Below are 48,788 nucleotides of genomic sequence, written 5' to 3'. Positions count from 1 at the left end.
CCGCGGCTTGACTGTTAACTTCCTGAGATGTCTTTCGTGCGAGTGGTATCTGACTCGCGGTGGGTGCCGCTGCGATGAATTGCACCGTGGAGGCGTCGATGTTTCTCTCTCCGAGAAGCTGATTGACGAATTGCTCGGCTGCGCCGCCACGTGACGGTATGGCGATCCGCTTGCCGGGCAAATCCTCGATGGTGGTGATGCCGCTGTCTTTCGTCACGGCGATGGCAAGATCGATCGACCCGTACGGGGACAGTGGCCGCAGACTCTGCCCTTGCTCTATGGCCGGCACGACGGTTCCGGGTGCACCGACCGCGAGATCGGTTGTACCGCCGATGAGACCGCTGATGAGTTCGGGCCCGTTCTTTCCGTCGATGAGCTCGACGTGGAGGCCTTCCTTGTCGAACATTCCTTGTTGGACGGCGACGTAGACAGGTAGGGACAAAGCACTCGCAGGGTAGACCCCGATGGCGACGCTACCGTCGTTCGGACGCCCTCCCCCTCCACACGCGGAAAGCAGTAGGGACGCTGCAATGACTGTGCCGACAAAAGGTCGAAGTTTCATGGGATTCCTGTTCCTTGATGGCTGGGCGCATCAGAAATCAAGCTGAGTTGGCTGGGCACATCAGTAATCAAGCTGAGTTGGCTGGGCACATCAGTGGTCGAGCTGACCACGCAGCCGGTTGAAGATTTCGATGTATCGAGGTTCGGCGGTGAGGGTTTCGAGTTCGCGGGGGCGCTCGATGTCAATGCTGACGTCGTCGATCACCCGGCCGGCCCCGAGCAGCAGAACGCGGTCGGAGAGACAGATGGCTTCGCCGAGGTCGTGGGTTACGAAGATGACCGTCCGGCCTACCTGGGATTGCCAAAGCTCGAGGAATTCTCGCTGTACTTCGACTCGGGTCTGCGCATCGAGGGCGGCAAACGGTTCGTCCATCAACAAGATGTCCGGATCCAGAGCCCACGTTCGGGCCAACGCGACACGCTGGCGCATCCCTTGGGAGAGTTGCCAAGTCCACAGCCGTGACGCCTCGGACATTTGAACGGCCGCAAGCCAGCGCGCGGATTGAGTTCGTCTCTCCGCCTTGGGTACTCCCCTCAATTCGAGACCGTACTCCACGTTCTTCTGCGCTGTTCGCCACGGGAACAGCGCATCTCGGGCCATCATGAAGCCCATCCGAGAACGAGCGTCGAATGGCGTTGTGCCGAGGACCTCGGTCTTCCCTTCTGTTGCGTCCACCAATCCAGCGAGCGCGTTGAGCAGGGTGGTCTTGCCGCAACCACTCCTGCCGACCAGGCTCACGAACTGTCCGCGAGGGATTGTGAGGTCGAGATTATCGACCACAGTTTTCGCCGACCCGTCGGGCGAGGGGAAGGATATCGTCAGTCCGTCGAGTTGGACTGCGGGTGTAATCACGTTGGTATCCATGATGATTCCTGTCATCGTCGAGCCGGTGGCTGCCACCGAAGGAGGTAGCGCTCGGCGAAGTTCATGGCTTGGTTGAGGACGACTGCGACGATTGCGAGAAGTATGAGGATCGCGTAGACCGCTTCCATCCGGAACTGGGCCGAGTAGATCGACACAAGCTGGCCCAGCCCGTCCCGTGACGAGATCAGTTCAGAACCCACGACGCCAAGCAGTGAATAGATCAGCCCCAACCGAAGACCGGCAAAAATGCCAGGTGTCGCGACGGGGAGGAGAATGTGCCAGAACACCTGTGTCTTACTGGCATTCAGGACAGTGGAAAGTCGGAGCCATTCGTCGTCAACTGACTTCACACCGGCTCGTGCACTCGAGCAGACGATGAAGAATACGAGTGTGAACGCGAGAGCGACCTTTGCCGTCATCGTGATCCCGAAGATGACGATAAGCAGAGGTGCCAGCGCAAGACGTGGCATGGCATTCGCCGCATCCAGAAACGGACTCATGATGCGTTCGAGGGTCGGAAGCAGTCCGAGAGAGAGCCCTACCGCCACCCCGACTGCGCTTGCGAGGATCCACGCGATCACGACGGCAGTCATCGTGGCACGCAAGTTCGTCGAAATCTCCCCCGACTGCACTGCTGCGGTGAAGTAGTTCCAGGCCTCGCCTGGCGTTTTGGCCAGAACTGGCTCGATCCAACCTTGCGATGCGACGAGCTGCCACGCTCCGAGTAGGACCAAAAGCAGTGCGGCCTGGGCCAGTCGTACCCCGATGGTGCGTCGTGTACCGGATCGACGCTGTCGAGCGGGCTTCGGCTCAGAGCGTGCCCGCCTCGCGGAACGGGGTGACGTAGCGCCGGATGGCGAAATAGCGGTGATGGTTTCGGTCATTTCGGCGCCTTCTTCGTAGTGCTCACAGGCGGCGATAGGTGCTCGACAAAAGCAGACGGGTGCCTCTGGTCGAAGCTCCCCGGGTTGTTGCTCACTGCGTTCATATGTGAAGCAGATCACGGGATTCTTCTTCCCGTCTACGCCACATTCGAGAGGTATGCCATAGGGTTTACCTATGGCTGACGGGCGCAGAATCGGGCGCGCACGCGGACTTCCATGAGAAGGGAATCCCAATGGACCGGCGTCATCTGGAATACTTTCTCGCCCTTGCTGATCGGGGCAGCATTTCCGCTGCTGCTCGCGGACTGGGGGTCAGCCAGCCGACAATCTCGGAGGCTCTCGCCAGAATGGAGAAAGAGTGCGGCCTGACGCTCGTCCGCCGTGGCTCGCGGGGAGTCACCCTGACCGACGCTGGACGCGATCTGACAGGTCCGGCGGCCCAAGTACTTCGGGCATACCGGGATTTGGATCACGCTTTGCATCCATTGAACGTCGTGCAGCGGGGTCGGCTGACGGTCGTATGTCCGCGAACATTGGCGCGTGATCCGGCGGCCACGGCCCTCGGTGCGTTCAAAAGCAAGTTTCCCAATGTTGCGGTGACGATGCTCAGCAACGACACCGACGGAATCGGAACGGTGGTCGCCTCGGGTCAGGCTGATATCGGCCTCGGGGTGGACGAGGTGTTCGACGAGGGTGTTGAACGTATCCTTCTCGGCCGGCAACGAATCGTTGCGCTGGTGCCCGCCGCACGAAGTGAAGGCGAGGGGGTAGCGGCGTTGACGGATCTGTTGCGAATCGGATTGATCACCAGCCCGCGTGACGATGTCACTCGGCGACTGTTGGCGGAACGCCTGGGCGAAGGCACTGTGGACGGGGCGGTGGTTGCGGAGACTATCTCTGTGGCCTCGATGATCCCACTTGTACGCGCGGGAGTCGGCGTCGCCTTCCTTCCCGAATCTGTCGCCGATACAGTCGGAGAAGGTGTGGTGCTGTGTCGTACTCGGCCCCCGCTCACTCGTGATATCTGGATGTTCCACGGTTCGACGCCATCGCCTGCGGCACAAGCGTTTATCGAGACGACCAGCCGATTACGTGACGAAGGTGGCATGGGGAACGCCGGATGAGCAACTTCGGAGAGTCCGCGCCCCCGCGAATCGATCCGCGGCAGCTACAAGACTTCCTCGCGGTCGTCGAACACGGCAGTATCACGGCAGCAGCGGCAAACCAGTTCACAGGAACATCGAGCGTCTCTCAATCAATTGCGCGACTCGAAAGACGCGTCGGAGGACGGCTTTTCAATCGGGGCCGGGCCGGCGCGACGCTGACTGCGCGCGGACGGAATCTCATCGATCCAGCACGCGAAGCGCTGGCCGCGCTCGATCGACTAGTGGTCGAGCGCGAGTTCTTACTGTCAGCAGTCCCCCACCTCAGTGTTGCCACGACAGCGAGCCTTGCGGACGATCCCACAGCGGTGCTGCTCGGAGCGCTGCGCACGGAGGTGCCGAACCTGAGAATCACCATCACGGTTCCGCCGGGGTCATCTGTGGCCGATGCGATTCACCCGGTCATGGCCGGCACCGCTGACGTGGCAATAATGGAGTCGCCGCCCACCGGCGTTCCCGGGACTCGAATGGTGCGCCTTCCGGACCACAAGTTGCGCCTTGTCTGCCCGCCCGGCACCCCGCCACCGGTGGACGGGGTATTCATCGGCGAGGACCTCATGCGCATCGGCTTGGTCGTCGCACCGCGGTTTGAAACTTCCGATGTCTATCGCCATCTGCGGTCGATCGAACCGCGAATCGACCACGCCTTCGTGATGAGGTCACAGCATCGCGATGCCTTCGCGGATTTCGCATACGAAGGGATCGGTGCTGTCATCCTCGAACTCTCCAGTGCTGAGCGAGCATCCGAACGGGGCTGCACTGTGGGTGAGATACTCGAACTGCCGCCACGGAAGATCGCAGCCGTGGCAAAGGACGGCCAGAACACGCAGGTCGTCGAACATTTCCTACGGCTGTGTGCCGAGCAATCGGCGCGGAAGCTGTAGGCGGAGTCGATCTCTCTGGGACTTTGCGTATTCGCGACGGCTGCTCATACGCCGAGAACGATTATTTTGTCTACAGACACAACACTTCTGGGATAGTCCGTTTCCTCGAACAAAGCCGACGGGTCACCCTGCCGTGAATATGTAATACACGTCACTCCGGATCAACTTCGAAAGGTTGACTTTCATGCGAAAGTCTCTGAAACATTTCGTGAATGCTGCAGCGGCGGTTGCGTTGTGCGCGACGCTAGGACTCACGGGCGCAACCGGAACAGCGGCTGCCGATGCGCCCGGCATCCCGAGCGTCGGGCACGATTGGGCGAGTGCAGGGCCGTACACGCCGAATGTCTCGATCGGGCTGGTGCACACTCTGTACTACCCGCGCCAGCTCGGCGCGCGCGGCGAGAAGCACCCTGTTGTGATCTGGGGGAACGGGACCGGTGTGCTCCCCGGTGCGTACACCTCCTTGTTGCGCCACTACGCCAGCCACGGATTCATCGTGGTCGCCGCCAATACACCGGCAAGCAACTTCGCCATCACCATGCGGTCGGGAATCGACCTCATCGCGGACAAGGCGGCCAGCCCGTCGAGTGTCTTCTACGGCAAAGTCGACCTGGAACACATTGGTGCGGTGGGGCACTCGCAGGGCGGGTCTGCGGCGATCAACGCGGCGATCGACGACCGCGTCGACACCGCCGTCGCGATCCAGCCGGGCCCGCTCAATGATGTCGATCTCATCGACGAGCCGGTTCTCTATCTGGCCGGCCAGGCCGACGCAATCGTTTGGCCGGCGATCGTGCGGGCGATGTACGAGGACGCCGACCACGTGCCTGCCGAGTATCTGGAACTGCGCGGCGCCACGCACTTCGGTACGGCGATCAACGGCGGCGATATGCGCGGGCCGAGCACGGCGTGGCTGCGGTACTGGCTACTCGACGATCCGAACGCCCGCACCGAGTTCTTCGGAGCGAGCTGCGGATACTGCACTGACACCCAGCAGTTCTCCGACTTCGACCGCAACGATCTGGCCATGCAGATCCCGGGGTGACGGTAAGTCGGGAGTTGTCGAAGACGAACGGCCTGTCCGTTCAGATCGGCGGAATTGAGAAGCTCAAATGACGACGTAGCCATACATCCGTTCGCCCTGAGCCACAGCTCTGGTCGCTAGTTCGGCGAAGGCGGTCAGGAACGGCATTGAGTCCTCCGACGGTTCACTCGTCTCGTCGATTGCCCAGGTCGCCGCAGCGGCGGCGACATCGTCAGCGTTCAATTCCGCTAGTGCATCGCGTAATTCGTCGGTAACCGTGAGCACGAGGGTGTCGCCGTCGTCGCTCATTGCGACGAGTTTCCCGCAGCGTGGACCTTTTGCGACCTCGTTGTAGGGGCGAGCGGTGAGGGCTGCCTCCAGTCGGCCGAGCGCGACAACTGGATCGACGCCTTTCGCCTGCAGAACTGGAGTCCCACCCGCAGCCAACTGAACCCGCGGGCGAGAGGCATCGTTCGCCTCGATCACCGCTGGTTCCAAGTCGACGAGACCCTCGAGGGCGGAGGTGGCGTGCTCATCCGTGCGCGCGGTGAAGTAGTCGGTGATCGCAGACATGGCGCGATCATTCCACACACGATGCATCCCCACGTCCCGGAGTCCTTCCGCGACTTGGCTGATCACCGTCAGACGGGGCAGGAGTGGGCTTCCTCGATCGCCTTCGCGAAAGCGCGGAGTCGTGGGCTTTCGAGTTCGGTACGCCACACGAGGCCCAAAGCAGATTCGGGTAATCCGTTGATCGGTACGAATGTGATGTCCGAGCGCTGGCTGTATGTAGCGGTTGCTGCGCACAGGATGAGGCCGACCTGACTGAATGCGACCTGCGACAGGCCTTCCTGGACGGTGCTCGCCCCGCCCTGCGTGGGAATAGTGGCTCCGCCCGGCGTCGTGCTCGGGGAATTCACACGCTGCCAATAGTCGGGGGCGGGTCCGGTGATGGGTACGAGACAGATCTGCGCCAACCGCTCGGCGTCGATCACGCCCAGTTCACTGAACGGGTGATGGACTGAGACGGCCAGGGTCTGGGGCTGTCGAGAAAAGACGAGCCCGGTCGTCAGCTCGGGCTCATCTACGGGGAGAAGTGCCACTGCCGCATCGATTCGCCCGGCGAGTACATCACTGAACGGGTCACCCAGGGGTAATTCTTTGATGGTCACGCAAGTTTGCGGATGTTGTATCTCGAAACGAGAGACAGCAGCCGCGATCGAATCGTAAATTGCTCCTTGGAAACCCACCCGAAGCGGCGTCGGCATGTTGCGTGCTCTTGACTGAGCGTCCTCGATTACTCCGACAAGCGCACGATGCGCGGGAGCCAACGACGCAAGAAATTCGGCGCCGAATTCAGTCAGGTGTACGCGGCGACTGGTGCGCGCCACCAGGCTGGTGCCGATACGGCGCTCCAACCCGCTGATCAGCTGACTGACTCGGCCCTGGGAGATGAACAGTCGTTCGCCGGTGCGACCGAAGTGCAGTTCTTCAGCGAGAACGAGGAAACACTCGATCTCACGCATCGGAGGCTCCGACATTTTCACTCCGACCTTCGACTCATTCGACCACTCCATCATGGCTCATCGATGAATTGAGCTAATGGTTGGATGAGCGATTCGCCGTTGATCCTTGGGCGTGCGGGAGCTTCTCTGGTTACATGCCACATTCCGCGCCCGGGCAGAACAGCCCCGCGCCCACGTCCTCAACCCACGCACACACCATCGAGAACCACTGGGCCGCGGTCGCCCTGATCGCAGCGTCCACCTTCATCGTTGTCGCGGCAGAGATGATGCCGGTCGGGCTACTCACCCCGATCGGTGCTGACCTGGTGGAAAGCGAAGGGACCATCGGGCTCTCACTGGCCATTACCGGGTTGGTGGCAGCGGCCACTGCCCCGTTTGTGCCCATCGTGACCCGGCGCTTCGATCGTCGGTCGACGCTTATCGTCCTGATGTTTGTAGTCGCAGCGGCGAACGCCCTCACGGCTCTCGCACCAAGCTTCGCTGTGCTCGCTGGTGCTCGCGTCCTACTCGGTGTGAGCATGGGCGGAGTCTGGGCACTCGCCGCTAGCCTGGCACCCAAATTGGTGGGTTCCAGATCCGTCGGGTTGGCGACCACGATCATCTTCAGCGGAATCGCGGTTGCCTCAGTTCTCGGTGTCCCTGCGGGGACGTATATCGGAGCAGCGGCCGGGTGGAGCGTGGCATTCTGGACTCTCAGCTGCGCCGCGACGCTGATCGCGCTCGCCATGTTCGCTGTCCTACCCGTGATGCCAGCTGATCAAGCTTTGTCGCTCGGCAGTCTCGTGGTGGCTTTTCGGAACCCGGGAGTCCGGGTCGGAATCGCGATTACCGCGCTCATCGTCACCGCTCATTTCGCGGCGTACACCTATGTGCGTCCGGGGCTGGAGTTCTTCGCAGGATTGCACCCTGCGCAGATCGGCACGATGCTCTTGATCTACGGGGTTCTGGGCGTTGTCGGCAACTTCATAGCCGGGCCATCTGCCACCAAGTCTCCGAAGACTGTGGTCGTCATCCTCAGCGCGGGAGTAGCGATCACCCTTGCCCTGTTCCCGATCTCGGCTACCACCTTGATCACAGCTGCTCTGCTCATGGCGGCTTGGGGCCTCTTCTACGGTGGTGTATCGGTGAGTACTCAAACATGGATCGCACAAGCAGCTCCCGTTCACCGAGAGGCCGCTGCGGCTCTGTGGGTTGCAGTCTTCAATGCAAGCATCGCCCTCGGCGCGTTCGCGGGTGGACGCATTCATGACCACTCCGGTTCCGAAACGGTCTTCTGGATAGCCGCGGGAATCGCCACTCTCGCAATGCTGCTCGCCACATTCCGCAATCCCGTCGTGGCAAAGCACGAACTGACAACCTAGCCGCCTACACAAAACCTTCATAGAGGCAGGACAACAGATATGCGCCAGACACCCGTTTCAACCTTCATGGATGTGACCGAGATGCTCGAACGCTACCGGGACAAATCGCTGTCTCCGGTGGAGGTACTCGAGTCCACCATCGAACGTATCGAGGCGCTCAACCCGACCTTGAATGCAGTGGGACACACTTTCTTCGATGCTGCACGGGCGCAAGCGAAGTCAGCGGAACGCCACTACGTCCGCGGTTCGGATGTCAGCCTTCCGCTCGCCGGTGTTCCCGTTGTAGTGAAAGAGGATGAACCGGTACAAGGCCAACCGTGGACTCAAGGGTCCAAGGTCTATGAGGACTTGATCGCCACCCACACTTCGACTTTCGTGCAGCGGATCGTCGACGCCGGTGCCATCGTCCACGCGCGATCGACGGCCCCGGAATTCTCCTCGGCCGCGTTCACACAGTCCGAGTTGTGGGGCGTCACTCGCAATCCGTGGAACACGAAATACTCCTCCGGCGGGTCTTCCGGCGGATCGGCAGTCGCACTTGCCACCGGTATGACGCACTTGGCTACCGGTTCCGATGTTGCAGGATCGATCCGAACTCCGTCGTCACTCAACGGAATTGTCGGGTTCAAGCCACCGCACGGCCGTGTCCCCGTCGATCCGCCCTTCAATCTCGATCGCTACTGCCACTGCGGTCCGATGGCTCGCACCGTAAGTGACTGCCTCACACTGCAGTCGGTCATCGCGGGACCGACCTCCACTGACATTGCCTCGCATGTGCCGGCATCACCGCTGCCCGGCCTCGATACGCATTCGTTGACAGGAATGCGTATCGCCGTGATCCCGGCGTTGGGTGACTGGCCGGTTGATCCGGACGTTGCCGCCAACACCGCCAAGTTGGTGGACACCCTCACTGCGCTGGGCGCACGCGCGGAGATCATCGAAGTCGACCTGTCACGCGCTGCAATCATGCGTGCGGCCGCCATTCACTACGATCACGTGTTCGGTGCATCGATCTCCGCCGAAGCGTCCGCGCACCCCGACAAGGTCACGGAGTACGCGAAGGAATTCGCGCGATGGGCACGCCGCACCCGTGGTGACGCGACTTTCCTGGACGGACTCGCGATCGAAGCCGAACTTTATTCGTCGATCGGATCCCTGTTCGACACGTATGACGCGTTGATCACTCCGGCAGTGGTGACGGAGGGCTTTCTTGCCGGCGACGACTACGTCGGGCACGGAATCAATGTGGCTGGAACAGAATTGGAGTTCTACCTCGAGGCTGTCCCGGCCATCACCTTCAACATCCTGAGCAGCTGCCCGGTGCTGACAATCCCCACCGGTTTCGCTCGGAACGGAATCCCCACCGGTACACAGATAGTTACGCGGCCGTACGACGACCACACGGCCTTTGCGATAGGGCTCGCCCTCGAGAAGGTCCTGCCGTATCCGAATGAGCATCCGAACCCTCGGACGTAGACGGCCTCCGACGGCAGCGGTCCGTCTACGTGCCGACAATGCGTATTACCGCTGCGCCGACCGCCGTAGCTGCGGTTGCGCAAGAAACCGCGAATGCCGTTGATCGAGAGAGTCTTACGCATCCCCTCCGCAATGTTCGGTCCCGTATGAATGCAGCGCACGCCGTCCCGAGCAAGGTGAAGGTGGCCAGGAGAGGGACGATCGCAGATGCCTCCCATCCTTCCTTCGCGGCCTGGTGGATGAACAGAGCGGCGATGGATGTAGATGCCAAAGCAGTTCGCCGCCAGGACAATGCCGTGCGTTCCAGTTGAAGTCCGCGATCGCGAGCTGTGACGCCGTTCATGGCAGAGCCACCGACAGCATCGCGATAACAGCGATCATCCCACTGGCGCAAGCGATTGCCGGCATCAGTGCGGACTTCGGCAGCGGCGTGTCTTGACGCATAGCGCGTTGCACACGGCGCCAACGGGTATATGCGCCGGTTGCGAGCACTGTCGCCATCGACAGACATGCAATCGAGATTGCGGTCCTGGCCGGTGACGGTGCAATCAGTTGATCGATCGCCACGCCACCTGCCAGAAGGCCGAATGCAGTCCTGATCCAGGCAAGAAAAGTTCGCTCGTTCGCCAGAGTGAATCGATAGTCAGGCTCGTTCTCATCAGCTCTGTCCGGATCCACCAACGATCTCCTTCGAGTGAACAGGAGGTCTTTGAAGTCGCGGTATGACCGAGTTGTTGTCTCGTCGATCGAAACTGATCGCCGGCTCACGTGAGTGCGTCGAAGTACGCGAGCATCGCCATCTCTCTCAGCGGCATCGGCAAGGCGTCGAGCACGAGGTGAGTCTTCGTCGACGGCTTCCCGTCCTCGAAGCTCTCCATCACGATGGGCACGATGTCGGCGAAGGTCGTGTCCGCCGGAAGGGCGTGAATCTCGGCGAGGCGCTCCGCCGGAATCAAGGGATCACGAAGGCGCGCTGCGTCCAAGGCCTCTCGCATGACCTCGATGAACTCGGCCATGTAACTACCGTGCTGTTTCGCGATCGTGAAATGGATGCTCGGAGGAACGCCGGGCTGCGTCAACTGCGGCTGCATGGTCCAGTTCCGCTTCGCGAGTTCGTCGATCCAGAGGAAGAAGTCGACGCCCTCGTCCGCGTCTGGATCGGTGGTGATTGCAGCGAGTGTGGATTCGGGCTTCCCCATGATTCGCAGCCCGGGTATCGCGGCGACCCCCGCTTCCAGTTCCCGGCGAATCCGCAGACCCTCCTCGACGAGATGCATGTAGCCGTCGTCACCGATGTGTTTGACGATCGACCATGCTGCGGCGAGCAACCCGCCTGGTTTCGAACTCATCACCGTGGAGTTGACGATCGGGTAGCCAGTCCAATTCGCGTGTGCGAAGAACTGCGGAAGACGCAGTTCGCGAGTGCGATACAGAACGAGCGAGCATCCCTTGTTCGTGTACCCGTACTTCTGCAGGTCGACGGTGATCGAGCTGACGCCGGGAACTCTGAAGTCCCACAGCGGAATTTCGCATCCTTGGCGTTCAGCGAACGGAAGAACCCAACCGCCGATGCAGGCATCGACGTTCAGGCGAATCCCCTGTTCCAGGCAGAACTCACCGATCTCTTCGATCGGATCGATCACGCCCTGGCCGTACTGGGGGGCCGACAGAACCACGAAGATCGTGTTCTCGTCGACGGCCGCTTTGATTGCAGCGACGTCAGCCTTGTACGTCTCCGGATCCACCGTCGTGGTTCGAGCTTCGACGCCGAGGTAGTGCGCTGCCTTCCACCATGCCGCATGGGCCGAGATCGGAAGCACCATGTTCGGCCGCGTGATGTGCTTCGCCCCGTCTCGGGCAGCCTTCGTGGCCATCATGATGCTTTCGCTGCCACCCATGGTCCAGCTGCCGGTGGCGTCGTTGGGTGCGTGCAGCATGTCGTTCGCGGCGCGGACCAACTCCTTCTCCAACGCATAAACACTCGGAAACGTCGACGAGTAAAGGGGATTCACATGGATGTACATTCCGAAGGCGTCCGTTGCGACCTTCTCGACGGTGTCGAGACCAGTGTTGTACATGTTGACCATGCCCGGGCGATCTGCGTACGGATCATCCATTCGATGCCGTTCGGCTAGCTCCGCCAGTACCTGGTCGATCGGCACACCGTTTTCCAACACGTCTTGACTCCTCTTGTGTGTCAACTTGATTGGGTCGTCGGCGATGTCAGGCCGAACTGATCGAAGTGGATCGTCAGCGCACCGGCGAACAATCGAACCGATACGTGAGAACCTCTCACATATGGTGAACGTGACACTCTGTCATGTCAAGCGGTGAAGGCCGTATATTCTCGTATCCATGACGGAGACTGCACGATGACGCCCGACGCCGTTCCCTCCCGTCGCCTCCCGGAACAGCAGCGCAGCAAGGCGCGCGTCGAGGCCATCTTGGACTGTGCGGCAGAGCTCATCGCGCGCGACGGAATCGATGCCATGACCATGAGCGAACTGGCATCGGCAGCAGACCTTCGGCTCCCGTCGATTTACCGGTACTTTCCGGGAAAGACCGCCATCGTGCAGACGCTGCTCGAGCGATACGAAACTCTGGTGCGTGCCAGGCTCATCGAATCGATTGCTCCCGCCGGGACGGTGCAAGACGCTCGCGAAGTCATCAGTTCCGTGGTCCGCGGTTACTGGCAGATCTTCCGCGACGACACCACGTACGCGGCGGTGTGGTCAGCCGCCGTCGCAAACCCCGATCTCGCTCGGATCGATGTGGAGAACACGCGTCAGACCAGTGCTCTCATCGCTGACGTGATCCGGGGTGTCGTGCCGGAGTCCATGCAGTACGACGTCGATCAGCTTGTCTTCACCTGCAATCACATCGCCGGTTCGACCGTCCGGTTCGCGACCCTCCTCGATCCCGACGAAGCTGAACGCATCGTCGACATGCTGGTCGATCACATACTGCCGACTGCGCTCGGATTGTCCGGCACCGCAAAGAGTTGATCGTCCTGCTTTCCAAGGGCTTTCGAAGAGCGCAACATTCAGCTCGAGCTGGAAGGTTCCACACTGCGACGGGCCGGTTCACCGGGGCTGATCGGTACCGCTCCCACGCGGTACCCTCGCTCGTCGAGTAGATGACCGTTGAGCTTCATCGTCCACAGCGAGATCGCGCGATCCGCGATCGAGAGCCCGGGTAGTGCTTCGCACAACCGGCCTTCGAGCCGTTGCGCGTCGTCCACGGACCGTGCCCACGCGACAATCAGCAAGTTGTCGCGACCAGTGACCCCCGTGCACCGGCGGACCTCGGGCATAGCCGAGATCGTCAGTGCAGCATGGCCGATCTGAGACGGTGAAACCTGGGCCCAGAGGATGACGGTCACTTGGCTTCCGGAGAGGGGGCGGGCCACTTCGCAGCGGGGTCGTGCCATTCCAGCGGCAAAGAGGCGCCGCGCGCGTCGTCGAATCGTGTCGATGCTGGCGCCACATTCCTCGGCCAACTCTGTGTACGACGCGCGTCCGTCCACCGACAGTGCAACCATGATGCGTCGGTCCATGTCTGTCGGCCGAAATGCGCCGTGGTGATCGACCGTGATGCGCGTTGCGGCCAGAGCATCTGCCTGACTCGAACTCAGCGCACGCAACCTCCACCGACTACCGCCGGTGTAGATCGTCCCGGCGAGCTGGATGCGGCTCGATACGACGCCGGCAATGGCACCCAACTCCTCGGTGACCCACTGCGACAGGACGCTCAAATCCGTCACCATCACCGTGACCAGCAGATCTCGTGCGCCCGTCACGTGTTCGATGCCGGTCACCATCCGCTGCTCACTGAGCGCGTGCGCCACGGCTTGCACGCTGCCGTTGACACAGTCGATTTCCACGAAGGCAAGGTTTCCCAGACCGGAGGCGGCCAGGATCGGGCCAGGATTACACCCTATCCACGCTGCACCGCGGTCGACCAGACGGATCCATCGACGGGACAGCGTCACCGGGTCTAGCTCGAGAGCTTTCCCGATCTGCGCCCAACTTGCCCTCGGGTTGATCTGCAAAGCGTGAACCATTGCCTGGTCCGCCGCGTCGAGCATGTCGAATTCCTTCATTGATTCATCACTCATGCGAAATTCCTGCGAATTCTCGATCATTCCTAAGGGAAGCTTCATCATAGCTATCTAGATCGTTACCTACGACACACCGTGCCGGGCTGCAAGAACTGCAGATCGCACCTGCGTCTGTCTCCGGAACTTCGCGAGTCTTCCCCTGCCAATGAAAGGCCAAATTCTGTGAACCTGAAAGATGACGCAGACGAGATGCAGGGCGACCTCGTCGCGCTGCGGCACAAGTTACACCGTGAGCCGGAGATCGGTCTCGAGCTGCCACGAACCCAGGAGCGGGTGCTCGAAGCGCTGCAGGGTCTCCCACTCGAGATCTCCACCGGAACTTCGAGTACCTCGGTTACAGCCGTTCTGCGAGGTGCAGCAAGGGATTCAGGCGATACGACGACGGTGCTGCTGCGAGCCGACATGGACGCGCTTCCGGTCGACGAGCGCACCGGGGTGGATTTCGCCTCCACGAACGGAGCCATGCACGCGTGTGGACACGACTTGCACACAACCGCATTGGTCGGCGCGGCAAGGCTGCTCTCACATCACCGCGATCACTTGGCCGGTGACGTCGTGTTCATGTTCCAACCCGGTGAAGAGGGCTGGGGTGGGGCCAAGAACATGATCGACGAGGGCGTGTTGGATGCATCAGGGAGCCGTGCCGACTACGCGTACGGACTGCACGTCATGGCCAACGGGATCCCGGCCGGACTCTTCGTGAGTAGGCCGGGGCCGATCATGTCGGCGTCGCACACGCTCGACGTGACGGTGCGAGGCGCGGGCGGTCACGGTTCGTCGCCGCACCGCGCGAAGGACCCGATCACGGCTGCGGCGCAGATGATCACATCGCTGCAGGTCATCGTGACAAGGGATTTCGACGCATTCGATCCGGTTGTCATCACCGTGGGTGTCGTGGATGCGGGCACGGCAAACAACGTGATCCCCGATTCCGCACATTTCGGTGCCACCGTCCGTCACTGGTCGGCTGAGAACGAGGAACAACTCGGCGCAGTGATTCGCCGTGGACTGGAGGGCATTGCCGCCGCGCACGGCGTAGAGGTGGACATCGACTTCCGTGCCCAGTTCCCCTTGACCGTCAACAATGCGGAGGAAGTTGCGTTCAGTGAGGGCGTGATCCGCGAATTGCTCGGCGAGGAGCATTACCTGGAATCGCCAAGGCCGACAAGTAGTTCCGAGGACTTCTCCTATGTCTTGGACAGAGTCCCGGGAGCGTTCATCGGGCTCGGAGCTGCAATGCCGGGCTGCGATCCGGTCGCTGCTCCGACAAACCATTCGCCGCGTGCACAGTTCTTCGAGGGTGTGCTCGGGGATGCGGCCGCGGTCTATTCGGCACTGGCCGTCGAAAAGTTGGCCGTCACCGCTGGAGGTACACGATGAGCGATCACCACAAAGAAACCACACCGCCCTCGTCGAGGAAGAAGAACCTCAAGGTTCTGTTCGGAATCGGCACCGGCAACGCGATGGAGTGGTTCGACTGGAACATCTACGCGCTTTTCGCGGTGTTCTTCGCGCCACAGTTCTTTGCCAGCGGAAGCCCGATGTCCGATCTGCTGAAGACTTTTGGAGTCTTCGCTGTCGGGTTCGTCGCACGTCCTTTCGGTGGAGTGCTCTTCGGATTGATCGCGGATCGCCGTGGCCGACAGTTTTCGATGACGGTGGCAGTCGGGCTCGCCGCAGTGGGGAGTCTGATCATCGGCCTGACCCCAACGCACGAGACGATCGGGGCTTGGGCCGCCGTCGTGTTGGTGACGTGTCGAATGATCCAGGGTCTTGCTCATGGCGGAGAGTTGCCTTCGGCCAATACGTACATCTCGGAGATGGCGCCGCGAGAGAAGCGTGGCTTGTGGGCCAGCTTGATCTACTTCTCCGGAACCATCGGCATCATCTGCGGCGCAGTTCTGGCGGCGGTCCTCTCGGGAATCCTCACCGACGCCCAAATGAGCAGTTACGGTTGGCGAATTCCGTTTGTGCTCGGCGGTGTGTTCGGACTGTTCGCGCTGTACTTGCGATCACGGTTGCAGGAAACGGAGATCTTCGAATCATCTGCCAAATCACAGAAGTCGGAATCGCAGCAGGCCAAGCCCTCGCTGTGGTCGCAGATCCGTGAACACCGTCGACTGCTGGTGCGAGTCGCCGCCATGACGGTTGGATCGACGGTCAACTATTACGTGTGGGCCGTGGCAACTCCGGCGTATGCCATCAGTGTCCACGGCGTGGATCCTTCGGGAGCAATGTGGGCGGGAGCCGCCGCCAATGTGGTGTTCATCATCATGCTGCCTGTTTGGGGAACCGTCTCGGACCGAATCGGCCGGCGCCCGGTTTTGATCTTCTCGGGAATCATGATGATCACCTTGCTGTTTCCGCTCACCTCCATCATTCGGGGGCAGGCGTGGCAGTTGTTCGTGGCAATGGCAATTGCACTGGTCTTCATGGCCGGCACAGTGTCCATCGGTCCTGCTGTGTTCTCCGAGATGTTCCCCACTCGCATGCGCGCGGTGGGAATCGGATTGCCGACTTCCCTTGCCGTCGCAATTTTCGGTGGCACGACGCCGTATCTCCAGGCCTTCTTCGCCGACAAGGGAATTCCCGGCGTCTTCAACTGGTACGCCATTGTTCTGATGGCGATCTCGGTCGCCACCGTGATCTTCTTCCTGCCCGAGTCGAAAGGAAAGGACCTCACTGCTGCTGGAGAAGTTTCCGAATCCCTCTCTCCTTCCAGTGTTTAGCTCACAGATACGGAGCAGATCTCCCATCGCCCGAGAGGATTTGGCAGTGCCGGCAGAAGCAGCAGTGACACCGAATTATCAAGGACCGCTGGCAGGTACAGTCGTCGTGGATCTGAGCAGGGCACTGGCCGGTCCGCATGCGGCCATGATGCTCGGGGATCTTGGAGCGCGCGTCGTCAAGGTCGAAACACCTGACGGTGGAGACGACACGCGTGGGTGGGGTCCACCTTTTGTCGACCCCGCCCGTGGCGAACGTGAATCGACGTACTTCCTGTCGGCAAACCGAAACAAGGAATCAATCGCCTTGGATCTGAAGTCCGAGAACGGTTGTCGAACTCTCACAGCCCTGATCGCACGCGCCGACGTTCTGATCGAGAATTTTCGCACCGGCGTGATGGACCGCCTGGGATTCCCGATGGAAAGGTTAGCGGAGATCAACCCCGGACTGGTCGTGCTGTCGATCAGCGGATTCGGCCATGACGGTCCTGAAGGCGGTCGCGCCGGGTACGACCAGATCGCCCAAGGCGAAGCCGGATTGATATCTCTGACCGGTTCGTCACCCGATGACCCACAACGTGTCGGCGTTCCTATCGCCGATCTCCTTGCGGGAGTGCACGGAGCGTTCGGAATTCTTGCAGCACTTCGAGAGAGGGAGGTGACGGGCAGGGGACAAGTTGTCCGAACCTCCCTGCTGGCGAGTGTTGTCGGGGTGCATGCTTTTCAGGGGACGAGATGGACCGTCGCAGGGGAGATCGGCGAGGCTCAGGGCAATCATCATCCGTCGATCTGTCCGTACGGACTATTTCCGACGGCAGACGGTGCCGTACAGATCGCAGTCGGCAGTGAAGGTCTGTGGAAACGTTTCTGCGACGGATTCTGGATCGACCCGGATACACACGGTATGGCGACCAACCCGGAACGGGTCGAGAACCGTAAGAAGGTCAACGAATTGGTCGAAGCGGTCTTCGGGGCCTACGGGACCGAAGAACTGTTGACGAAGCTGGAGGCCACCGGCGTTCCGGCAGGAAAAGTCCGAAACCTGCGTGAGGTCTACGAGTGGGAACAGACCCGCTCGCAGGGGCTCCTCGTCGACGTCGATCATCGAACGCTCGGGAGGCTGACCATCCCGGGACCACCGTTGCGGTTCTTCGATCCTGACGGAAGTGAGGTCACCCGAACCGCACATCGACCGCCTCCTGTGCTCGGTGCGGATGGCGAAGAAATCATGAAATGGCTAGGAGAGCAAGGCAATGAATCGTCTGACGGCACACGAGTTGATCGATCTCACGTTTGATCCTGACTCGTGGGAGTCGTGGGATTCGAGTGTCCGTCAGAGCGTGGCGCGTGGTGCGTACACAGACGAACTGGCCGCGGCGCGCGAGCGGACCGGACTGGACGAGTCCGTGATGACCGGGTCCGCAACGGTACGGGGACGCCGAGTCGCGGTACTGATCTGTGAGTTCGGATTTCTGGCGGGGTCGATCGGTGTAGCGGCCGGCGGACGCCTCGTCGATGCCATCGAGCGGGCGACGAGAGAAGCACTACCCCTTGTCGCCCTGCCGGTTTCCGGTGGAACACGGATGCAGGAGGGAACGACGGCGTTCCTTCAGATGGTCAAGATCACCGCCGCTGTCACCGCGCACAAGGAAGCCCACCTTCCCTACCTGGTGTATCTCCGAAATCCCACCACAGGTGGAGTTTTCGCTTCCTGGGGCTCGCTAGGTCACGTGACGATCGCGGAGCCCGGGGCGCTCATCGGGTTCCTCGGTCCCAGGGTGTACAAAACTTTGTACGGCGTCGCGTTTCCACCTGGGGTCCAGACGGCCGAGAACCTCCACGCGCACGGGCTGGTGGATGCAGTGTGCTCTCCTGACAAGCTCGCGGAGACACTGGACGTGCTACTGCGGGTTTTGACCTCGCGCCCGACACTCGACGAGCGCGGACTGGCGCTTCCGAATGTCAGTGACCCCGCGACACCCGCCTGGGAAACGGTCCTTGCTTCCCGCCGTTCCGGACGGCCGGGCGTCCGCGAGCTACTTGGCCGTTCAGCTTCAGACATGGTGCTCCTGAATGGAACCGGGCAAAGTCTACAGAGCCCCGCTCTGATTCTTGCGTTGGTCCGTTTCGGGGACATCTCGTGCGTTCTGCTCGGGCAGGATCGCCGTGCCCAGACCGGGCAACAGTCGTTCGGCCCGGCATCACTGCGTCAGGCGCGCCGGGGAATCAACCTTGCTCGAGAGCTTGACCTGCCGCTCGTGACAGTCATCGACACACCCGGCGCGAATCTGTCGAGAGAAGCTGAGGAAGGCGGACTTTCGAACCAAATTGCGAAGTGCCTGGCAGAACTCCTGGCGCTGAGGACGCCGACGGTATCGCTGCTCCTCGGCCAGGGTGCGGGTGGAGGCGCACTGGCGCTGTTGCCGGCGGACCGCATTCTCGCCGCTCAGCACAGTTGGTTGTCCCCGCTACCGCCGGAAGGTGCAAGCGCGATCATCTACCGCGACATCGTCCATGCGCCGGAGATGGTCTCGGCGCAGAACATTCGATCAACAGATCTACTGGCAGACGGCATTGTGCATGCGGTGATACCCGAGTACCCCGATGCCGCCGACGAACCTGACCAATTCTGTGAACGCGTCGGCCAGACATTACGTGCCGCGTTGGTCTCCTCTCTGAGAGAGACGTCCGAACAGCGCCTGAGTGGACGGCTGACGCACTTCAGTCGCATCGGGGAATCCCCTGTGGCGGTTCCGATGTAAACCGGTCCGCGCTCCAATTCACCGAACTACTGATCAGCACCGACTCGAGGAGTATCACTTGAAGTCTTCACAGCCCACTTTGCCCGTTGGAAACGAGATCGTTCGACTCGACGCATCCGATTTGTCGGCGGCAATTCATGATCGGCAAGTGTCATGCGAGGAGGTGATGAATGCCTATCTCGACCGGATCGAGTCCGTGAACCCTTCGGTCAACGCGATTGTCAGTCTTCGCCCACGACAGGAATTGGTGCAGGAGGCACAAGAGCACGACAAGCTCCTGGCCGATGGCCAGGATATGGGATGGATGCACGGGTTCCCTCATGCGGTCAAGGACACTGCCGATGTGGCGGGATTCAAGACGACTCGAGGGTTCTTTCGGGGTGAGTTCGACATCCCTGCAGCGCAAAGTGATTCGATTCACGTTGCTCGAATACGGGACGCGGGAGCGATCTTCGTCGGCAAGACCAACGTTCCGGAATTCGGTCTGGGCTCACACACCTACAACGAGATCTTCGGTGCAACCGGCAACGCCTACGACCCGAGCCGATCGGCGGGCGGAAGTAGCGGCGGTGCTGCCGTCGCAGTGGCTCTCCACATGGTTCCGGTAGCGGACGGCAGTGATTTCATGGGATCACTTCGAAATCCAGCCGCTTGGAACAACATTCTCGGACTTCGTCCATCCTTCGGCCGCGTACCCGCGAAGGGGCCGGATGTGTTCGTGCAACAGGCGGGGGTTCCCGGACCGATGGCGCGCACCGCTACAGATCTCTCGATGTTGTTGCAAACGATGTCGGGATACGATCCGCGCACTCCGTTGTCCATCGACTCGGACGGAGGCCTGGCGTCGACGTTGGAGCGAGATTTCTCCGGCGCACGGGCAGTGTGGATGGGTGACCTCGGTGGGTATCTCCCCATGGAGTCGGGAGTGCTCGATCTCTGTGAATCGTCACTGCAGATCTTCGAAGCGCTTGGAATCGAGATGGATTCACAACATGGTCTGCCGAAAGCGTGCGGGTTCAACGGAAATGAGGATCTCTGGCCGCTGTGGCTGACGTTCCGGCACTGGCTCGCCGGCTCTCAGCTGTACCCCCTCTACTACAACCCGGTCACGCGGGCGGCGCTCAAACCCGAAGCTCGATACGAGGTGGAGGGCCTGGTCGATGGAACGGATGGGCGTCCGCCCATCGGGGCGCTGGACGTCTACGAGGCTTCGGTGAAGCGCACCGCGATGTACAACGCGTTCCTGACTCTCTTCGATACGTACGACTTCATCGTGCTACCGAGTGTTCAGGTGTTTCCGTTCGACATCGAAATGGACTGGCCCACATCGATCGACGGCATGGCTATGTCGTCGTACCACCGGTGGATGGAGGTTGCAACAATCGCAACGCTTCTCGGCGTGCCGGCCATCAGCCTGCCTGCAGGCTTCAATTCTGAGGGGCTGCCAATGGGTATACAGGTTCTGGCTCGCAGTCATGCCGATCTGGACCTGTTGCAACTCGCGCACGGCTTCGGCAGCGTTGACACTCGCTCGGTGAAGGGTTGACCAGAATGTAGTTAGGTGCCATATTAGTTGCATGGCAGTGGACGGAACCGATCACGACTCACCCACGTTGGATCAGGCGCGGCGGCAGTTGGAGCATTACGGCCTCGGGTCCGATCCGCAGGCGGTGCTGGTTGCGGTGCGGCTGATCTCGGCGGGCGCGCGGCTCGGTCGAGCAACCGAGGTTCACTTCGCGAGGTATGGACTGTCGACCGGCCGTTACCGATTGCTTGCGGATCTGGAAGACCATGACGGGGAGAAATCTCCCTCGCGACTGGCCGCTGATCTCGGCGTCTCGCGAGCCACGGTGACCGGGCTGGTCGACGGCCTCGAGCAGGAGGGTTTGGTCGCTCGGCGTCCGTCCGCGGAGGACGGGCGTGGTGCGGTGGTCGTCCTGACTGCTCGCGGCGCTCAGCGTTTACGTGACATGGCGCCCGAACACTTTGCTCGTCTCGAGGAAATGGTCGACGAGCTCACTGTCGACGAGCGTGCGGTTTTTCTGGACCTGCTCTCGCGGGTCGTTCGCGGTATCGGTGCGCTGACTGCGGAGTAGTCGGCTGGGATTCCAAGCCGTCGCGTAGCGATTCGAATCGTCGTCAATTCTCGACAGAGGCTTCTCCTTCCATGCCCAAATAGTTAGCCACCTAATTATAGACGGAAAGTTGGTCTCCTTCATGTCCGGACACACCCCGCCGATCCGTCGCGAAAACAAAAGGGAGATAACCGATTCCAATCGACTCGACCCGGTTGCCGATCGTCGCGCCGCACGATCATTCACCCTGTGGAGAGAGGTGCTGGTCGCCTACCTTGCCCCTGCGCTGATGGCGGGTGCGGGCGGAGTCGCATCCGGCCAATCGGGCCTCACGACGGCGGCATTTACGTCCATTGCGGGCACGTCGGCAGTGGTGGCGTTGCTGATCGGCTCCTGGCTGCAGCGTCGCGGGAGGTCACGACCGTGGACCACGGCTCTGCCTCGCGTCATGGTGGCGGCAATTCTTGCCGTCGGAGCCGCTGCAATTGCAGGCCTCGTCGGGTGGTTCGCCTCCCGTTGGCTACCAGCTCACACGAGCGTGGTCGACACTGCTCGGCTTGCTCGCCTGCAACTCGATCTACCGATATCTGCCGCTGTCGCTGCCGTCATCGTCAGCTGGCGATGGCGCCGTCAGAATCCCTGACAGGCAACACATGTCAAAGATCCCCGGCTTCGCGGGGAAGACCGAAAGGAACACGATGATCGTCATCATGGGAGCGTCCGGAACCACAGGCGGCGCGTTGCTACGCAGTCTCGCATCCTCGGGTGTGCCGAGCCGAGCGCTGTCCCGCGACCCGGACAGGCTGCGCGCCCACCTCGGCGATTTGGCCGACGGTTTGGTCGAAGTAGTGCGGGCCGATGCCGCAGACTCAACTTCGCTACGCACGGCTTTCGAAGGGGCTGAACAACTTTTCCTCGCCATGGCCAACGGACTCGAACAGGTCGAGCTCGAAACGCGTGTGATCGACATAGCCGCCGAGAGCGGCGTCGAACACATCGTCAAGATCTCCGACCCCGCCGCCGCGGCCGACTCCCCCATCGCTCTCTCCCGCGGCCACCATGCCGTCGGCGAACACCTGCGCGCATCCGGGATCCGCCACACTCTGCTCCGCCCCTATGCGTTCATGCAGAATCTGTTGCTCCTGGCTCCGGCGGTGGCTGCGCAAGGGGTGATTCTGGGCGCGATGCGGGACGCGCCGTGCAACTGGATCGACTGCCGAGATATCGGTGACGTCGCCGCGGCCGTGCTCACACGCGCCGACCTCGCCGGCGGTACCTACGTCCTGACGGGCAGCGAGGCAGTCGGCTACGGCGGCATCGCCGATTCTCTGACCCGCATGCTCGATCGCCCCGTCCAATATATCGACCTGCCACCGCACGAACTGCGGCAAAACCTCGTCGATCATGCCCACATGCCTCCGTGGCTGGCCGAGCACATTCTGGAGATCCAGCAACTTGCCGTCTCGCGCCCGGAGTCACCCACCGACACGGTGGCACGTGTCCTGGGGCGTGAGCCACGAAGCCTGGATGCGTTCCTGCGTGAGCATCTGGACCGTTTCCGCTGATTCACGCTGTGAGAGCAGTGCCGCCAGAAGTCACGCGGTTGATCAACGAGCCCACCGAATCCTGATCGGACCTCGTACGGATTCCGGGTCGACGACTTCGCCGCCCTGGGTGATCTGCACTTCGCCGTGGGCCACCATGTGGCGGGCAGCCTCTCGGACGGGGTCCATCAGCGGACGCCAATTGTCGGGTGCCGCTGCGCGGGCCACGTCGGAGGGGCAGATGCTCGACTCGGCCGATCGGGCACTGAGTAGTTCGCGGATCTTCGCCGCCAGTTCTTTCTCTTCCACCGTATGACCTCAGTTTCCGGACGTGACCGTAGGCCTTCGACAGAGTATGAACCTTCGGTTCGGCGAGTTGTGGCGAAGGAATGGTGCACATCGATAATTATTGACGGCGTGGAGAATTCGAGTGCAACGCGCCGCGACGTAGTCCGAAAGTCGTATTCGGCCAGATCCCAGGAGTACGCGGACCTCTTCGGTTCGATGGATTCGACGCACGTATCTGATCGGGACCTGGTGACCAGCTGGGCCGCCACTTTGACCGGCCCCGTACTCGACGCCGGGTGCGGGCCGGGGCAGTGGACAGACTTCCTGGCACAGAGCGGGCTGGCTGTGAGCGGGATCGATCTCGTGCCCGAGTTCGTCGAACGAGCCCGCACCCGATACCCGGATCTTTCCTTCGAGGTCGGGGGCTTCGAGGTATTGGACGCGAAAACGAATTCACTGGGCGGCGTGCTGTCCTGGTACTCGCTCATTCACCATCACCCGCAAGATATCGAGGCACCGCTCGCTGAATTCGCGCGCGTGATCCGCCCAGGCGGTGGGTTGCTGGTGGGCTTCTTCGAAGGCGCAGCGGTAGAGCCTTTTGATCACGCCGCGACGACTGGTTATCGATGGCCGGTGACCGAACTTGCCGAGGTGCTGGTCACAGCGGGTTTCGACGTGATCGAGACCCATACCCGGACGGGGAGCGGTTACAGGCCGCACGGCGCAATCACTGCCAGCCGGCGCGGCGTCGAATAGCGGATCGAGACAGCGGATCGAGACAGGGCGAGCAATTCTCTTTCATTCATTTCGTGTGAGTGGTGTGCTGGATGAGTCACTCCCCGGCTTTTTCAGCACCGGATCATCCACAGTTGAAAGAAGGCGCCATGACCACGATCCATCTTCACAAGACGACCACTGCGACGCCCGAACAGGTCCTTGCCGGCCTGACCGACTTCGGCCCGGGCCGTGAGGAAATCTTCGGCCGCAGTGCGGACAGCTACCTGAAAGTGCACCAACAAGGACCCCACGATGCTGATGTCACCGAGGGCTCCAGTGGTATCTGGGAGCGTCTGCACTACGACTGGACCGACCCGCACCGCGTCGTGATGTCAACCACCGACTCCAACCTGTGGGGCGGGGCGTCGAGCCATACCTACACGCTGACCCGGCAGCCGACGGGCCTGACCGATGTCGATGCCGTCGTGGTCCGGGACGGCAAGAACCTCAAGGGAAAGCTCCTGGCGTCGGTACTCGGACTCGTCGGCACCCAAGTGCTGGGAAAGTCGTTCACGAAGTCCATCGATGCCATCGAAGCTCGCAACGGTGGCGCGAGCGGCGGCAACACACAGTGACAAGAACCTGACGGACTTGTCAGAGGGCTTCGAGGGCTTCCGTCATCTTCTTCACCGTCTCTGGTGCCACTTTGGCTTCGAATCCCGCCTTCAGGAGAGGCGACGCAATCTTGGCGGCACCGTTGAACTCGACGTTCGCGTGATATTCGATCTCGGTCGACTTCGGACCCACCGAAGTCAAGGTGATGTCGTCGGTACTGGTGGCAGTCTTGTTCTTTCCTTCGAGAACAACGTGATTCAGCTCGTCGGTCACCAGCGTGTACGTCAGTTCCGTGGTGACGCCGAACAGCTTGGACACGTTGTGCCACTGGGTTCCGACGCCGACAGGACCGTCGGAGATCTGCGTGCAGCTCTCGGTGCCCGGATCCCACGTCGGCGCATTGGCGAAGTCGCGGAGAAACGCCGCAGCCTTTTCGATCGGTACCTCGGCGGTGAATTTGCGGGTGACGTCAACCATGCGGTGGGCCTTTCGGTTCATTTTTCGGCGGTAGTGCCGCGGTGAGAGTTCGTTCCGACGCCCGGGCTACCCAAACTCGACAAACGGTAACCACCTTCAGAAGACTGCGCGGTCCAGTGGACGCGGAAGCGGATCGAGTGCGCCGGTCTCGCGCAGGCGCTCGTACGCCCGAACGACCCCATCGACGGCCCCGATCTGTAGCAACACGCCGCCCGGTAACGCGGCAACGCCTGCTGCGAGGTCACCCGGGATCGCGTCAGCGCGAGCGGACGAGAGGTAGCCGACTCGGCCGATCACGGGATCACCGACGCGATAGTCGGACTCGTCTTCGAGAGCGTCGAGGATGTTGTCGTCGGTGACGTCTCCGAAATCCGGTTCCCACACCGCGGCGAGCATCCGAAGTAGTTCTGTCTCAGGAACTTCGGCGGCGTCCGGCGCGCTGACGGCAATAATCATCGACTGAAGGACGATTTCAGGTTCGCCGCCCGCCAACCCGGAGAGCTCGAGCCCCCATTCGGGCCCTCCACTGGATGCGAGCCTCAATCCGATTCCCAGACGATCCGACCAGTCTTCGGCGGCCTGCGCGTTCTCGAGGACCTGTGCCAACTGGTCGACGGTCACGGCAGTAGCAGGTCCAGCGGAATGGATCTGTTGCCACGACCCGCCGACCACCTCGGGCAAGAGGGATTCGACTTGCTCCAACGTCCGACGCCACCGGGAGGCCACGGCCTGCACCGATTCCGGCCGTCGTCCCCAGAAAACTCGAATAGCGCGTCGTGTCATCGAATCCTCCGGTAAGGATCGTCCATGGGTAGCCATATCCCGTCTTCGTGGATTTCGAGATCAGTGACGCCGCGGGTGAGAGCGTCGACGGCCGCGAGAACTGCAGGGCGCGTTTCGTTCTCGCGGCACAGGAGTGACCACGTCCAGATCGCCGCGGGGTCGATCACCGGACGTGCAGTGAGATCGCTTGGCAGCGTGATGGTCTGCCCTTTGGGCGAGTTGACGACCGGACGGCCGACGGCACGGACGTGATCGAAGAATGCCGGACCGGTGATACCACCGTCGTTGATGCGCAGGATCTGTGCGCCGGTATCGCGAGCGAATTCTTCGGCGTAGACGTTCCACGAATACCAGGAGGTGGTGTCGTCGTCGACGAGTACGACGACGTCGCGTGCCCGCACCGGTGTGGTGTCCTCTCCGGTGGAGACCGCGTACAGCCGATCCGCACCGAGCAGTTTTGCGCTCAGAGCATGTTGGGCGACATCGGTTTTCCGCACCCAGGCGATCGCCAGGTCGAGGCTGCCGTCCGCTACCCGCGCGGCCTGCGCGTGCGAAGGCACCACCCAGGCGTCGACGTGCAGTTGCGCGACCCCCGACGTGCGAGCGATCAGATCCGTGGGGAGCCAATTGACGTAGCCGATCCGGACGGGCTCCGCTCCGGACAGACGCTCCGCGCGGCGTCGCAGATTCTCGGCACTCTCGAGTAGCGCACGGACATCAGGGAGCAAGGCCGCCCCGGCTGGCGTCAGAGCGACGGAACGGCGGTCGCGGACGAACAGCTTGACGCCGAGGTCGCGCTCGAGTGCCATGATCTGCTGCGACAATGACGGCCCGGCTATCAGTAGCCGCGCCGCGGCTCGGCCGAAGTGCAGTTCCTCGGCGACGACCTCGAAATATCTCAGCTGACGCAGCTCCACGATCATTCATGCTACGTGCGGTGGGAGGTTGTGCCTATCAGTCAGGAGCAAAGCGGTCGTGGCGGTCCGGCGCGGCCGGGGCACACGATAAGACCATGACCACAGTCCACAACGGCGTCTCCCCGCGAGCGCACGCTGTCCAAGCTGCCGCTGCGCTGGCGGCGAGCATGGGAATCGGTCGATTCGTCTACACACCGATCCTGCCGTTGATGCACACGCAGGCCGGTCTGTCCGCCTCGCTCGGCGCCACCCTGGCGACGGCCAACTACGTCGGGTACCTCATCGGCGCGCTCGCGGGAATCCTCATTCCCGGCGTGGTGCGCTCGGCAGCGGTGATGCGTACGTCGTTGGTGGTCCTCATCGCGACTTTGGCGCTCATGCCCACTACCCACGACGGATCCATCTGGTTCGCCCTGCGGCTCGTCGCAGGCATTGCCAGTGCCCTCGTCTTCATGATCGCCGTCAGCGCTTTGCACGCGCACCTTCGGGGGCAGTCCCAATTTCTGGCCGGATGGGGATTCGGCGGAGTTGGGTTGGGTATCGCCCTGTCCGGGGTCCTCGTGTTGGTCGTCCGCTTCATCGGTAGCTGGAGTACAGCCTGGCTGGCATCTGCGGCCCTTGCAGTGGTGTGTGCGGTCGCAGCCTGGGGATTGACGCCGGAACCGCGTCCGACCATCACACCGGACGCGCCGGGAACTCCCAGTTCCCAACGCGGGTTCACTGCCTTGTTCATCAGTTATTTCCTGGAAGGCATCGGCTACATCATCGCGGGCACGTTCCTTGTTGCCGCAATCGATCTCGCCGCTCCAGAATGGGTCGGCAGCGGCGCTTGGATAGTGGTCGGTCTGGCCGCATTTCCCTCGTGCGCCCTGTGGGCTTGGCTCAGCCTGCGTTGGTCGAGGCCGACTCTGCTTCTCGTTGCCCTGTTGATTCAGGCGGTGGGCATAGCGCTTCCTGCTGTGATCGGAGGCGTCGGCCCCGCACTGATTTCAGCTTTCCTGTTCGGTGTCACCTTCCTTGGTATCGGGTCAATTGTGTTGGCAATCGGCGCGCACCTGCAGTTCCCACGCGCCGTGGCGTTGCTGACCGCTGGATACAGCGTCGGTCAGATTCTCGGCCCACTCGTTGTCACTCCGTTGCTGCGAGACGGGTATCGCGACGCTCTGCTGTTGGGTGCGGCCGTCGTTCTGGGCGCAGCAGTGGCCGCCGCGGTTTTGCGGTTCCGATTCCCTTCCGATCTCGATGCGGACCCTCGGACGGCCACCTCGACTGAGGAGGTAGTTTTTGATGTCAGATGACGAAACCGCCGGAGCACTACCCGACGTAGGACTGGAGATGTTCGAATGAGCGCACTCACAACCGATCTCGACCTGAAGGTCCCTGTCATCGCAGCCCCCATGGCCGGCGGCGCTTCCACACCGGCACTTGTTGCTGCTGCCTCTCGCGCAGGCGGTCTCGGCTTCCTCGCCGCCGGGTACAAGACGCCTCAGGCTCTGTCCGACCAGATCGACGCCGTGCGCGCCGAGGGAGTGTCGTTCGGTGTCAACGTCTTTGCGCCCAACCCGGTGCCTGTCGACGTCGATGCCTACCGTGCCTATACCAGGGCGATCCAGGTCGATGCGGATCGCTACGGCATCACACTGGCTGACGGTGAGCCGGTCGAAGACGACGACTACTTCGAGGACAAGATCGATCTGCTCCTGGCCAGCCCGGTTCCGGTGGTCAGCTTCACCTTCGGCTTTCCCACACCCGGCGTCATCAAGGCGCTGCGCGCTGCCGGTTCACTTGTCGTCCTCACTGTGACTTCGGAGGCAGAGGCGCTCCTTGCCGTCGACGCCGGTGCCGATCTGCTTGTCGTGCAATCGTCGGCTGCCGGCGGCCACTCCGGAACGCTCACTCCCCTGCAGGTTCCGGCAGAAACACCGATCACCGAACTGATCGCACAAATCCGTCATCGCACCTCTGTTCCGCTATTGGCGGCCGGTGGACTGGCGACCTCCGCCGACGTCGCTGCAGCCTTACGTGCCGGAGCGGACGCGGCAGTCGTCGGTACCGTACTGCTGCGCACCGAGGAGAGTGGTGCCTCGGCTCCGCACAAGGCAGCTCTGGCCGACACGTCACGCGGGAATACGGTCGTTACAAGAGCTTTCACGGGACGTCCTGCACGGGCACTTCGGAACGAGTTCATCGATCGCTACGACGCACAAGCGCCCATCGGGTATCCGGCCATCCATCACCTGACCAACCCGATGCGTAAAGCCGCTGTTGCGCAGGCAGATCCCGAGCGAATGCACCTGTGGGCCGGCACTGGCTATCGCCACGCGACGGAGGAACCAGCCGGGGTAGTGCTTTCGCGATTGGCTAACCTGTGACGGCGCGGACACCGGAAGCCGGATTGCCGGAAGTAGTGACATACGACGGGTTGCCCGGGTCCGCCGGTGGTGCACACTCGCTTCGAGTCAAGCGTCCCGATGTTGCATTTCAGCGGCTGCAGACATTCCTGGAATCCTGCACCGAACCAGTGTCGTTGCCGTCGTGGACGTTCGAGATCTACCAGAGTGGGCCATCCGAGCCGACCGCGCAGTTGTCATCGTTCGCTACCGAGCTCTTCGGTGGGCCCCGCTACAAAGCGGAAACCCATACCGAATGGAACGTCCCACCGGGTTCTGTCAACGAAGCGCTCGATGCCCTCGTTGGTTGCGATGCAGTCACAACCCACGGACGTTCTGTGGCGGCGCTGACCTGCAGCGCGCCCGTACGCCTGATCGACCCCAACACGCGCGCGCCGTACCCCGACATCACCCCCGACGCGGTCGGCCGTTTTGCCGTGGATGGATACGGCCGGACTCTGGGTGAGTCAGGCATACGCGCAACCCTTGGCAATGCGGCATCCTCACTGTCCCTGTGGCTCAACCTGCCTGCAGACGAACGGTTGTCGTCCGGTGCTCGTCACCTACAAGACCATCTCCCGTTCCGGCTGTCCGCGAAACACTGGCGTCTCTGGCGGCCGAACCGGAGCGGAGACTCGTATCGTTCCAACAAGATTCCGTCGCCGGTTCACGACCACGTTTGAATCACGCAGCAAGCATTTTCATCTCGGGCAGAGTTCGCCGATCTCGGAGACAATGCGATCAGCGCTGCGAACCACCCATACCGCGCGTCCGCCACGCAATGTCGGCATCAAGAGTCGGTCCTTCTCGATGGGCCAGTGCACAAAGGGAAATCCGCCGGCCAGCTCGTCCTGAACTTCGCCGGCGATCAGGGGACTGGTTCCTGCACTCTTGCCCTTTGGCCGTGGTCCAGCGTCGAGCGCGAGGTGGCACTGACCGTCATCGAGCAACGAGACCGTCCACACGCAGTTCTGCATGTACGTATCAGGGCTGCTTTCACTATGGCACGTTGTCAGAATGCGTCTTCCTCGAGTTCCATGATCTCGTTGTCGAGGGAACCCAGGATTTCTTTCGTCGACGCCAGGATAGGCAGGATGTTCTTGGCGAAGTACGACGCGATGACCACCTTGCCCCGATAGAACGACCGGTCCTTTGCCGACGCGTCACGGTCCAAGGCTGCCAACGCGACTTCCGCTTGCACCAACAGGCGCCATCCGATGAGCAGGTCGCCTACCGCGTACAGAAAGCGCACCGAGCCGAGGCCTATCTTGTACAACTCGGAGGGTTGGTCCTGGGAAGCCATCAGATAGCCGGTGAGCGTCCCGGCCATCTCCTGCACGTCGGTCAAGGCGGTCTCGAGTAGGACTCGCTCGGCCTTGAGACGACCGTTCCCGGCCTCACTGTCGATGAACTCTCGTATGCGACCGGCTACGTGAGCGAGTGCAACGCCGCGGTCGCGTGCGATCTTTCGAAAGAAGAAGTCCTGCGCCTGGATCGCCGTGGTGCCCTCGTACAGGGTGTCGATCTTGGCATCGCGGATGTACTGCTCGATGGGGTAGTCCTGAAGATAACCGGAGCCGCCCAGGGTCTGCAGGCTCTCGGTGAGCAGTTCGTAGGCCTTCTCGGAGCCGACGCCCTTGACGATCGGCAGCAGCAGATCGTTGACCCGCGCCGCCAATTCGGCATCCGCACCCGAAACCAACTCGGCGACATCGGCATTCTGGTGTGCAGCGGTGTAGAGGTAGACCGCTCGGAGGCCTTCGGCGTAGGCCTTCTGCATCGCCAGGCTGCGTCGGACGTCGGGGTGGTGCGTAATGGCCACACGGGGCGCGGTCTTGTTTGTCAGCTCGGTGAGGTCTGCGCCTTGAATTCGTTCTTTTGCGTACTCGAGGGCGTTGAGATAGCCGGTGGACAGTGTTCCGGTAGCCTTGGTGCCCACCATCATTCGAGCATTCTCGATGACCTGGAACATCTGGGCGATACCGTTGTGGACATCACCCACGAGCCAGCCGACGGCGGGAACGTCCGTCGCTCCGAAGGTGAGCTCGCAAGTTGGGGAAGACTTGAGGCCCATCTTGTGCTCGACGCCGGTGACGTACACACCGTTGCGCTCTCCCAGTTCAAGTGTGTCCGAGTTGAAATGGGACTTCGGAACGTAGAACAGGCTCAAACCTTTGGTTCCTGGACCGGCTCCCTCGGGCCGGGCAAGCACCAAGTGGAAGAGGTTCTCGGCCGTGTCTCCGACGTCACCGCCGGAGATGAATCGCTTGACGCCCTCGATGTGCCACGTGCCGTCGTCCTGCGCGATTGCCTTTGTTCGGCCTGCGCCTACATCGGATCCGGCGTCTGGTTCGGTGAGCACCATCGTTCCGGCCCATCCGCGTTCGAATCCTTCTTTGGCCCAGTGTTTTTGCTGTTCGTTTCCGATGGTGTAGAGCACGCTCGCCATGAGTGGACCCATGTTGAAAAAGCTTGCGGATCCGTTTGCCGCGACCAACATTTCGCCGATCGCCCAGACCAACGGCGCCGGAGCAGGAACACCACCCATGCCTTCTGGTAGGCCGAGTCGCGACCAACCGGCCTCGTTCACCGCCTCGACCGTCTTGCGTAGAGGTTCCGGGACCACAACTGCGTGATTGGGTGCGTCGAATTCGACAGGGTTCCGATCCGCGTCGGCGAAGGACGCGGCGACCGGGCCTTCTGCCAGTCTCGCTACTTCCGCAAGAATGTTGCGCACAGTGTCGGTGTCGAGGTCCCCGTATGCGCCGGCATCCAACAGTTCGCCGATCCCGAGCACCTCGAACAGATTGAACTCGATATCACGCACGTTGCTTTTGTAGTGACCCATTGTTCTCCGACCTTGGTTCGTCAGCAATACGATTCGTCAGCAGATACGGCTCGTCAGCAGTACACAAGAAAGCCTGCCCCACAAGGAATTCAGTACGCAACCGTAGGTAGAGACGAGTTTCGTTGCTGCAAAGTAGCGCCGAGCCGCTCTCATTGAAACATTCACTCGTACAATCGGTTTCCGCTGGCGGGGGTGCATATCAGTCGCGTACCATCCTCTTGGGTCAAAGCAGCTGCGCACCAATCGAAGTGCCCATCCTCGCCTTCGGCGTCAAACGCATTCGCAGTGATCAGTGAACATGCTGCTCGGTAAACCAAGAGCGCCTCTCGTTGGTAGCCGAGACGTTCCTCGATCGGCGTGGAGAGCCCAGTTCTGACTCGTAAGCCTTTGGTATCGGTCAGAGGGTGAGTAGCACTTTGGTGGCGCGCCGCTCGTCCATCGCCTGGTAGCCGGCGGCGGCGTCCTCCAACGGGAGAGTGAGGTCGAAGACGATGCCCGGGTCGATCTGGTCGGTCATGATGAGCTCGATCAGTTCGGGTAGGAATCGCCTGACCGGCGCGGGACCGCCGAGCAGGCTCACCGTCGCGAAGAACAGGTTCATGCCGTCGAGTTCGACGCCGTGGGATACCCCGACGTAGCCGACATGTCCGCCGGGGCGGGTAGCTCCGATAGCCTGCATCATCGATTCTTGGGTGCCTACGGCTTCGACGGTCGAGTGGGCGCCGTAGCCGCCGGTGAGTTCCTTGATCTTCGCGATGCCCGCGTCGCCCCGCTCTTCGACGATGTCGGTGGCGCCGAATTGCGTGGCGAGTGCCTGCCGGTCGGCGTGACGTGACATGGCGATGATCCGCTCGGCGCCGAGTTGTCTGGCAGCGAGGATCGCCAGGAGTCCGACTGCGCCGTCGCCGACGACGGCGACTGTTTTGCCAGGTCCGGCTTCCGCAGCTACGGCGGCGAACCAACCGGTGCCGAGTACGTCGGAGGCTGCAAGGAGGCTGCGAGCCTGCCGCTCGGTCGGCTCTCCGTGGACAGGGACGAGGGTGCCGTCCGCGAGCGGGATGCGAGCGTATTCGGATTGGGTGCCGACCGAGCCCATCATGACCTGGTGGATACAGCGAGACTGAAAGCCGGCCTCGCAGATTTCGCAGGTGTTGTCCGACGCGACGAACGAGCCCACGACGAAGTCCCCAACTTCGATGTCGTTGACCTCGGGGCCGACCTGTTCGACGACGCCCACGTATTCGTGTCCCATCGGCGTCGGGCCATTCAGCTCTTCGATGCCGCGATACGGCCAGAGGTCGGAACCGCAGACGCAGGTGGCTGTAACGCGAATGATCGCGTCGGTCGGTTCGACGATCACCGGCGCTTCGATCTCTTCGACCCGGACATCGCCGGGGGCATGCATGACGACAGCGCGCATGACGTGGCTCCTCACCATCGGTTTCTTCGTGTCACTTCAACCTGATCACGATTCGGCGGCGTGCGGGAGTCCCGCGCGATAGTGGTACTGCGAGGGACTCCCTCGCTACCGGTCACTGACTTACGCTCGATGGCATGGACGATCGAGCGCAAGTACGCGAATTCCTGACCTCGCGGCGCGCCCGAGTCACGCCCGAACAAGTTGGACTGCCGGCCGGATCGAACCGCCGCGTGGAAGGTCTGCGTCGAAGTGAAGTGGCAACCCTCGCTGGCGTGAGCGTCGAGTACTACACGAGGCTCGAGCGCGGAGCGATCAGCGGCGCATCGCCCGGAGTGCTCGACAGTATCGCGAAGGCCCTACGACTCGACGACGCCGAGCGCGCCCACCTTTTTGATCTCGCGCACGCGGCAAGCCCGGTAGCCAGGCCCCCGCGTCGGCGAAATGCGAAGGGCTGGAAGCCCCATCAGAGCCTGCAGTGGGCGCTCGATGCAGTCACCGCAGGACCCGCTTTCGTGCGGAACGGTCGCATGGATCTTCTTGCGGTCAACCCACTCGCGCGTGCGTTCTACAAGGACCTCTACGACATGCCGGGGCAGCCCCCGAACATCGCGCGCTTCACGTTCCTCGACGAAAGGGCTTTCGAGTTTTATCCGGACTGGAACGCGTTTGCCGAGGTGACCGTCTCGATTCTGCGAACCGAGGCTGGGCGAGATCCTCACAACAAGGAATTGCACGATCTGATCGGTGAACTCAGCACTCGGAGTCAGGAATTCCGGCGTCGGTGGGGCGCGCACGACGTCCGCCATCACGGCACCGGATTCAAGACTTTTCACCACTCCGCCGTTGGCGAGCTGACGCTTGCCTTCGAAGGTTTGGAGATGGCCGCCGAGCCGGGGTTGACGCTCACGATCTACACCGCAGAGCCGGGATCGCCGTCCGCGGAACGGATGCAGCTACTCGCCTCGTTGGCAGCCAGTGAGAATGCGGACTCCGCGCCTCACGTGTCGGAGCGGTCGCTGACGGACGGCTGACGAACTGCGCGACGGTTGATCGGGTCGTCAGTTGACGACTTCGACGGCGGTGCGCTTCGTGCGTTCCTTGCGCAACAGGATCATCAGCGGCAGAAAGTAGAGAGCGGCAACGCCGGTGCCTACCAACACCGGCCCAGTGGCACCGAGCCTCGAGGCGAACGCGAACCCGGCGATCCAGGAGCCGACCGCCGTGCCCAGATTGAACGACGAGGTGCTGAGAGCAGAAGCCATCGTCGGCGCCTGATCGGCATAACGCACAGCCATCCCGATCAGGATGGGATTGGTCGACATGCCGAATAGTCCCAGCATGACTACGAGAATCACCGTCACGATCACGTTGTGCGAGAAGAGGCAGAGCGCCCCGAGTACGAGAAACGTCATCGCTGCCGAGACGAACAAGACCCCGTACTGATGCTTCGCACCGAGTCGACCGCCGAGATTGGAGCCGACGAACGCACCGAGTCCGTAGCCGACAAGCACCAGCGGCACTGCCGACGCAGCAAGTCCCGTGTTCTCGGTCAACAGCGGAGAGATGAAGCTGTACGCCGCCAGCGACGACCCGCACACGACGGCGCAACCGGACAGAACGAGCCAGATGCGTCCGTCCCGTAGGCTCGCGATCTCCGCTCGCCAGGACGGCACCGCACCGGAGTCGGTGTCGGCGGGTACCAATCGGTGGACGACGGCCGCGGCAACGAGTGCGAGGGCGGCGAGGGCCCAGAAAGGACCACGCCACCCGATGCTCTGACCAGCCAGAGCGCCGAGCGGAACACCGATGACGTTCGCGAGCATGCCTCCGCCCAAGACGATGCCGAGCGCCCGCGAGGAAGACGCCGGGCCGGCCGCTTTTGCTCCGACCACTGCGGCGACTGCCCAGAATGCGCCCGTCGCCACGGCTGTGAGGAAGCGGGCGCCGAGAATGAGTCCGAAGTTGGACGAGAGCGCGACGATGACGTGTCCGATCGCGAAAACAACCAGCGCCGAGCTCAAGGTCACGCGTCGAGGAACCCTGAGTGTCAAGATCGCCATCGCCGGCGTGCCGACGATCATTCCGATCGCGAAGACGGTGATCATCAGGCCGACGTTCGCGATCGACGTACCGAGGTCACCCGCGATCTCGGGAAGAATGCCGGCGACGACGAATTCGGTTGTACCCATCAAGAAAACTCCGACGGCCAGCACGTAGATCACGAGCGGCAGGCGGCCGGTTTCTTCGACGGTCGGGGCGGAAATCATGAGGTGGTCAGTTCTCTTTCTGTTGACGACGCGCATGTCGTGGCGCACCCGTCCAGGGCATCACGCCTGTCGCCTGCGAGGGAGTCCCGGTCGTTGGGGGTACTCGAAGGGACTCCCGGTGTGGCCGATTGCGCGCTACCGTCGGCGCAAAGACTGCCTGAACCCGGGAGACGCGCCCATGACACGACGACAGATCCGAGGACTGGGCGCCGCCGTGCTCGTCTCGGCCTTCCTGACGGCCTGCGGTAGCGAGGATCCTGAAGGGCCCCGTCCGCAGGCAAGCACGACAACACGATCGGCGCCCGCCGCGGCCTTCGGTGAACCCGAGACCGTCGCCGACGGCTTGGACGCGCCCTGGTCGATCGCATTCCACGGCGACACACCACTTGTCAGTGAGCGCGACAGCGCGCGAATCCTCGAACTCGACGCCGGCGGAAACAGCCGCGAGGTGGGAGTCGTCGACGGCGTCAGCCCCAGAGGTGAGGGCGGTTTACTAGGGATCGCAGTACGTGAAAACCGCCTGTACGCGTACTTCACCGCGAACGGGGAGAACCGGATCGAACGCTTCGACATCATCGGTGCTCCGGGGGAATTCGCGCTCGGGCCGGCCGAGACGATTCTCGACGGGCTCGCTTCGGCCAACTACCACAACGGTGGTCGCATCGCGTTCGGCCCGGACGGGATGCTGTACGTGACCGTCGGTGATGCCGGTAGTCGAGACAGGGCTCAGGACCTCGACTCGATGTCCGGGAAAATCCTTCGAATGACTCCGGATGGCGATGTGCCGCTAGATAATCCATTTCCGAACTCGTTTGTCTACAGCTACGGCCACCGCAACTCCCAGGGCATTGCCTGGGCAGGGGACGGCACGATGTACGCCAGCGAGTTCGGGCAGGACACCTGGGACGAGCTCAACAAGATCGAAGCAGGCGGAAACTACGGGTGGCCCGAGGTCGAAGGGATTGCGGGTGAAGACGGATTCATCGACCCGCTCCAACAATGGTCACCTGACGATGCCAGCCCCAGCGGAATCGCCATCCACGACGGCACGATCTACATCGCCAATCTTCGTGGTGAGCGACTCCGCACGGTGCCCTTGACCGATCCCGCGACCGCCGACGAGCAATTCGTCGACGAATACGGGCGCCTCCGTGATGTTGTAGTCGCACCGGACGGGTCGCTGTGGATACTGACGAACAACACCGACGGACGCGGCGACCCCAAACCCGGTGATGACCGCATCATTCGCGTGCCGTTGCGCTGATGTCGATTTCCGGCGAACGCAGTACTTCCAGCCCGAGGATCCTCGCCGAAGCCGGTGATTCACTAATATCGTTACGACAGATGACGCGGGTACGGATCGGAGAGACAGCATGGGGACTTGGGGTTCAGGACCTTTCGACAACGACGTAGCGGGCGACCTGCTCAGCGCGGTACAGGCGGGTGACTACGATATCGACGATTACGCACGCCACCCCGACGACGGCTACCTCGATGCCGATGATGCTCAAACAGCTATTGCCGTAGCCGAGATCCTTGCGGTTGCGCACGGGGTTGCTCCGGCGCCTGTGCAGCTGGCCGAGATTGATGCCGCCGGGTACGCCGGAACCTTGAGTCCGGAGCAGAAGGCATGGGTCCTCACCGCACTCGAGCGTGCCGTCGCAGACAGCGACACGTCGGAGTTGTACGAGTTGTGGGAAGAAAACGGTCCGGAAGACCTCGCGGCTTGGCGGGCACCGATCCTGGGCAGATTGGCGAGTCTCAAAACGGTGGGATGAGTGTCACTCGTCAACAGTCCCTTGGTTACTCGGAGTTCGACGACGACAGACTCCCCTTGACATACCGGGTGGTGTCGTCGGCGAGGATCTCAGCCAGCCCACGTTCGATGCCGTCCAGGGCCTGCGCGGCGACATCGGCCGGAGCGATCTTCTGTTCGGCCGGTACGCCCGCAGCCATGTCGGTATCCATGTATGCAACGTGCAGTGCCGAGACGGCGATTCCCCGCGGCGCCAGTTCTTCTCGAACGGCGTCGGTCATCGCCCACGCCGCTGCCTTCGATGACGCGTAAGACCCGAGCGCAGCCGGATGGAACCAGGACAGCACCGAAAGAACGTTGAGTACTGTTCCGCCTCCGTTGTTTTCGACGACCGGAGTAAACGCCCGGGTCACGGCAAGCGGGCCGTAGAAATTGACGTCCATCTCGCGGCGAACGTCATCGATGTCGCCTCCGATCAAGGGTGCCGAGGTAGAGATTCCGGCGTTGTTGATCACCAAGGTCACATCCGATGCGATTTGCGCTGCGGCCGTGATCGATTCGGCGTCCGTCACGTCCAACCTCAGGGGGATGACGCCGGGCAGATCGACAGTTTCCGGATTGCGGGCAGCCGCGTACACCTTTGCGCCGCGCTCGACGAGCCCTGCTGCCAGATGGCGGCCGAGTCCGCGATTGGCTCCGGTGACGACCGCAACCGTCTTGTTCAGGTCCATGATTCTCCCAGGGTTGTGACTGTCGGTGACATTTAGATTATGAATCAAATCTAAGTGTGGGCTAGGATAGATGTCAAGTGAAATCCAAACTGGAAGGCGTTGTGATGGGCCGCGTATCGCAGCAACAAGCGGAAGAGAACCGTCGGCGCGTCGTGGAAACCGCAGCTCGTCTGTTCCGAGAGAAGGGCACTCACCTCAGCGTCGCCGACTTGATGAAGGCGTCGGGGCTGACCCACGGTGGTTTCTACAAGCAGTTCGCGTCCAAGGACGCGCTCATCGACGAAGCGACCACCCATGCCTTCGCTGAACTGGCGCAGCTGCACGCAGCAGGTCTCGAAAGGCACGCTGGGCAGCGTGACGAGGCTCGACAAGCCCTGATCGACAACTACCTCTCCGTGGAGCATCGCGACAATCCGGCAGACGGATGTCCCGCTGCTGCACTCGCCGCCGACATGGCACGCGAGCCGGCAGACAGTGAGGCCCGTCGGGTGTATGTCGAGGGGGTCGGTGATTTTGCCAAGGCGCTCGCGGATGAGGAGCATGACGGGCTCGTGCGTCTCTCGACCATGATCGGCGCTCTGGTCCTCTCGCGAGCCACCAAGGGATCGTCCCTCTCCGAGGAAGCCCTTGTCGCTGCTCGTGAAGAGCTCACCGGGTAGTCCAGGATGATCCGCGTACGGCCCGCTGACCCGGCCATGCATACTGGCTGAGGTCTCTGTCAGCGATACCTTCGATTGCTTCGAGATCTGCAACTTCACTACCCGATGGCCGCAGGGAGAAGCGAGAGATGTTCACACCCAGAGAATTTGGCAAAGTCTCAGTGCTGGTACCAGAGAACGGTGGGACCGTCCCCTTCGGAAACACCGTGGTCGTGCACGGATCCGAACGCACGCTGGTGATCGACCCGTCCCTCTCCCTCGACCGAGATCCCGTTGGCGCAGACCTCGTCTTCATCAGTCACGGCCACGAGGACCACGTTGCCGGTCTCCGGCATTTTCAAGCACCAACGTATGCGCACAACCTCGACGCACCGTCGGTCGCCTCCCTTGACACGATGCTCACAAATTACGGCCTCCGCCCCGAGGAGCGAGCTGAGGTCGAACATTCAATAGCAGCGCAGTACGGCATTCCCCCGACGCACGATGACGTTTCCGGGATCGCCGACGGCCACGTCTTCGACCTCGGAGACCGCACGGCGACGGTCATTCACCTACCTGGTCACACTCCCGGACATTGTGGCCTCCTCATCGAGCCCGACGGCTTCTTCTATGTCGCCGACATCGATCTCACCTCCTTCGGCCCGATGTACGGCGACCTGGGCAGTAGCGTCGACGACTTCCTCGCCTCCATCGACCGCGCCGCGGGCATCGACGCTCGGTGGTACGGCACCTTCCATCAAAAGGGCGTCGTCGAAGGCAGCGACGAGTTCCGTCGCCGGCTGACCGCCTACCGCGACAAACTGCTCAGCCGCGAAGAAAGACTCGTCCAATTTCTCGGTGAACCAAGGCAGTTGGAAGACATCGTCGCGCATCGCCTCGTCTACCGTCCGCACGTCACCGCGCCGTACGTCGATGCAGTCGAACGACGAACTGCGCAGCTGCACCTTCAGCGGCTCGTTGCGGCAGGTGCCGTTGTCACGCTCGAGGGCAACGTATTTCGGCGTGCATGAATGTGTCGTGTCATCCATTGGATGTGAACAGAGCGGGCAGAAGGGTGCAATTGTGGCGAGGGTAGTTGTTGTCGGCGCGAGCCGGGGACTTGGTCGTGCATTGATCGAGGGCTTGAGGAGCGATGGTCACGACGTTGTCGGTATTTCTCGTCGGCGCCCTGACGGGTTCGACGTCTCCGAGTGGATCGAAGCAGACCTGACCGACCCTGTTGCGGCAGCGAACTCGATCGACCAGGAGCTTGTCGGAGGTGTAGACACCCTGATTTGCAACGTCGGAATTTGGGAAGGGGACGCCTTCACTTCCGATTATGTGTTCACAGATCAATCCGACGTCGAAATGCTGGAAATGATCAACGCCAACATCACCGGCACGATCCTTTTGTCGAAGCGCCTGATCCCGCGGATGATCGGGCGTCCTCGACCTCGGATTTTCTTGACCGGTTCTACCTCGGGGCTCCCGCGAAGCGGTAGGCCGGAAGTTGCGTTCGGCGCATCGAAGTCCGCGATCAACGGCATTGCCGACGCCTTGAGAGAGGGCTACCGGAAGGACCGACTCGCAGTGACGGTCCTTCACCTCGGATATCTCAACACGGAAGATGGACTCGATGTGCCCCGAGACATCGCTGCCGCTCGCGGAGATGGGTCTCTGGTTCCCGTGCACGACGTCGTGGATACCGTGCGCTCCATCTCGAATCTGTCGTCTTCGTCATCGGTTCGAGAAGTGGTCCTTACTGCCGTCGACGACACACGATTCTGAACGACAGCTACCGCTTCGGTCTGTGAATCCGATTGCCGAACAGATGTATTCAGAGAATATTTCCCTCGATGAAGATGAAGGCTCCCGCCAGGTACACCAGGGTGAGCCCCGTCAGGAGCCACGCCATGTACGGCCGGATGTAGAGGCGCCGCAGACGGTGCAATCGCAGGGAGGCTCGCAAGAACGCGCCTACGGAGCCGAGTAGCAGCATGAGGCTCGGGACGAAGACGGCCAGTCGGCGATCTTTCTGTGAGCACAGCAAGGTGTCGGTACCGAAGCATTCGCCCCGCCGGGAGCCCAACCAGACGATCGCGACAACCAGTGCCGCGGTAGCCAGAACGACGGACAGGCCGTACGTCAGGGTTCGCCTGTTGATCTTTCGCTCTCGACGCTGAATTACATCTGGTGTGTCAGAACTGTCGGTCATCACACCCCCTTTCGAACATCGCACCTTACTTCGTGGATCGACGGCGGGAGAGGGCGTACAGCACTACTCCGACCGCCAAGAGTAATGATGCGCGCAACCACGTTGCGGCGCTCTGCTGGGTGAGCAACGCAACGCACGTACCGAGGGCGAGGATCGGAAAGATGATCGGTGTCCGGAAATGACTGTGTTGCACTGCGTCACGACGCAGAACCAGGACCGCGATGTTGGTGCTGATGAATACGAAAAGCAGCAGGAGTACCACCGTCTCTGCCAGGGCTGACAACGATCCGGTGACGCAGAGAGCCATGGCAACGGCTGTGGTTGCGATGATCGCCACCCAGGGGGTCCGGCGCCGCGGCAGCACGCGCGCGAATGCGCTGGGGAGCAACCCTTCCGACGCCATTCCGTAAGTCAGCCTGCTTGCCATGATCATTGTCAGCAGTGCGCCGTTGGCGACGGCTACCAGAGCGATCAGGCTGAACAGGCGAGGCGGAACACCGACGTCGGCGGCTGACACCACTGCCAGTAAGGGGCCGGAGGACGCGGCGAGCTCGTCGGCGGGCAGCACCACCGAGACAGCCAGGCCGACAAGGACATAGGCGGCGCCCGCCGTCAACAGGGCTCCGAACAGTGCGCGTGGGTAGACCTTGCTCACGTTCTTCACTTCTTCGGCGACGTTCGCCGACGTTTCGAAGCCGACGAACGAGTAGTACGCGAGGAGCGCCGCTGCCAACACGGCGAGTGCAGGCGATCGACTGTCGTCGAACTCCACGACACGGCTCAAGGTTCCGTCGCCGTGCCCGAGAACTACGCAGGCGAGGACGACAACCATGACGAGGCCGGTGACCTCCACGACTGTCATGACGACATTTGCGCGCATCGACTCCTTGATGCCTCTGGCATTGAGAAGCCCCACCAGGAGGAGGAAGACGAGCGCGGCTGGAACGGTCGGGACGTCGATGAAGGCTTTGAGATAGTCACCCGAGAATGCGAGGGCGAGTCCTGCTGCACTCGTGACACCGGCCGCCAGCATCGAGAAGCCGACGAGGAATGAGATCAGCGGTTTCCGATACGCCCGTTGGGCGAATACTGCTGCACCGCCCGCTCGCGGATATTTCGTGACCAGTTCGGCATACGACGTTGCTGTCAGCAATGCCATGACGAGCGCTACGAGCAGTGGTACCCAGACGGCTCCACCAACTTCACCGGCGATGACGCCCACCAATGCGTAGATACCGGCGCCCAGGACGTCTCCGAGGATGAACACGAAAAGGAGTGGGCCGGTTATAGCCCGAGTGAGAACGTTCTTACTGCCGCCTTCGTCTCCGCCTGCGGTTTCGTCCACGTTCTGGGCACCCGCGGCGCGTCGCATATGCAAGGTTCGTCCTGTCTTCATGGTGACGTGCCGCCACCTCAGGAGCAGACATGTACCCATTGGTCGAAGTTTCAAACACGGGTCGGACGTGGATGCGTCGGCGCGTGCCGTCCCGTGCTTTCCTTGTAGGTGACTTGTGTAGGTGACTTGCCAGTAGGTGAATCGCAGAAGTAGTGACTGGAGGACGGCGTGGCTGAATCGACGGTTGCCGAGGTGCTGGACGAGTTGGCTGCGCTCGAGGATCCGAAGGTGCGCGCAGTGAACGAGAAGCACGGTGACGATCACGGTGTGAACCTGACAAAACTGCGGGCAGTCGCGAAGCGACTGAAAACTCAGCAGGTACTTGCACAACAACTTTGGGCGACGGGCGATACTGCAGCGAGGCTGCTTGCCCTCTTGATCTGTCGCCCGAAGGCGTTCGAGCGTGACGAGTTGGACGTCATGTTGCGTGAGGCACGTACTCCCAAGGTGCATGACTGGCTCGTCAACTACGTGGTGAAGAAGAACCCGCACGCGGAGGATTGGCGGGTGGCCTGGACCGCCGACTCCGATCCCGTGGTTGCGAGCGCCGGTTGGGCCCTGACTACCGAGCGCGTAGCGAAGAAGCCCGAGGGCCTTGATCTTTCAGGATTGCTCGACGTCATCGAGGCAGAGATGAAGGACGCACCTGATCGCCTGCAATGGGCGATGAACCACTGCCTGGCCCAGATCGGGATCGAACATGCCGAGTACCGGGCCAGCGCAATCGACATCGGCGAACGTCTGCGAGTACTCGAGGACTACCCGACTCCCCCGAACTGCACCTCGCCGTTTGCGCCGATCTGGATCTCGGAGATGGTGCGTCGACAGAGCGAGAAGTAGGTCAGCTAGCGCGACGTTCGAAATTGCGTCCGGTATCGCTGTGGACTGGTGCCGACCAAGTCTCGGAAGCGTTCGCGGAACGTGGTGACGGCATTGAATCCGACTTGTCCCGCAACACGTTCGATGGAGTGGTCGGTGGTCTCGAGCAGAAATTGTGCTTGACGGAGTCGCGCATGATGGAGCCACTGCAACGGCGTCGTACCGATTTGTTCCTGGAAGCGGCGGTTGAGCGTGCGGGTGCTCATCGTTGCCTTGGCTGCGATTGTCGTGATGTCGAGTTGCTCCCCGAGGTTCTCTTCCATCCAGTTCAGTAGCGGCCGAAGGGTTGTCCCGCTGGGTACGGGAGGTTCGTGGACGATGAATTGTGCTTGCCCTCCGGCACGTTCGAGCGGCATCACGCTCAGCCGCGCCGTGTCGGCGGCGACCGCGGACCCGTAGTCCTGACGGACCATGTACAGGCAAAGGTCGAGTGCGGCCGCGGCGCCGGCGGAAGTCAGGACGTGCCCGTTGTCTACGTAGAGAACGGCGGCATCGACGTCGATGGCCGGGTGCCGGCGGGCCAACTCCGACGCAGCCGCCCAGTGCGTCGTCGCGCGAAGTCCGTCGAGCAAGCCTGTGTCGGCGAGTGTGAATGCACCGACGCACAGTGAGGCGATGCGCGTGCCGCGATCCGCGGCAGTTCTGAGGGCGTAGATGATCTCGGGGGCGATCGGCACGTCGAGATCGGCGGTGCCCGGGATGATGATCGTGCTTGCCTGGGCGAGACGTGACAGTCCGTGCGGTACTCGCATCGTGAACGTTCCGGTCTCCACCTCCTCGGTGAGCGCGCACACGGAGGTCCGGTACGCCGGTGCACCCGAGGGGAGCCTGCATCGTCCGAAGACTTCGAGGGGTGCCGCCAGGTCCATCGGCACCACCCCGGGCAACGCGAGAACTGCAACGTCATGCATGTCTGAAACGTAGCGTATGTGGCGCGAGATTCGGTGATCTCGTGTCTTGAAATATCCTCTTAACTGGTATTTCACAGAATGTGTGAGGTTGGCTGAAAGCCGTCGAAGGTTGGCTTTCAGCCGTCGCCATATAGGTCAACTTCCTCCTACTGTCGTGGGAACAGCGACGTGCACAGGAGCGCGTCGCACAAAATCGGAGGTTGCAGTGCACGCGCAGATCGTGTTGTTCGACGGATTCGATCCCATGGATGTCGTGGGTCCGTACGAGGTGCTTTACGCCGGGGGTCTCACCAGCGGTGGGGCGTTGAGTGTCGAACTCGTCAGCGCGGAGGGGCCTCGGACCGTCGTGAGCGGGAGTGGTGAACTCGCGATGACCGCCACTGCAACCCTCGATGTCGAACACGCGGATCTGATCATCGTTCCCGGAGCATCGGGTCTCTTCGAACCCAATGCGGACCAGCCGGGTTCCAGCTTGCCGGAAAGACTCGCGGCCACAACGGAAACCGAACTGCCTGTCATGATGCGCCGTGCACTCGACGATCCTGGTGTTCTCGTTGCGACCGTCTGTGGAGGATCATTGGCGCTGGCGATGGCGGGGCTTCTCGAAGGGCGTCGCGCCGTGACGCACCATCTTGCCGTGGACGCATTGGCGGCCGGCGGTGTAATTCCGATCCAGGCGCGAATCGTCGACGACGGTGACCTGATCACCGCCGGTGGGGTGACATCCGGTCTCGACCTGGGCCTGTATCTGCTGGAACGATGCCTCGGGCCCCGGATAAGTCTCGAGGTCGAAGCGCTCTTCGACTACGAGCGTCGTGGAACGGTGTGGTCGGCCAAGGGCGCCGAGCCTGTAGTCACCTTCGCCCCGGACGCCGCGTGAATACGCTTGTGCGTACCGAAACGCGAGAAATCCCATGACCGGAATCCTGCTGTCCCTCCATGTGATTGCGGCCATTCTTGCCATCGGCCCCGTCGCTGTGGCAGCGAGTATGTTCCCGGTGGCGAGCCGCGCCGCGCTCGCCGATCCGGACAGCGCCAGTGTTGCGACGACGGGCATGCTGCATCGCATCGTTCGGGTGTATGCCACGATCGGCATTGTCGTTCCGATGCTCGGTATCGCCACCGCCGTCAATCTCGGAGTGCTCGGTGACCTGTGGATCCTCACCTCGATCGCACTCACCGTCGTTGCCGCCGTGATACTCACCGCGGTCGTGCTTCCCGCCCAACGGCTGACAATGGCGGCGATCGAAGGAACCGGGTCCGTTGTGGACGTCGCAACGCGGCTCACCCGTCGACTGGGCACCGCGACGGGAATCTTCAATCTGCTCTGGGTCGTTGTCGTCGTGCTGATGATCTTTCGGCCAGGATCGACAACCGGCGTGTGATCCGAGGCGACATTTCACGTGTCGGAGGCAGTGACGCTTGACCTTGACACAGTGACAAGGGTTCCACTGGTCGGTGAAGGAGGTGGTTGTCGTGAACACAACCAACCACGGTGGGCAGAATGCCCACCTCGTCGACGCCTTGGCCGCAGCCGATCCCTCGGTTCGACTGCGCGCCGCGCTTGCGGTCGGCACACGCCCGGATCCTCAGTTGACGGATGCCCTGATCGATCGGTGCGCCGTCGAGCCGGACTTCTTCGTCCGCGACATGCTGACCTGGGCGTTGTGCCGCTTGCCGGCTGAAATCACGGTGCCGAGGCTGATCCGTGAGCTCGGGTCCGATGGCTCGCAAGCCCGCAGTCAGGCGCTCCACACTTTGTCCAAGATCGGCGATCCGATCGCGTGGCCCGAGGTCTCTGCGCTGGTACACGACCAGGACGACGAGGTTGCGCGCAGTGCGTGGCGCGCGGCTGTGGCTCTCGTGCCGGCGGGAGGCGAGGGCGCACTCGCGGCCGATCTGGCCACAGAACTCGGTCGGGGTGAACTGCAGATGCAGCTCAGTCTGAGCCGCGCCCTGACCGGGCTCGGCGAGGCTGTGCTCCCGGTGCTCGACGCGGCCGGTACGAGCCCGAATCCGCGTGTCCGAGCGCATGCTGATGCTACAAAGCAACTCTGGCACGATCCCGACGGTGGATTCGCTCTCTCACACGAGTTGGCGAAGCGCGTCGCGGCAATCGGACCGGACGCGTAGGAAGGGGAGACGGATGTTGATCGGCGACGTGTCGCGGCGTTGTGGTGTCAGCACACGGATGCTGCGTCACTACGACACTTTGGGGCTGGTGAAGCCGACGGGCCGCACGTCCGGTGGCTACCGCGAGTACTCCGCTGACGACATCCGTCGCCTCTTCCACGTCGAGAGCCTGAGGACATTGGGGCTCTCGTTGAACGAGGCCAAGCGTGCACTGGACGAACCAGACTTCGCACCGGCCGATTTGGTGGGTGAACTCATGCAACACACTCGGCAACGGATCGCGGCGGAGGAGGAATTGCTGACCAAACTCGAAAGGGTCGACGCCACCGCCCCTTCGGAGTGGGACGACGTCCTGCGCATGGTCTCGCTGTTGCGTGCACTCGAATCCGAGTTCGCCGCCCACCGTCAGCAAGCGATCCTGTCGCAGGACGCGAATGCGGCATTGCCGGTCGACGCACTCGTCGAGGCCATCCTGTCGGAGAGGGATGCCAACGTGGCGGGAGCATTGCAGTGGGCGTTGGCGAGGACCGAAGGTGCGGGCCTTGCAGGTCTGACGAAGGGGCTCGAATCGGAGGACGTCGAGGTTCGACGCCGCGCGACGTCGGCCATATCCGGGATCAACACCGAGGAAGCAACTCGGTCTCTGAAGCGAGCTCTCGATGATTCGGACGCGATAGTCCGCGCCGACGCCGCTCTCGCCCTCGGATCTCGCGGAGAGGCTGTCTCGATGCCAGCACTCCTCGAGATGGTCGCCGACGGGCGCCGCGACGTCGAGGCAGGCGAGGTGCTCGGTCTTCTCGCGGAGCACTCACCTACAAGCGGTGAGGTCGTCGATGCCGTGCAGGCAAGGCTCGACGGCACTGACGACGCCCCGACGAGGTTGCGAATTACGCAGGCGCTCGCCGAGATTCCCGGCGCTGCAGCACGCGAAGCGCTCGCCCGGATCACCCACGACGACGACAAGACGGTCGCGTCCACGGCAGCAGCGATTCTCGAGATGCGCGATCGAGGACCACGTCGGCGCGAACGACCGCGTATCGGGGACTGAAAGCCGAGATCCAAGGCGCGTCTGACAGCGGCGGGGTCAGGCGGTCAACGCTGCAACGACTTCGCCGCGGCGTTGCCCTTCACTCCTGCAAAGAGCAGGAGAAGGAGCACCGCAAGAAACACGACTGTTGAGGTGACAGTCGACACCACAGATCCGAAACCTGTCACGACGCCGATGGCGACCTGCATGCACAGTCCCGCTACGGCAGTCCACATCGTCCGGCGCAGAAGCGGCTGCGCACTCTGATGTGCCAACTGCCACGCCTCTGGACTCGCGATCGTCGACTTGGTCCGTATGCCGACAACGGGATTCGGTTCATCACCGACGAGTCGCGGCATGAGCCCAGCAACGAACGCGAGGATAAGCGTCGACGACGTCAGTGAGACCGTCAGACCCAGTAAGTCAGGCGATTCCATCCGTCCAGCCCCCAATCGGCAGATGTTGACGCAGCGGACATTCCAGTCTGGGGTGCCGCCGGGACACCCCGACTGTAAGCCAACGAATGCATGTGCAGTTATTCGGGTGACGCATTTTCACGCTTTGTCGGATGGACTGTGAGACTCGATCTCGGACTGACTTTCAGACCGGCCTAGTGCGGATCACCCACGCAGAAAAGGTTTCCCACCGGATCCGCGAGAACGTCCCAGGATGATCCACCTGCCTTATGGTGCTCGAGATCGAAGTCGAGATGAAGTGTATTCCTCACTCGCGCTGCAGAATCGGCCCGACCACCACGTGGCAAGCTATGGTGATCAACGGATAGGGTTCTTACGTGGTGGATCAACGGCGACAGAGTTTGAGACGCAGGTACCTGAGCCTCGGCCTCGGCGAACTGGCTGCCGCGGCCGTATTTGCCGCTGTGGCGGTCGGTGTCGTGATGCCCCGGCTCGAAGGTTCGCAAGACTCCGCGGCGTTGTGGTCGGCGCTGGCCCCACTGCTTGTGATCCTCGTGCAAGCAGGTGTTTATTGGCTGCTTGCGCGGGGCTGGGTCGAGTTGGAGTCGATGCCGGCCCGCCTCGCAGCGCTTTACCGCGTGTTTCGGGTCCTCGATGTTCTCTTGTTGGCGATAGCTCTTCTCGGCGTTGTCATCTGGTTACCAGATCACTCCGGCGCGGCGGTGGGCGTCGTGGCGGTGTGGGCTTTCGGCGTCGTCGAGTACGTCAATTACTTCGTGGCTCGTCTCGCCTATCCGCTGCGGCGGTGGCCTTTCGAGGTCGGCAAGTGGCGGAGACCCCAACTTGTGCGCGACCTGAACTCGGCACGCTGACACCGGCAACCAAGTTGTCTTTGCTGTAGCGGCAAAATTTGATGCGGGATCGGAGTGAGTTCGGAAGGATCGGTTCTGCCCATCCAGGAATGAAGCCTCTTCATCGTTCTTCGCCGAGGAA

53 protein-coding genes are annotated in these 48,788 nt (G+C 62.0%); 31 read left to right on the top strand and 22 right to left on the bottom strand.

Annotation, left to right across the window (positions count from 1 at the left end; genetic code table 11):
• From RE4_RS28795 to RE4_RS28785, 3 genes are all read right to left on the bottom strand, one after another.
• Nucleotides 1-562, bottom strand: a 562-nt coding sequence (locus RE4_RS28795; protein ID WP_155716996.1) for an ABC transporter substrate-binding protein, incomplete at its 3' end; no start/stop codon positions are given.
• A 90-nt stretch (nucleotides 563-652) separates the two neighbouring features.
• Nucleotides 653-1,426, bottom strand: coding sequence for an ABC transporter ATP-binding protein (locus RE4_RS28790; RefSeq protein ID WP_020971337.1), 774 nt, complete (start codon nucleotides 1,424-1,426; stop codon nucleotides 653-655).
• 11 nt (nucleotides 1,427-1,437) lie between these two features.
• Nucleotides 1,438-2,310 carry an ABC transporter permease gene (locus RE4_RS28785; RefSeq protein WP_060939817.1) on the bottom strand — a complete coding sequence of 291 codons (873 nt, stop codon included), beginning with the start codon at nucleotides 2,308-2,310 and terminating at the stop codon, nucleotides 1,438-1,440.
• A 233-nt stretch (nucleotides 2,311-2,543) separates the two neighbouring features.
• Between RE4_RS28785 and RE4_RS28780 the strand changes: the two genes are divergently transcribed.
• From RE4_RS28780 to RE4_RS28770, 3 genes are all read left to right on the top strand, one after another.
• Nucleotides 2,544-3,434, top strand: a complete 891-nt coding sequence (locus RE4_RS28780) for a LysR family transcriptional regulator (protein WP_020909702.1) — start codon at nucleotides 2,544-2,546, stop codon at nucleotides 3,432-3,434.
• Nucleotides 3,431-4,357, top strand: coding sequence for a LysR family transcriptional regulator (locus tag RE4_RS28775; protein WP_060939816.1), 927 nt, complete (start codon nucleotides 3,431-3,433; stop codon nucleotides 4,355-4,357). Before RE4_RS28780 ends, RE4_RS28775 begins: the two co-directional genes overlap by 4 nt.
• A 184-nt stretch (nucleotides 4,358-4,541) precedes the next feature.
• Nucleotides 4,542-5,402: an alpha/beta hydrolase family protein gene (locus RE4_RS28770; protein WP_021346076.1), complete on the top strand. Its 861-nt coding sequence runs from the start codon at nucleotides 4,542-4,544 to the stop codon at nucleotides 5,400-5,402.
• Nucleotides 5,403-5,465: 63 nt separating this feature from the next.
• Here the strand turns inward: RE4_RS28770 and RE4_RS28765 are convergent, their stop codons facing one another.
• Together RE4_RS28765 and RE4_RS28760 are read right to left on the bottom strand one after the other, a co-directional pair.
• The gene (locus RE4_RS28765) at nucleotides 5,466-5,954 is read right to left on the bottom strand and encodes a hypothetical protein (RefSeq protein WP_046380105.1); all 489 of its coding nucleotides are present in this window, start codon (nucleotides 5,952-5,954) and stop codon (nucleotides 5,466-5,468) included.
• Nucleotides 5,955-6,022: 68 nt separating this feature from the next.
• The gene (locus tag RE4_RS28760) at nucleotides 6,023-6,922 is read right to left on the bottom strand and encodes a LysR family transcriptional regulator (protein ID WP_046380104.1); all 900 of its coding nucleotides are present in this window, start codon (nucleotides 6,920-6,922) and stop codon (nucleotides 6,023-6,025) included.
• A 119-nt stretch (nucleotides 6,923-7,041) separates the two neighbouring features.
• Here RE4_RS28760 and RE4_RS28755 point away from each other — a divergent pair, with 119 nt between their 5' ends.
• Both RE4_RS28755 and RE4_RS28750 read left to right on the top strand, forming a co-directional pair.
• Nucleotides 7,042-8,268 carry an MFS transporter gene (locus tag RE4_RS28755; protein WP_060939815.1) on the top strand — a complete coding sequence of 409 codons (1,227 nt, stop codon included), beginning with the start codon at nucleotides 7,042-7,044 and terminating at the stop codon, nucleotides 8,266-8,268.
• A gap of 39 nt (nucleotides 8,269-8,307) precedes the next feature.
• On the top strand, nucleotides 8,308-9,744 hold the full coding sequence (locus RE4_RS28750; RefSeq protein ID WP_060939814.1) for an amidase: 1,437 nt from the start codon (nucleotides 8,308-8,310) through the stop codon (nucleotides 9,742-9,744).
• Between the two features lie 25 nt (nucleotides 9,745-9,769).
• On the opposite strand, the gene RE4_RS31905 is transcribed toward RE4_RS28750, so the two are convergent.
• The 3 genes from RE4_RS31905 to RE4_RS28740 form a co-directional block, all read right to left on the bottom strand.
• The gene (locus RE4_RS31905) at nucleotides 9,770-10,087 is read right to left on the bottom strand and encodes a DUF202 domain-containing protein (protein WP_080572257.1); all 318 of its coding nucleotides are present in this window, start codon (nucleotides 10,085-10,087) and stop codon (nucleotides 9,770-9,772) included.
• The gene (locus tag RE4_RS28745; protein WP_238077160.1) at nucleotides 10,084-10,422 is read right to left on the bottom strand and encodes a YidH family protein; all 339 of its coding nucleotides are present in this window, start codon (nucleotides 10,420-10,422) and stop codon (nucleotides 10,084-10,086) included. Before RE4_RS28745 ends, RE4_RS31905 begins: the two co-directional genes overlap by 4 nt.
• 86 nt (nucleotides 10,423-10,508) lie before the next feature.
• Nucleotides 10,509-11,921, bottom strand: a complete 1,413-nt coding sequence (locus RE4_RS28740; protein ID WP_051636519.1) for a pyridoxal phosphate-dependent decarboxylase family protein — start codon at nucleotides 11,919-11,921, stop codon at nucleotides 10,509-10,511.
• A 195-nt stretch (nucleotides 11,922-12,116) separates the two neighbouring features.
• On the opposite strand from RE4_RS28740, the gene RE4_RS28735 reads away from it, so the two are divergent.
• A complete protein-coding gene (locus RE4_RS28735; RefSeq protein ID WP_019746004.1) occupies nucleotides 12,117-12,749 on the top strand; it encodes a TetR/AcrR family transcriptional regulator in 633 nt (210 codons plus the stop codon).
• A gap of 38 nt (nucleotides 12,750-12,787) precedes the next feature.
• Here the strand turns inward: RE4_RS28735 and RE4_RS28730 are convergent, their stop codons facing one another.
• Nucleotides 12,788-13,861: an Lrp/AsnC family transcriptional regulator gene (locus RE4_RS28730; protein WP_051119056.1), complete on the bottom strand. Its 1,074-nt coding sequence runs from the start codon at nucleotides 13,859-13,861 to the stop codon at nucleotides 12,788-12,790.
• A 165-nt stretch (nucleotides 13,862-14,026) separates the two neighbouring features.
• Here RE4_RS28730 and RE4_RS28725 point away from each other — a divergent pair, with 165 nt between their 5' ends.
• The 8 genes from RE4_RS28725 to RE4_RS28690 all read left to right on the top strand — a co-directional run bounded on the left by RE4_RS28725 (nucleotide 14,027) and on the right by RE4_RS28690 (nucleotide 22,992).
• On the top strand, nucleotides 14,027-15,244 hold the full coding sequence (locus RE4_RS28725) for a M20 metallopeptidase family protein (protein WP_029256671.1): 1,218 nt from the start codon (nucleotides 14,027-14,029) through the stop codon (nucleotides 15,242-15,244).
• A complete protein-coding gene (locus RE4_RS28720; protein ID WP_060939813.1) occupies nucleotides 15,241-16,593 on the top strand; it encodes an MFS transporter in 1,353 nt (450 codons plus the stop codon). Before RE4_RS28725 ends, RE4_RS28720 begins: the two co-directional genes overlap by 4 nt.
• 46 nt (nucleotides 16,594-16,639) lie before the next feature.
• Nucleotides 16,640-17,887, top strand: coding sequence for a CaiB/BaiF CoA transferase family protein (locus RE4_RS28715; RefSeq protein WP_081098449.1), 1,248 nt, complete (start codon nucleotides 16,640-16,642; stop codon nucleotides 17,885-17,887).
• The gene (locus RE4_RS28710; protein WP_060939812.1) at nucleotides 17,844-19,352 is read left to right on the top strand and encodes a carboxyl transferase domain-containing protein; all 1,509 of its coding nucleotides are present in this window, start codon (nucleotides 17,844-17,846) and stop codon (nucleotides 19,350-19,352) included. The genes RE4_RS28715 and RE4_RS28710 overlap by 44 nt, the downstream gene beginning before the upstream one ends.
• A 58-nt stretch (nucleotides 19,353-19,410) precedes the next feature.
• Entirely contained in the window at nucleotides 19,411-20,898 is a 1,488-nt protein-coding gene (locus tag RE4_RS28705) for an amidase (protein WP_306305308.1), read from the top strand.
• Between the two features lie 31 nt (nucleotides 20,899-20,929).
• Entirely contained in the window at nucleotides 20,930-21,448 is a 519-nt protein-coding gene (locus RE4_RS28700) for a MarR family winged helix-turn-helix transcriptional regulator (RefSeq protein ID WP_003943230.1), read from the top strand.
• 121 nt (nucleotides 21,449-21,569) lie between these two features.
• Entirely contained in the window at nucleotides 21,570-22,070 is a 501-nt protein-coding gene (locus RE4_RS28695) for a hypothetical protein (RefSeq protein ID WP_060939810.1), read from the top strand.
• A 10-nt stretch (nucleotides 22,071-22,080) separates the two neighbouring features.
• The gene (locus RE4_RS28690; RefSeq protein ID WP_229756699.1) at nucleotides 22,081-22,992 is read left to right on the top strand and encodes an NmrA family NAD(P)-binding protein; all 912 of its coding nucleotides are present in this window, start codon (nucleotides 22,081-22,083) and stop codon (nucleotides 22,990-22,992) included.
• A 42-nt stretch (nucleotides 22,993-23,034) separates the two neighbouring features.
• Here the strand turns inward: RE4_RS28690 and RE4_RS28685 are convergent, their stop codons facing one another.
• On the bottom strand, nucleotides 23,035-23,280 hold the full coding sequence (locus tag RE4_RS28685; RefSeq protein ID WP_019745995.1) for a DUF3253 domain-containing protein: 246 nt from the start codon (nucleotides 23,278-23,280) through the stop codon (nucleotides 23,035-23,037).
• Nucleotides 23,281-23,388: 108 nt separating this feature from the next.
• Here RE4_RS28685 and RE4_RS28680 point away from each other — a divergent pair, with 108 nt between their 5' ends.
• A complete protein-coding gene (locus tag RE4_RS28680; protein WP_174531797.1) occupies nucleotides 23,389-24,015 on the top strand; it encodes a class I SAM-dependent methyltransferase in 627 nt (208 codons plus the stop codon).
• Between the two features lie 128 nt (nucleotides 24,016-24,143).
• Entirely contained in the window at nucleotides 24,144-24,611 is a 468-nt protein-coding gene (locus RE4_RS28675; protein ID WP_060939809.1) for a hypothetical protein, read from the top strand.
• A gap of 19 nt (nucleotides 24,612-24,630) precedes the next feature.
• Here the strand turns inward: RE4_RS28675 and RE4_RS28670 are convergent, their stop codons facing one another.
• The 3 genes from RE4_RS28670 to RE4_RS28660 all read right to left on the bottom strand — a co-directional run bounded on the left by RE4_RS28670 (nucleotide 24,631) and on the right by RE4_RS28660 (nucleotide 26,768).
• Entirely contained in the window at nucleotides 24,631-25,068 is a 438-nt protein-coding gene (locus RE4_RS28670; protein ID WP_060939808.1) for an SRPBCC family protein, read from the bottom strand.
• Between the two features lie 96 nt (nucleotides 25,069-25,164).
• Nucleotides 25,165-25,851, bottom strand: a complete 687-nt coding sequence (locus RE4_RS28665; RefSeq protein WP_060939807.1) for a hypothetical protein — start codon at nucleotides 25,849-25,851, stop codon at nucleotides 25,165-25,167.
• Nucleotides 25,848-26,768, bottom strand: coding sequence for a LysR family transcriptional regulator (locus RE4_RS28660; protein ID WP_081098452.1), 921 nt, complete (start codon nucleotides 26,766-26,768; stop codon nucleotides 25,848-25,850). The genes RE4_RS28665 and RE4_RS28660 overlap by 4 nt, the downstream gene beginning before the upstream one ends.
• A 95-nt stretch (nucleotides 26,769-26,863) precedes the next feature.
• Between RE4_RS28660 and RE4_RS28655 the strand changes: the two genes are divergently transcribed.
• The 3 genes from RE4_RS28655 to RE4_RS28645 are packed head-to-tail and all read left to right on the top strand — an operon-like array spanning nucleotide 26,864 to nucleotide 29,841.
• On the top strand, nucleotides 26,864-28,066 hold the full coding sequence (locus tag RE4_RS28655; protein WP_060939823.1) for a YbfB/YjiJ family MFS transporter: 1,203 nt from the start codon (nucleotides 26,864-26,866) through the stop codon (nucleotides 28,064-28,066).
• 45 nt (nucleotides 28,067-28,111) lie between these two features.
• Nucleotides 28,112-29,140: an NAD(P)H-dependent flavin oxidoreductase gene (locus tag RE4_RS28650; protein ID WP_060939806.1), complete on the top strand. Its 1,029-nt coding sequence runs from the start codon at nucleotides 28,112-28,114 to the stop codon at nucleotides 29,138-29,140.
• Nucleotides 29,137-29,841: a hypothetical protein gene (locus RE4_RS28645; RefSeq protein ID WP_060939805.1), complete on the top strand. Its 705-nt coding sequence runs from the start codon at nucleotides 29,137-29,139 to the stop codon at nucleotides 29,839-29,841. The genes RE4_RS28650 and RE4_RS28645 overlap by 4 nt, the downstream gene beginning before the upstream one ends.
• 18 nt (nucleotides 29,842-29,859) lie before the next feature.
• On the opposite strand, the gene RE4_RS28640 is transcribed toward RE4_RS28645, so the two are convergent.
• The 3 genes from RE4_RS28640 to RE4_RS28630 form a co-directional block, all read right to left on the bottom strand.
• Nucleotides 29,860-30,135, bottom strand: coding sequence for a hypothetical protein (locus tag RE4_RS28640; RefSeq protein ID WP_228118170.1), 276 nt, complete (start codon nucleotides 30,133-30,135; stop codon nucleotides 29,860-29,862).
• A 35-nt stretch (nucleotides 30,136-30,170) separates the two neighbouring features.
• On the bottom strand, nucleotides 30,171-32,006 hold the full coding sequence (locus RE4_RS28635) for an acyl-CoA dehydrogenase (RefSeq protein WP_021333262.1): 1,836 nt from the start codon (nucleotides 32,004-32,006) through the stop codon (nucleotides 30,171-30,173).
• Nucleotides 32,007-32,403: 397 nt separating this feature from the next.
• Nucleotides 32,404-33,426 (bottom strand): zinc-dependent alcohol dehydrogenase family protein, encoded by a 1,023-nt coding sequence (locus RE4_RS28630; RefSeq protein ID WP_060939804.1) that lies wholly within the window; start codon nucleotides 33,424-33,426, stop codon nucleotides 32,404-32,406.
• Nucleotides 33,427-33,560: 134 nt separating this feature from the next.
• On the opposite strand from RE4_RS28630, the gene RE4_RS28625 reads away from it, so the two are divergent.
• A complete protein-coding gene (locus RE4_RS28625; protein ID WP_060939803.1) occupies nucleotides 33,561-34,457 on the top strand; it encodes a helix-turn-helix transcriptional regulator in 897 nt (298 codons plus the stop codon).
• A 27-nt stretch (nucleotides 34,458-34,484) separates the two neighbouring features.
• On the opposite strand, the gene RE4_RS28620 is transcribed toward RE4_RS28625, so the two are convergent.
• Nucleotides 34,485-35,693, bottom strand: a complete 1,209-nt coding sequence (locus RE4_RS28620) for an MFS transporter (RefSeq protein ID WP_060939822.1) — start codon at nucleotides 35,691-35,693, stop codon at nucleotides 34,485-34,487.
• Between the two features lie 178 nt (nucleotides 35,694-35,871).
• Here RE4_RS28620 and RE4_RS28615 point away from each other — a divergent pair, with 178 nt between their 5' ends.
• Complete coding sequence (locus RE4_RS28615; RefSeq protein ID WP_060939821.1) at nucleotides 35,872-36,957, top strand: PQQ-dependent sugar dehydrogenase; 1,086 nt, start codon at nucleotides 35,872-35,874, stop codon at nucleotides 36,955-36,957.
• Nucleotides 36,958-37,066: 109 nt separating this feature from the next.
• A complete protein-coding gene (locus RE4_RS28610; protein ID WP_019745980.1) occupies nucleotides 37,067-37,471 on the top strand; it encodes a DUF4259 domain-containing protein in 405 nt (134 codons plus the stop codon).
• Nucleotides 37,472-37,496: 25 nt separating this feature from the next.
• Here RE4_RS28610 and RE4_RS28605 read toward each other — a convergent pair whose 3' ends face one another.
• A complete protein-coding gene (locus RE4_RS28605) occupies nucleotides 37,497-38,180 on the bottom strand; it encodes an SDR family oxidoreductase (protein WP_046379593.1) in 684 nt (227 codons plus the stop codon).
• Nucleotides 38,181-38,257: 77 nt separating this feature from the next.
• Between RE4_RS28605 and RE4_RS28600 the strand changes: the two genes are divergently transcribed.
• The 3 genes from RE4_RS28600 to RE4_RS28590 all read left to right on the top strand — a co-directional run bounded on the left by RE4_RS28600 (nucleotide 38,258) and on the right by RE4_RS28590 (nucleotide 40,606).
• Nucleotides 38,258-38,839 carry a TetR/AcrR family transcriptional regulator gene (locus RE4_RS28600; RefSeq protein WP_218001062.1) on the top strand — a complete coding sequence of 194 codons (582 nt, stop codon included), beginning with the start codon at nucleotides 38,258-38,260 and terminating at the stop codon, nucleotides 38,837-38,839.
• A 128-nt stretch (nucleotides 38,840-38,967) separates the two neighbouring features.
• The gene (locus RE4_RS28595) at nucleotides 38,968-39,849 is read left to right on the top strand and encodes an MBL fold metallo-hydrolase (RefSeq protein ID WP_060939802.1); all 882 of its coding nucleotides are present in this window, start codon (nucleotides 38,968-38,970) and stop codon (nucleotides 39,847-39,849) included.
• A gap of 52 nt (nucleotides 39,850-39,901) precedes the next feature.
• Nucleotides 39,902-40,606 (top strand): SDR family NAD(P)-dependent oxidoreductase, encoded by a 705-nt coding sequence (locus RE4_RS28590; protein ID WP_060939819.1) that lies wholly within the window; start codon nucleotides 39,902-39,904, stop codon nucleotides 40,604-40,606.
• Between the two features lie 49 nt (nucleotides 40,607-40,655).
• Here the strand turns inward: RE4_RS28590 and RE4_RS28585 are convergent, their stop codons facing one another.
• Nucleotides 40,656-41,033 (bottom strand): hypothetical protein, encoded by a 378-nt coding sequence (locus RE4_RS28585; protein WP_020971303.1) that lies wholly within the window; start codon nucleotides 41,031-41,033, stop codon nucleotides 40,656-40,658.
• A gap of 25 nt (nucleotides 41,034-41,058) precedes the next feature.
• Nucleotides 41,059-42,429 carry an APC family permease gene (locus RE4_RS28580; protein ID WP_370671305.1) on the bottom strand — a complete coding sequence of 457 codons (1,371 nt, stop codon included), beginning with the start codon at nucleotides 42,427-42,429 and terminating at the stop codon, nucleotides 41,059-41,061.
• Between the two features lie 168 nt (nucleotides 42,430-42,597).
• Here RE4_RS28580 and RE4_RS28575 point away from each other — a divergent pair, with 168 nt between their 5' ends.
• Nucleotides 42,598-43,269 (top strand): DNA alkylation repair protein, encoded by a 672-nt coding sequence (locus RE4_RS28575; protein WP_060939800.1) that lies wholly within the window; start codon nucleotides 42,598-42,600, stop codon nucleotides 43,267-43,269.
• A gap of 5 nt (nucleotides 43,270-43,274) precedes the next feature.
• Here RE4_RS28575 and RE4_RS28570 read toward each other — a convergent pair whose 3' ends face one another.
• A complete protein-coding gene (locus RE4_RS28570) occupies nucleotides 43,275-44,219 on the bottom strand; it encodes a GlxA family transcriptional regulator (protein ID WP_060939799.1) in 945 nt (314 codons plus the stop codon).
• 205 nt (nucleotides 44,220-44,424) lie between these two features.
• On the opposite strand from RE4_RS28570, the gene RE4_RS28565 reads away from it, so the two are divergent.
• The 4 genes from RE4_RS28565 to RE4_RS28550 all read left to right on the top strand — a co-directional run bounded on the left by RE4_RS28565 (nucleotide 44,425) and on the right by RE4_RS28550 (nucleotide 47,400).
• Nucleotides 44,425-45,099 carry a DJ-1/PfpI family protein gene (locus RE4_RS28565; protein WP_060939798.1) on the top strand — a complete coding sequence of 225 codons (675 nt, stop codon included), beginning with the start codon at nucleotides 44,425-44,427 and terminating at the stop codon, nucleotides 45,097-45,099.
• Between the two features lie 34 nt (nucleotides 45,100-45,133).
• Nucleotides 45,134-45,604 (top strand): DUF2269 family protein, encoded by a 471-nt coding sequence (locus RE4_RS28560; protein ID WP_019745970.1) that lies wholly within the window; start codon nucleotides 45,134-45,136, stop codon nucleotides 45,602-45,604.
• Nucleotides 45,605-45,686: 82 nt separating this feature from the next.
• A complete protein-coding gene (locus RE4_RS28555) occupies nucleotides 45,687-46,352 on the top strand; it encodes a HEAT repeat domain-containing protein (RefSeq protein WP_174531799.1) in 666 nt (221 codons plus the stop codon).
• Nucleotides 46,353-46,365: 13 nt separating this feature from the next.
• Entirely contained in the window at nucleotides 46,366-47,400 is a 1,035-nt protein-coding gene (locus RE4_RS28550) for a HEAT repeat domain-containing protein (RefSeq protein WP_060939797.1), read from the top strand.
• A 44-nt stretch (nucleotides 47,401-47,444) separates the two neighbouring features.
• Here the strand turns inward: RE4_RS28550 and RE4_RS28545 are convergent, their stop codons facing one another.
• The gene (locus RE4_RS28545) at nucleotides 47,445-47,816 is read right to left on the bottom strand and encodes an SdpI family protein (RefSeq protein ID WP_060939796.1); all 372 of its coding nucleotides are present in this window, start codon (nucleotides 47,814-47,816) and stop codon (nucleotides 47,445-47,447) included.
• A gap of 356 nt (nucleotides 47,817-48,172) precedes the next feature.
• Between RE4_RS28545 and RE4_RS28540 the strand changes: the two genes are divergently transcribed.
• Nucleotides 48,173-48,667: a hypothetical protein gene (locus RE4_RS28540; RefSeq protein WP_029256644.1), complete on the top strand. Its 495-nt coding sequence runs from the start codon at nucleotides 48,173-48,175 to the stop codon at nucleotides 48,665-48,667.
• Nucleotides 48,668-48,788: the final 121 nt, after the last annotated feature.

Source organism: Rhodococcus erythropolis NBRC 15567 (assembly GCF_001552595.1).
Taxonomy (GTDB): Bacteria; Actinomycetota; Actinomycetes; order Mycobacteriales; family Mycobacteriaceae; genus Rhodococcus_F; species Rhodococcus_F erythropolis.
Note: the sequence above shows the minus strand (reverse complement) of the source record. Positions and strands in the feature narration are given on the sequence as shown.

Excerpts from the sequence above, each read along its gene's own strand:
- RE4_RS28765 (WP_046380105.1), bottom strand. The coding sequence starts at position 5,954 with ATGTCTGCGATCACCGACTACTTCACCGCGCGCACGGATGAGCACGCC.
- RE4_RS28610 (WP_019745980.1), top strand. The coding sequence starts at position 37,067 with ATGGGGACTTGGGGTTCAGGACCTTTCGACAACGACGTAGCGGGCGAC.
- RE4_RS28630 (WP_060939804.1), bottom strand. The coding sequence starts at position 33,426 with ATGCGCGCTGTCGTCATGCATGCCCCCGGCGATGTCCGGGTCGAAGAG.
- RE4_RS28615 (WP_060939821.1), top strand. The coding sequence starts at position 35,872 with ATGACACGACGACAGATCCGAGGACTGGGCGCCGCCGTGCTCGTCTCG.
- RE4_RS28760 (WP_046380104.1), bottom strand. The coding sequence starts at position 6,922 with ATGTCGGAGCCTCCGATGCGTGAGATCGAGTGTTTCCTCGTTCTCGCT.
- RE4_RS28560 (WP_019745970.1), top strand. The coding sequence starts at position 45,134 with ATGACCGGAATCCTGCTGTCCCTCCATGTGATTGCGGCCATTCTTGCC.
- RE4_RS28640 (WP_228118170.1), bottom strand. The coding sequence starts at position 30,135 with ATGCAGAACTGCGTGTGGACGGTCTCGTTGCTCGATGACGGTCAGTGC.
- RE4_RS28775 (WP_060939816.1), top strand. The coding sequence starts at position 3,431 with ATGAGCAACTTCGGAGAGTCCGCGCCCCCGCGAATCGATCCGCGGCAG.
- RE4_RS28770 (WP_021346076.1), top strand. The coding sequence starts at position 4,542 with ATGCGAAAGTCTCTGAAACATTTCGTGAATGCTGCAGCGGCGGTTGCG.
- RE4_RS28625 (WP_060939803.1), top strand. The coding sequence starts at position 33,561 with ATGGACGATCGAGCGCAAGTACGCGAATTCCTGACCTCGCGGCGCGCC.
- RE4_RS28585 (WP_020971303.1), bottom strand. The coding sequence starts at position 41,033 with ATGACCGACAGTTCTGACACACCAGATGTAATTCAGCGTCGAGAGCGA.
- RE4_RS28620 (WP_060939822.1), bottom strand. The coding sequence starts at position 35,693 with ATGATTTCCGCCCCGACCGTCGAAGAAACCGGCCGCCTGCCGCTCGTG.
- RE4_RS28780 (WP_020909702.1), top strand. The coding sequence starts at position 2,544 with ATGGACCGGCGTCATCTGGAATACTTTCTCGCCCTTGCTGATCGGGGC.
- RE4_RS28570 (WP_060939799.1), bottom strand. The coding sequence starts at position 44,219 with ATGCATGACGTTGCAGTTCTCGCGTTGCCCGGGGTGGTGCCGATGGAC.
- RE4_RS28595 (WP_060939802.1), top strand. The coding sequence starts at position 38,968 with ATGTTCACACCCAGAGAATTTGGCAAAGTCTCAGTGCTGGTACCAGAG.
- RE4_RS28790 (WP_020971337.1), bottom strand. The coding sequence starts at position 1,426 with ATGGATACCAACGTGATTACACCCGCAGTCCAACTCGACGGACTGACG.
- RE4_RS28635 (WP_021333262.1), bottom strand. The coding sequence starts at position 32,006 with ATGGGTCACTACAAAAGCAACGTGCGTGATATCGAGTTCAATCTGTTC.
- RE4_RS28710 (WP_060939812.1), top strand. The coding sequence starts at position 17,844 with ATGAATCGTCTGACGGCACACGAGTTGATCGATCTCACGTTTGATCCT.
- RE4_RS28755 (WP_060939815.1), top strand. The coding sequence starts at position 7,042 with ATGCCACATTCCGCGCCCGGGCAGAACAGCCCCGCGCCCACGTCCTCA.
- RE4_RS28730 (WP_051119056.1), bottom strand. The coding sequence starts at position 13,861 with ATGAGTGATGAATCAATGAAGGAATTCGACATGCTCGACGCGGCGGAC.
- RE4_RS28655 (WP_060939823.1), top strand. The coding sequence starts at position 26,864 with ATGACCACAGTCCACAACGGCGTCTCCCCGCGAGCGCACGCTGTCCAA.
- RE4_RS28720 (WP_060939813.1), top strand. The coding sequence starts at position 15,241 with ATGAGCGATCACCACAAAGAAACCACACCGCCCTCGTCGAGGAAGAAG.
- RE4_RS28750 (WP_060939814.1), top strand. The coding sequence starts at position 8,308 with ATGCGCCAGACACCCGTTTCAACCTTCATGGATGTGACCGAGATGCTC.
- RE4_RS28550 (WP_060939797.1), top strand. The coding sequence starts at position 46,366 with ATGTTGATCGGCGACGTGTCGCGGCGTTGTGGTGTCAGCACACGGATG.
- RE4_RS28670 (WP_060939808.1), bottom strand. The coding sequence starts at position 25,068 with ATGGTTGACGTCACCCGCAAATTCACCGCCGAGGTACCGATCGAAAAG.
- RE4_RS28665 (WP_060939807.1), bottom strand. The coding sequence starts at position 25,851 with ATGACACGACGCGCTATTCGAGTTTTCTGGGGACGACGGCCGGAATCG.
- RE4_RS28700 (WP_003943230.1), top strand. The coding sequence starts at position 20,930 with ATGGCAGTGGACGGAACCGATCACGACTCACCCACGTTGGATCAGGCG.
- RE4_RS31905 (WP_080572257.1), bottom strand. The coding sequence starts at position 10,087 with ATGAACGGCGTCACAGCTCGCGATCGCGGACTTCAACTGGAACGCACG.
- RE4_RS28785 (WP_060939817.1), bottom strand. The coding sequence starts at position 2,310 with ATGACCGAAACCATCACCGCTATTTCGCCATCCGGCGCTACGTCACCC.
- RE4_RS28735 (WP_019746004.1), top strand. The coding sequence starts at position 12,117 with ATGACGCCCGACGCCGTTCCCTCCCGTCGCCTCCCGGAACAGCAGCGC.
- RE4_RS28675 (WP_060939809.1), top strand. The coding sequence starts at position 24,144 with ATGACCACGATCCATCTTCACAAGACGACCACTGCGACGCCCGAACAG.
- RE4_RS28605 (WP_046379593.1), bottom strand. The coding sequence starts at position 38,180 with ATGGACCTGAACAAGACGGTTGCGGTCGTCACCGGAGCCAATCGCGGA.
- RE4_RS28580 (WP_370671305.1), bottom strand. The coding sequence starts at position 42,429 with ATGAAGACAGGACGAACCTTGCATATGCGACGCGCCGCGGGTGCCCAG.
- RE4_RS28690 (WP_229756699.1), top strand. The coding sequence starts at position 22,081 with ATGTCAAAGATCCCCGGCTTCGCGGGGAAGACCGAAAGGAACACGATG.
- RE4_RS28695 (WP_060939810.1), top strand. The coding sequence starts at position 21,570 with ATGTCCGGACACACCCCGCCGATCCGTCGCGAAAACAAAAGGGAGATA.
- RE4_RS28545 (WP_060939796.1), bottom strand. The coding sequence starts at position 47,816 with ATGGAATCGCCTGACTTACTGGGTCTGACGGTCTCACTGACGTCGTCG.
- RE4_RS28650 (WP_060939806.1), top strand. The coding sequence starts at position 28,112 with ATGAGCGCACTCACAACCGATCTCGACCTGAAGGTCCCTGTCATCGCA.